Here is a 57,671-nt window from a genome sequence, read left to right as displayed (position 1 = left end):
GCTTCTGAAAACATTTAGTAAAATAAGAAGGAGTATTGAAGCCAACCATATAACATACTTCATTTACCTTACATTCTCCTTCCCTTAATAATTGAGCAGCTTTTTTCAATCTCTCTAAACGGATATAGTCATTAGGGGTCATGTCCAAGACTCCTTTTATTTTGCGGTTCAAACTGGAACGGCTCATATTAAGCAAACTCGCCATATCGTCCAGACAGAAGTCCGGATTTTGCATATTGGCAACAATCACTTCATTCAAGGTTTTCAAAAAAGTTTCATCCGCTTTCGTCATAGCCATAGAATTGGTCTGTATAAACGGTGAATGTGCAAAAGCCGCATGCAGCTTTTCATGATTACTTAATAAATTGGCAACAGACACTTTCAAATACTCCACAGAAAACGGCTTTTCAATATAAGCATCCGCTCCAGATTTCAAACCATCTATTTTTGATTGTAAAGTGGTCTTAGCCGTCAACAGTACAATAGGAATATGACTGTAATCCAAGTCTGATTTTATACGGTCACATAATTCCAACCCATCCATTTCGGGCATCATTATATCCGATACTATTAAGTTCACTGTATGCCCCTCCAACACCTTTAAGGCCTCCACTCCGTTAGTTGCAGTCAATATTTGATAAACAGGTGACAATTGTCTGACAACAAAAGCCAACATTTCAACATTATCCTCCACAATCAATACAGTGTAACGCGGCTTCTGTTGCAATTGTCCCGGATCCTCTTCTTTCGGATCCTCTTTCAACTTAATCTCACTCTTCGAAATGGCAATAGTATGTTCATGCTTTACTGGCAATGAAAGAATAAAACAATTCTGCTTTTGTGAATCATCCATAATTAAGTTCCCTTCATGCAACTCAGCTAAAGATCTTGCCAATGCCAAACCAATTCCCGTACCCGAAACCTTACGGGAAAATCCGTCCTTATACTGTATGAAAGGCTTAAAAATCTCTTCACGCATTTCCATAGGAATTACATTGCCATCGTTACAGACAGACAAGAACCAACAAGTATCCTCCATCCACAACCGGACATGAATATAAGTTTCAGAATATTTAATGGCATTAGTAAACAGATTACTAATTATCTTAGTCAACGCCTCACGATCTATCGACGCATAGATAGATTCCGAACATTCAATAACAAATTCCAATTTCTTTTGCCGTGCCAATGGAGTAAACCGCATATAAATCTGCTGTAATATATCCGAAATATTACACTCTACAAAATTCAGTTGAAACCCACGTGTTTCAGTCTTTCTGAAATCAAGTAACTGATTAACCAAATCCAGTAAACGGGTAGTATTCAGATTCATTATTTCCAAATCATCACGGATATCTGCAGATACATTCGGAGAAACAAGCACATTTTCAAGCGGACTTTTGATTAATGTCAAAGGAGTACGAATCTCATGCGCCACATTCGTAAAGAAATCTATTTTTGCAGTATAGAGTTCGCGTTCCTTTTCCCGTTCGAATTTCTCCATGGCCTGTTGGTGTTTCTGCTCATTCCTTTTCCGGAAATAATAAATGATACCTACCACAGACAGAATTCCTAATAGCAAATAAATAAAATAGGCCCACCCTGATAAATAAAACGGAGGTAAAATATGAATCTTCAATATACGCTCTTTTTCATTCCATTTTCCGTCACTATTCGATCCTCTTAAATGGAAAATATAAGTTCCATATGGTAAATTGGAATAATTGATTACCGAATTCCGCCCTACATTATACCACTCTTTATCAAATCCTTCCATTTTATAAACCAATTGATTCATTTCCGGTGCCTGATAACCTAATGCCGCCGCATGCAATGAAAAAGAATTTTGATCAGATTCTAACTCGACCTCATCAGAAAAGACGATGCTTTCTTTCAATGGAGAATCCTTACTGCCGATCTGCATTCGTTTATTGAATAAGAAGAAATCTGTAATGACAACTGGTGGAACAAAAGTATTTTCTACAAAAGTAGATGGATCAAAAGTGATAAAACCATTTATACTACCTAAATAGATACGTCCCATCTTATCTTTATACCCAGACTGATAATTAAACTGGTTACTTAGCAATCCGTTTGCTGTAGTATAAACTCGTTTATCATCTGTTTCCGGATTGAAACAAACCAAACCATTATTAGTTGTCAACCATAAATTCCCCCGATTATCCTCTACCATCCGATAAATGATATTACTAGGAAAACCTTTCGACATATCAAAACGAGTAAAGCTTTCATTTTCCGGATTAAAACGGCAAAAACCCGCCCCTTGTGTCATAAACCATAACCGCTTACGACTATCTTCACAAATACTGATTACTTTATCATAAGGTAATGAAGTGGAATCGTTCTTGTGAAAAATAAAATTCTTCCATTCTTTCTTATTCACATCATAACGAAAAACACCGTTAGAATAAGTTGCCAGCCACAAATTCCCATTAAAATCCTCCAATATTTTATAAACAAACATATTAGCTAGTTCCGGCATCCTAGTAAAGTCATCTGTATCACGATTATATCGCAGCAATCCAGATGTAGTGCCAATCCATAAGTCACCAGATGTAGTTTTACAAATAGAGAATACATTATTGGCATCCAAAGAATTTGGGCTTATACCTTTTTGATAGTGTCTTACTTGCTTCGTAAGCAAATCAATACGGCTTAAACCTCCGGAAAAAGTGCCTACCCACAAATCATCACCGTCCAAACATAAACCATGAACATTTTGATAAATAGAAGGATGTGAGAATTTTTCAATCTTTCCACTTTCCGGATAAAAATGAAATAATCCCTTATCTTCAGTACCAATCCAAACAGTACCATCATTACTTTCACAGAATTCACGTACCCTACGCCCAAAATTTTTAATATCATCACGAGGGTAGAATTTTTCAAAATAAGTCCATTGACGCGGATAGTAATTGACCCCGCCAAAATAAGATCCGATCCACATTCCTCCCTCATTATCACGGCATATAGAATAAATAGCATTATCGGCTAAAGCATAAGAATCATTCCCGTTTGAAACAGTGAGATGAGCTATTTCACCTTTTTCCAAATCATAAATATATAGCCCCGACTCCGTACCTACCCATAATTCCTTATCCGATTTAAAGCCTAAATCACGCACATAATAATTCAACAAACGCCTTACCCGCCCTGTTGTCAGATTAATTTCAGTCAAACCATTAGAAGAACCGATATACCAACAATTATGGGGACCCATAATCCAAGTATTAATGATATCATCTTTAAAAGGCTCTTTTCCTTCAGAATCCTGAAAGGGAAACAATGTCTTAAAATTATCTTTTGTATAATATAGGTTGTCGTCATATAAACTGACCCAACATAGTTTTTCCTCAAACCAAAAACGCGTAACATTGGCCAATTGGTTCTTACGCTTATCTCTATGCAGACAATTAATTAACCGATCTTGCACACGATCAAAATGAAACAATCCTTGATAATCCACGGAAATCCATATATCACTATCTTCATCACTTTCAATACGAGTCACAGCACGACTAATCATATCACCTGTGTCACTAACTCTATCAAATACTGTAAAGTCTTCTAATAAAGGATTATACACATAAACGCCTGCATCTGTTCCAACCCAAATATTTCCTTCTTTATCCTCATGAAGTGCAGTGATAAAATTATTTCCTAAAGCAGAATTCTCTTTTTTGAAAATACGAAAACTCAGGCCATCAAAACGATTCAAACCATCTTTTGTTCCAAACCACATGAAACCTTGTTTATCTTGCAAAATAGCGTTCACCGTGTTTTGCGAGAGTCCGTCTTGAATATCCAATGTTTTGAAATAATATCGGATATTACTTTGAGAGTAAAGAGTAAATGCATATAAAAAAAGAAGTCCTATTATGAATATTCTTTTCATAGTATATCAATTTAGTTTAGAGAGTACAAAATTAAAGATTAAATTCTCCATATCAATAATTATCCGGAAAAAGTCCCAAAAGAACCAGTGTTTGCCCTCACCGCTTCTTTCAGGACTCTTCCTCTCTGAATCTTATTTATCCCAAGTTATATTCCACAATTCCTTCTACCTTAACATGCATTATTTATGTACCGAAAACTTGTAAATACAGCGGCTTTCATATTTTTCTCCAGGTCTTAATACTGCCGTAGGCCAGTCTGCCTTATTAGGTGTATCGGGATATTTTTGCGTTTCCAAGCACACAGAAGCGCGGAAATTATATATTGTATTTTTTTTACCCGTCAATGTCCCATCTAGAAAATTACCACAATAAACCTGAATACCCGGCTCGTCAGTATAAACATCAAGTACAATACCCGTAACTGATGACTCTAATGTGGCACAAACCTGCTGAATATCCCCTTTAGTATTTAGTATCCAATTATGGTCAATGCCATTTCCGTTTTTCAATTGTTCAAAGTTTTGATTGATACGAACACCTATAGCTGTAGGACATCTGAAATCCATAGGAGTACCCTCAACAGGAAGAATTTCTCCGGTTGTCATGAAAGTACTATCTACAGGAGTATAATAATCCGCGTTCAAAGTCAATAAATAATCAGAATTATCTTTTGACGGATCTCCATCTAAATTAAAATAAGAATGATTGGTCATGTTTACAACAGTCGGTTTATCCGTTTCTGCCTCATACTGAATGTCAATAGCATTATCATCTGTCAATTTCATAGTAATTGTACAATTCAAGTTTCCGGGAAACCCTTCTTCACCGTCTTTAGACAAATAAGTCAGCTTCACTTCCCTATCACTCATTTGAGTACCTTTATATACACGATACTGGAACCCTTGAGGGCCTCCATGCAAACAATGACCATAATTGTTCTGAGGTAACTGATATATTATTCCATCTAATGAAAAACGTCCCTGATTTATACGGTTGGCATAACGCCCTATACTTGCTCCAAAATCCGACGGATATTTGATATAATCCTGTATGGAATCAAAGCCCAGTACTACATCCCTCATTATTCCGTCCTTATCAGGAACCATAACAGAAACAATACGACCGCCATAGTTAGTGATACAAACTTCCATCTTATTTTTATTCTTCAATATAAACAGATCAGTTTTTTCACCATTTATCTCCGTTTGAAAACGACTTTTACTTAAACCGGACTCAGTCAAGACTTCATCATTTTTATGAGAAGCACATGCAGTCATAAGGACTGCACATACCCAAAAGAACAGCTTATTCATATTCTTTACTTTAATGATTTACAGATACGTGCGTTGGCTTCTCTCACTCGTTTTTCATCTACTTTAATCACCTTACGATCATAAGTCATCAGTCCGTTCACTTCCACCTCCACATCCGTAGTCTGAGTATAAACAGCCGCCGAGAATCCCCTGGTTATCAGGTCATAAAGCATATCTGTATATTTTATATACTCATCAGTTACCTCTTTGGAAGAATTAAACTGTATATATCCCCAGTTACGATCCGGTTCCCAGATATGATTTTTCACTACCCAACCGATACCACCGTACTCTCCCAAAACATTCGCTCGCTGGGCATCATACAGATACATTTCGGGAGCAGGATAATTATGCAAGTCAAGCATATCGCCACAAGTATAATGGTTGCCTCCACTTGCAGGATTTACCAGACGGGTCGGATCATATTCTTTAGTCCATTCTGCAATTTCCGGAGTCTTGAATTGCCCCCATGCCTCATTGAACGGAACCCATGTTCCGATACATGGATAAGAATACAAGCAATCCATAATTTCTTTCCATTCTTTACGGTAACAAGCCTCAGAAACCGCCGAACGCTTTTTTTCCGTACCTTCAAAATATTTGCGGTTCTGCCACTCCGGATTACGATCACCGCTAGGCATATCCTGCCACACAATAATTCCCAATTGATCACAATGAGTATACCAACGGGCCGGTTCCACTTTAATATGTTTACGTATCATATTGAATCCTAAGTCTTTAGTCTTTTGTATATCATATACTAAAGCCTCATCAGTGGGAGCGGTATACAATCCATCAGGCCACCATCCCTGATCCAATGGTCCGAACTGGAACAAAGGTTGGTTATTCAGTTCTAAACGTACAATTCCATTAGCATCACGTTTCGTAGAGTATTTGCGCATAGCTGCATAACTGTTCACCTGATCCAATACTTTATTACCGCTTTTCAACATGACCTTTAAAGTATACAAAAAAGGAAAATCAGGACTCCATAATTTAGCATCTTCCGGCATAGGTATGACCACAGCCTCATCATTAATACTTTTCCCAGTGGCAACCAACTGATTGCCGTCATATACGTTTACTTCAATCAGATCGGAAGGTGCCCTCATATTCAAATGGGCTTTTACAGTCAGTAAGTGTTGGTCAATATCCGGTGTGATTCGAAGTTCTTCAATATGCCTGGCAGTAACCGGTTCCAGCCAAACAGTCTGCCAAATGCCAGTCACAGGAGTATACCAAATACCCTCCGGATTATTTACCTGTTTACCTCTAGGCTGATACCCTTCATCCGTAGGGTCCCAAACTTTTACTACTAATTTATTATTTCCCTTACCAGACAACGCTGCAGTGATATCAAAAGAAAACGGAGTAAAACCACCAGTATGACTACCAACCTTCACATCATTTACCCAAATATCTGCTTTCCAGTCCACAGCACCGAAATGAAGTAATACATTTTTATTTTTCCAAGCAACAGGCACTTCAAATGAACGGGAATACCATAATTCCTTTTTTGCACCGACTCTTTGTCCCACACCTGATAAAGAAGATTCCACTGCAAAAGGTACCAAAATCTGCCCGTCAAAATGCGCCGGAACATTTCCTCCCAAATCGGTGATAGCATACTCCCACAAACCATTCAAGTTCTTCCATTCATTACGTTCCATTATAGGACGTGGATATTCAGGCAATACGGCAGAGGTATTTATTTTATTTGCCCACTGTGTTTTGATCTTGTCACCAGCCGGTTTCCACTGCGCACATACTTCCGTAGTCAAAAAGGCTAACAACAGAGATAAGATAAGAAAATTCTTCATAATAATGTAATTTAATGTTTTTCTCAGTATGGCAAAGATAGAAGCAATATGCTTTAAAGGATAGAACAATTCTTCCAATAATTAAAATAATCCGCTCAAATCCTCCATTTCAACGGCAGAGTGATCTAATTATTCTATCTTCTATGTATAATCTTACAAGCCATTTCCATACAGAATAGACTAAAAAACAAATGATACCTACTCATCACGAGCAAGTATCATCTAAATTAAAATCTAAATTCTCTACGAGAATAAGGTGGTCTCGCCTTAAATCTGAACACAAGCATCCAACGAGACCTCCTAAAAGTATTGTACGCTTACAATACTTATACGTTTTGATCCTTTTATGTCTATTTTATCAATAAATTTCTTTTCTGAATAATGGTACAAAGATAAACTTTTAACCTATCCGACAGAGAATAAGTTCTCTAAAAGGAAAACATTAGAGAAATATGGGTCATGCATTAGATTTATTTAAAAAATAAATACAATACGGAATACCACTACCTATAATAAAACAATATCATTCCTTCAAAAAGCTCCATATTTCATAAAAGAAAAAACAGTAGACTGGACATTCCCAGCCTACTGCTTTATTTGTTAAAAAACACATTTCTTTATTTTGCTCCGTTTACAAACTTTTTGACGGTATTATAAAGATCATCTCCACGCAACTCCTTCGCTACAATTTTACCTTCCGGATCTACTAAAATTATATGTGGGAAACCGACAATACAATATGATTCCAACACATCCTTCACATCGTCTTTCCGCAACAGAACCTGATTCCAATAGCTCTTGTCTTCTTCAATAGCCTTTTTCCAATCTTCCTCACGACGGTCTGTAGACACACCATAAATAGTAAATCCTTTATCTTTGAAAGCATTGTACGTCTTCAACAGATAAGGAGTTTCCTTACGGCACCAACTACAACCGGCAAACCAAAAATCGACTAGAACATATTTACCCTTGAAATCGTTCAAACTGACAGAATTTCCTTTCAAATCAATTCCTGTTATAGCAGGAGCAACACTGCCGGTAGCACACTTAGCAAATTTATCCAAACCTTCTTGCATTTTTACATATATACCACTTTGCTTGGACACCTCATCAAAACCGCCTATGAAGTTACGTGCCTCATCAATCTCTTTAACTGTATTAAAAGTATGATTTTGGAAGCGATAGGTATAATAAAGATACAAACCGAAGTATGAGCCTTTATTTTTAGCAATTTCCTCATTTATCAGTTTACAGGTCTGTTCCGAGGCACTCTCATAATAAGGACTGGAAACCTCCCGGATACGCTCCATTTCCTCACGATCTCCTTTTTCACGAGCCGCATAGAACATATGATCCAAAGAATCGAGAACCGTACGATTACCTGCTATATATTTCGCTTCTAGCAAAGCTTCGTATTGCTCCTGCAATGCAGACCCTGTAGCATGTAAACTCAGTTGGTCATACTTATCCTTGCCTAAGGTAAGCTGCATGGATTTGGGTTCCAAAAACAAATTAGCGTATTGCTGTAAATACTCCCCACGCTCCATATTCTGCAAAGAGAAACAATAAAGACCGACTTGTATAGAATCAGTGGGATAAGCAAATCTACCATCGGTAACAGCAATAGATTTAATCAGTTTCACACTACCATAATGCTCATTGTCCACTTGATATAAATAGATAGAATCAGCCTGTATTCCATCAAGACTACCCTCTAAAGACACAGACTTAGACTCATTGCAAGCATTTAACATGCATAAAGAAACGCCTAATAATAGATATTTTTTATAAATCATAAATTTACTATTTATTAAGAACAGAATCAATCAAAGTACCAATCTCTTCACTTGACGGACGTGGAGCGTATGCATTCACAATATTGAAATCCTTGTCAATCAAAATAAAACGAGGAATATACATGATAGCCCAACTTTCTTTTAAAGCAACATCATTGGAATGATATTGAGTCAATTCTTTCTTATGTCCATCCAAGTACCTTAACCAAGGTTTCGTTGTAGTATCTGTAGAAACCGGAAGAAAAACAATATCCTTACCCGCATATTTCTTACCTAAAGCCTCAAATGCCGGAGATTCCTGAATGCAAGGACCACACCAAGTTGCCCATAAATCAATATAAATCACCTTACCCCTAAAATCTGCAAGATGCTTCACATTGCCTTCCACATCCAACATCTCAAAATCAATGGCAGGTTGTCCGGGAAGCAACTTGGAAGCTTGAACAATCTTTCCTTCAATTTCTGTCACGAAATCAGCATTCTTCACTGTTTGCAAAAATGCCTTCGCCTCATTCACAGTCTGTTCAGAAGCTTCATTTCTCAGATTATCAACTATTTTAGCACAAGCATATAATTCCGTAGTACGCGCAGGAATGGAAATATCTTTAAACCAAAGAGAAGCTAATGTAGAATCTTCCTGATAAGACAAAACATCGCGCACCACAGCTACATTCAGCATATCTTCATTCATAATCTCCTTATATAGCGGAGTTACATCCTGAGTTAATGAAACATTAAATTCATTCCATTTAGCCCGCATCTCTTCTTCATTCTTCACTCCGGCAAACATCCTTGAATAACTTGCATAACAGATATAACTATTAATAATATCCGCTTTGATCCGTGCTGTTTCCAGCTTTTTAAATGCATCAGACACATTACTTAACGTATCCAATGTATGCATACGTATAGCGGCCAAGCTGTCAACCAACGCTTTAGTGGATACAAAATCTCCACGCAAGTTACCACCGGCTTCCAGATAAGAACCTCCTTTCGGGAAAAGACGGAACTTCATGTAATTATTGGCTTCGGCTCCGATTCCCGAGAATTCCGCTTCTGTATTTGTCTGAGTTACTTTGATAGTCATGTCATCTCCTGGAGTAAGATACAATGTGTTGCGGCTGATAGTATAATATGTCGGTTCTTTAAGTACAAAAGTAGTATCAAAATGACCGGAAGCATCCGTTTTCAACAAAATATCCCGGCTATCGCCTAGCATAGATGCCGCTCCGTCAAATCTCATACGCACATTCTGGCTACCCATATCAAGCAACTGACCTTTCAAATGAACAGTATTCGCCAATTCTTGCTTAGTTCCACTGTTGCAGGAACCCAGGCAACAGCATAATGCTGCTGTTGCCATCATAATCGTTAATTTTTTCATTAAAATATCTTTTATCTTATGTTAGGAATCATATCAGGATTAAAACGAAGTACAGTGGGTGGAATAGGCAAAATATATTTAGGACTATTGGGTTCCAATTTGTACTCTACACCATTCACCTCATGCACAATAGTCTTTGCAAATTCAGGTTCACGATTCAAACGTTTCAAGTCAATCAAGCGGGTACAGCCAAGCATAGGCATTTCCCGTCTTCTTTCCTCCAAGACTTTAACCAATGCATCCTTGTTATCACTTGCAACCAAAGGTACATTATCAATAATACGACTATCACGCAAGGTGTTAATATATTCCATAGCTTTGTCTTTACTACCTATACGAGCTTCACACTCTGCTGCTATCAGATACATTTCCGGAGTAGACATAGCCATGTTGGCATAAATATAAGGTGCCCAAAGAGGATAATCCAAATCTATTCCACCTAAATATTTCGTAAAATACAACAGATAACGCTGATCCCTTTCCTGATCATACAAGGACGCCAATTCTTCAGAAGCATATGCAGTAGCACTAAATCCAAAAGTCCATGGAGCCAAACGAATATAAATATTTTCCGGATTCTCATCTCCATCCGGAACATCGATCCTACCAATATATTTATCACGATCCACTACTTTATACGGGAAAAGACTCATCAAAGTTGAATTATTCTGTAATGAGATCACCGCATTCTCCAAAGCTTTTTTGTAATCTCCCATATAAAGATACATACGTGCCAACATCCCGTACCCCACCGGCTTAGATGCACGATAGGCATTCAACACCGGTTTTTCCGGTAAATTAGGAGCAGCCTCATCCAGATCTGTCTTAATTTGATTATATACTTCCTGCACTGTAGCGCGCTGCAAATTTGTTTTATTGATATTTTTATCCAACATCAATGGAACGCCAGGATCTGTAGCAGCAGTCGACGGATCGTAATGATTAGCATAAGCATTAACCAAAGTCAAATACTCAAAAGCACGCCCAACCAATGCTTCAGCCCTCAATTGCTTTTTATGTTCTTCAGTATCTTGAGTAGCTCCCATTATATCATCAATAACTACGTTATAATAATAAATACGATTATAGGAGTATTCCCAAAGACCGTCACTCTCTCCTTCTCCAAAGATTTCACTATTAAACGCATATAAATGCTGGTTCGGCAACTCCAGAGAAACAAATCCTCCAGTCATATCATCTTCATAAGGCATGAAAACATCATCTGTCATAAAGTTAGGATATGATTCTGAAGCTTTTAGCAATTGAGCATAATTCAATAAACGTTCATAGTCTTCACTCTTTTCCGGAATTACAATCCCTTTAGGTTGTATATCCAAATAATCATCACATGACATTATAGGTAACGCCAAACATGCACAAAGTAAAAATTTATATAATTTCATATTTATCTATTCAATCATTTAAAAATTAAGGGACAAACCAATTGTATAAGTAGTAGGATTCGGAAGAGTCAATGCTCCCCATCCATACCCCGATGTAGTATACGCTTCCGGATCAATATCTCCGTTAGCAGCCCACCACCACACATTACTAATTTGACAAGTCACTGCGGCCGATTCTATAAAATATTTCCTCAACCAATTCTTTGGCAAATTGTAACTCAATGAGATATCTCTCAATTTGATATAATCTGCCTTTTTTACATGAATGTCTGCCGAATACCATGTCTGAGCATCTGTATAATAAATATTCCTATTGAAAGACGGAGCTACTCCTGGAATATTTTCATCCCCCGGTTTCCTCCAATGGTTTAAAGCCTTACGAGTAAGATTCGCACTCGGTGCACCACCCATATATCCAGCTACAACATCACGTAACACATGACCACCATAATATACAAACATAAATGAAAAATCAAAATCACGATAAGAGAAGAAATTTTTCAATGATGCCGTATACTTTGGAGTACGAGTTCCAGAATACACCATATCATCAATAGAACTTACTTTTGAAACTTTTTCTCCTTCTTTATTATACACCAACACATTCCCATTTGTCGGATTAAGTCCTGCATAACGATAACTAAAGACACTATTAATAGGGTAACCAACAGCTGCTACATTATATGCACTATAATAAAAAACCGTTTCTTTCGTACCTTCTAAATTAGTCAATTCATTTTTATTATAACTAAACATTAAATTTGTCCCCCAAGTAAAATTCTTATTTTGAATATTTACACTCTGTAATGACAATTCTACACCTCTATTAAACATCGAGCCATAATTTTGCAATAAACTTGCCCAACCTAAAGTCGGATCCGCATTACGATTTCCTAACAAGTCCGTCGTTTTCTTATAATAATAATCAATACTACCGCTTAAACGAGAATTGAATACAGAAAAATCAAGCCCCACATTGGTAGAAGCCGTTTTCTCCCAACGAAGTTGAGAATTGGGTGGATTCTTTATATACGAACCAAAATCTCCAACCCAATCATTATATCCGCTATCAACCACAGTCATATACGGTCCTGCATTTTTAGGAACATTACCACCCACACCATAAGTCATACGCAAGTTCAAACGATTCAACCACGTGCAATCTTCCATAAAAGGCTCATTAGCTATCTGCCAACTACCACCAACGGACCACAACGGACGATACTGATATTTAGGATCAGTACCAAATAAATTAGATTGATCGATACGAATACTTCCAGTTAATGAATAACGTTCGTCAAATGTATATGAACCATTAGCATAAAAAGAAACATATCGGTCTTCTGTATGAGTCAATGCATTATATTCACCATAGACCCAATTAAACGACCCCAACAAAGCTTCAGTACCATTAATAGGAGACATAACTAACGGATTTATAGGTTTTACTCCCAAACTATTATCATCATATCCCATATAATAATTCTGCGCACCAGTACGACGCACCAACCGACGTTCAGCACCACCCAACGCAGATATAGCATGTTTTCCCAATATACGATTAAAGTTCACCTGAGCACGCATTGTATACGAATAAGATTCATAACGACTTTCATCCAATTGGCCACCTTTAGGGACATTCAGTGTAAGGCTTCCTGTTGCCGCATCATATTGAGCTGCATCATTTATCATATTACGCACTTTATATGACATATTACTATATAAAGTACGATTTTTATCATAAGTCCCTTCTGTCTGATATTTTAAATCAATATTAAGACCTTCTAGAATTTTAAATTTCAATCCTGCATGCAAACGATAATAATTGGAATTATTATGATAGCTTTCTTCTGCACGATTCTTTATCGGACTATATGTTTCATCCATCAAACCTATACTTTGCAAACGTTGCAATTCATAATCTGATTTAGTACGTTGAAAATCTAGTGGATTTCCCTGTAAATCCCTTAACATATAATAACTAGGATAACTACTCATCAAGCTGCTATAACTACCTGCTCCATTATCACCCTTTGAACGATAAAAGCTTCCTGTAACTCCAAAATCAGCCGATAACCAATCAAAAAAATCCACATCATCTTTTAGGCTAAATCCAATACGATCTTTACTTTGATACTTTTGATTACCATAATCACCCATATAATTAACAGTAGCCATGTATCGATTTTTATTAGATCCACCAGAAATAGCTAAATTATGCTGATGAACAATACCTACACGCGCAAATTCATCTTCTATTTGTTTACGATTATCATTTGTACGATAAGGTAACAGAGCATCTGCCAATTGACCATCTGTCAGTTGACCTCGTTCATGCTGATACAATAAGCTAACTACCGGATTTACAGCTTGACGCTTATTCAAATTCTCATAAGCCGTATGATAATAATCAAACCCCTCAATCTGCATATCTACCAGCTCGGAACTACTCATCAAATTCAAATAATCAAAATCCGGTTTTGGAGACAACTTAATACTACCATTATAACTTACTTTAGTTTTACCTTCCTGTCCACGTTTAGTTGTAATAACAATTACACCATTAGCCGCACGGGCACCATAAATAGAACTTGCAGCAGCATCCTTCAATACTGTTATATTTTGTACATCTGTAGGATTTATTGATGCTAAATCACCTTCATAAGGCATACCATCAACCACATACAATGGCTTTGTATTTCCCATATAAGTAGTAATACCACGAATAACAACATCATTACTGTTGCTTGAAGTTTTATTTATACCTGCTACCAATCCTTCAATACGTGACAACACATCCGTTTCCAGTTTACCCTTCGTACTTTTCTCTGAAATCACAGAATAAGATCCTGTTGCTCGTTCTTTGGACAAAGTCTGATAGCCAGTTACTACAACATCCGCCAGTGCAGTGGCATTAGTTTCCATTTTCACATTCACCACTTTCTTACCAGCTTGTACCTTGACTACTTTATCTGCCATTCCAACAAAAGTAAATGACACTAAATCACCAGGAGTAACCCGCAAACTATACCGACCATCTATATCGGTTACAGTACCCTGACTTGTACCTCCAATCATAATGGTAGCTCCAATAATACTTTCTCCGGTTTCATCCATAACCACACCTGTCATATAAAAGGGTTCATGTTTTCCGGTTGTTTTCTCAACCTTTGAAGGTAAAATAAGAATCAAATTTCTTTTTACTTCATATCGTAATGAAGTCTGTTTACAAAAATCGTCCAAAACCGCATTCAAAGAAGTTTTGGTGTAAAATAAACTTACCCGTTTTCCTGAATCAATATTTTCTTCATCGTAAACAAAATGGATCTTTGCTTCCCTTTGCAGTTGATCCAAGGCTGTTCTGATTAAAACATTGTTCACATTGATAGTCACTTTAGTATCCGTTTGGGCAAATGCTTCACCCACCGAACAACAAAATACTATCAATGCAACAAAGCATTTCACCATGAGGCCTTTGCGACAGATAGTTTCGCTCAAAAGTTTTGTACTCATAATTGTTTGTTGATTTATTATTAAAAAAAGTCAATTCTCTCCTATCATTTTACTTTCTCATTCGTGCTTATCTTCAATGTAAATCGTTTCTCCTTCGCGGGTAAAATGTACATTAGACACTCTCTCAATTACTTCAATAGCAAAATTTAACTCTTCATCCCTGAAGATGATACCTGCAAATCTTTTATCTTTCAAAGATTCATTTTTAAAATAGATATCTACATTATACCACCGTGACAGTTGGGCAACAATTTCAGACAAAGACGTATTACGAAACTCATAATTTCCCTTCGCCCAAGAAGTAAATAGATAAGCAGGCACATCACGTGTCACTATATCATCATTATCCAGTTCAATAACCGCTTGTTGGTCAGGATTTAACACAACCGAAACTTTAGCTGTACTTACTTTAATACGCCCTTCTGCAAGAGTTGTATATACCTTATAATCAGGATAAGCAGATATATTAAAACTTGTACCAAGTACCTCCACCGAATGTCTGTTTGTATGAACTATAAAAGGATGTTTAGCATCTTTCGCCACTTCAAAAAAAGCTTCCCCTTCTAGAAATACTTCTCTTTTTTCTCCAACGAAAGAAGTTGGATAACGTAAAAGACTTTCAGCATTCATCCATATCCTTGTTCCATCCGATAAAATCAACTGATATTCCCCTCCTCTTGGAATAGCCAGTGTATTAATCTGAGGAGTTGAAGAAACCTCTTCCACTTTTCTATAAGTCAATAATTGATTGGCATTATTATTGATTACAGTAGAATTTACATTAGAAATAGTACCTTTTTTAACAGACAAGTCCACTTTTTCTCCATTCTCTAAAGTAAGGATAGCCTTGCGGCTGCCTGTTTCCGGAAATGAAATCACAGCAGCCACTACAGCCTCCTTGTTTTGCGTGTTATTGTGGAGAGAGAATATATGACTAATTCCTAAAATAAGAAAAAGAAGAGCCGCTGATGCCGCTACACAATATAAACTGATACGGCGTTTCCTTCTTTTTTCAAGCTTGTATTGCAGGTTTTCCCATGAACGTTCATGATCATATTGACAACGAAATTCTTCTTTTCGCTGCGCTATATAATACTCAAAAGACTTTTTGTTCTTTTTTGGATTCTCTTTGTTCATCGATTACTTTCTTTTAATAAAAGAGAGCCCAAATTAATAAATGGGTGACAGGAAAAGAAGAAAAATTTAATTTTAGTAAAACAGTGAGTGTAGATTGTATTCTTTTCTTAATTGTCTCAAGGCTCTTGTCAGATGAGTTTTTAGGGTATTCACAGAAATATGGAGTTCTTCAGCCGCTTCTTTATATTTCTTATTTTCCATAATGACAGCTCTCACTACTTGTAATTCCTGACGAGGTAATTTTTGTAATTTTTCCAATAATAACTTATTTCGTTCCTCTTGCTCCTCTTCATCTATAGACTCTTCAGGAATACTCATATCAAGACCTGAGAGTTCCTCCATAGATAACATGTTATTTTTCTGTAAAGTATTGATTGCCGCATTCCGCACAGACAAATAAAGATAGTAACGAAGATTTTGATTTATTTTCAAGTAATATTTCTTCTCCCAAAAATAGATAAAGAAATCCTGCACAATATCTTCAGCCATCTCAAAAGAATCGGTCAGTTGCACTGCATATATACATAATTTCATGTGATAAGCATCAAATAATAAACGAAAAGCCTCCTTGGGAGATGTCCGGAACAACTCCAAGATATACTTATCCTTTTCGCTATTATCTTTTAAATTTATCACCATGATAATACACTAATAGATATAAAAACTGAAAAAAGGTTCTATAAATCATTAGATTTACAGAACCTTTCATATGTTAAAGGGTGACTAGTGGGATTCGAACCCACGACATTCAGAACCACAATCTGACGCTCTAACCGACTGAACTATAGTCACCATGTTAGGCTTTCCTTTCGAAAGCGATGCAAAGGTACTGTTTTTTTTTATATCCGCAAACTTTTTGAGGAAAAATTATTCAAAAAAATACTCTTTTATGCCTCCATTCGATTTCCCTAATAAATTCTCAGTTCCTTTCAAGAAACGTTTCATCACATTAAGTTCCTCATTATGAATGGATTTATTTATAAAAGTAACAGGATATAATTCAAAGTTCTTTTTTTTACTTAAAACTGGTCTCGAAGTCCAAACCAACGCATATTCACAATTCGCTAAACGAGTTATTCGAAAAATCCGTTGCAACTTCAATCTCACCATAGCTCCTCCATCCGTTTTTTCTTTCGACATATTTGAGATAAAATTACCTAATGAATAAACAATGACATGCCGGGCAGGAGTCCGGGAGTCTTTTACAATTTCCATAGGCTGGAGTACATGCGGATGCGAACCTATTACATGATCAACTCCTTGTCCAATCAACCAGCCAGCCAGTTCACGCTCCGATCGTTCAGGGAACGAACAATATTCCACTCCCCAATGCATACAGGCTATAATAACATCAGGAAGTTTCCTGCGCGCATCAAGAATATCTTTTTTTATCTGTTCCCGATTAATATAATTAACCATATTCGGAGCATCAGTCTTAAAGCCATTCGTTCCATAAGTATAGTTCAACAATACAATTCTAAAACCATTTTTCTCAATCAATAACGGGTAGTTCCTATGGCGTTCTTCCGGGTTCCTATAGGTCCCAGCATGATGTATTTTCAAAGAATCCAGCATCAGGATAGTACGTTCCAGCCCCAGTTTCCCCTTATCCAGACAATGATTGTTAGCGGTCAGCAATACATCAAATCCGGCTTCCTTTATGGCATAAAGATATTCGTCCGGAGCACTGAACACCGGATACCCTCTATAAGGCTTTCCTCCCAATGTCACCTCCAAGTTCCCTATAGCCATATCCGCCTCACTTATTTCTTTCTTCACATGACGGAAACAATCATTATAATTATACCCGTCTCCTTGCCTGGCTGCATCAATTTGAGCCTGATGTTGCATCAAATCACCGACAAACAACAAAGAGATCTGATCTTGCGCCGATAGCGACAAACCAAACCATAGCAAAAAAAGAATGAAGATCTGTTTCATCTATTCTAATATTAAAGGGTACAAGATAGGAAAAAATTCGTAAAGAACAAAGTTCTACACTAATTTACAGTTTTCATACGCTTGAATTCCGTAGGAGCAACCCCGAACTGTGCCAACAGGCTTCACTAACCTGTACCCGTTCTGAAACAGCAGTACCATCGTTTTTTTCAAGCGAATAATACAAATAAAAATTAGAAAGAGGGTCTACAAGCATTTGCAACAAATCTTTATATATCACACACATGCCTTATTGATGACAATGACCCCAACAGAAACTACGTCAGCAAGCATGCCAACCGCCAGTCCAAAAGACAAGGACATTTAAAAAAAAGACCAAGACGTTTTTAAAAAAGACGGCGGCCTTTTAAAAAAAGCTTGTCATCTTTTTTAAAAATGACCTGATCTTTTTTACCACAGCTGGAATCCGCCATATTCCATAAAGGTACAAATCCTCTATGCGCACTTCTTACAAGAAAAAAAGCCTAAAAATAGCCTACTTTACATCAAAACGGAATAGCCTATAAAAAGAATATATATAACTGTTTTCAAGCCTCTTATGCAAAATTCAGCTTCAAAATATAATGAGGGCATAAGAGCATAAGTGAGAGCAATATTTTTTACCCTCACCATCTAAATCTTTTATAATAAACCTATTATACATGCAGTGAGAGCATGAGGGCATAAATGTCCCGAACTTCCCAGCGAGAAAGACCTATACATCAAAGACACTCCCGAAAATATAGTCATTCCGAAGAACAAAATAATCTTTTAAGAGCGAAAATCCTTCCTTATGATTTTACAGGTAAGTCCGAAAAGCAGGCATAACTTTTGTTCATGAAAACAAGTGTGTCAAAAGCAGGTCAGCTTATCCTGTAAGCATTACCAAACTTTTGACACATTCTTTTTTATCCATCAAGCTTCGCAAAGCGCATGGCACTTACTTGTAAATGACCTTTTTTCCAGCCAGCAACGTATTCTTCATTAAAGATACAATAGTCATGGGCCCCACACCGCCCGGCACCGGAGTGATATAAGAACATTTGGGAGCCACTTCATCAAATTTCACATCGCCGGTCAGTTTGAATCCGGATTTCTTTGTAGCATCCGGCACACGGGTAGTACCTACATCAATAATGACCGCACCTTCTTTCACCATCTCAGCCTTTACAAAATTAGGCTGACCCAGTGCAGCAATGATAATGTCAGCTTCCTGACATTCTTTTACCAAATCCTTGCTGCGGCTGTGGCAAACAGTTACAGTGGCATCACCCGGATAAGCTTTCTGCATCATCAGACTTGCCATAGGCTTACCTACAATGTTACTGCGGCCCAATACCACACATTTTTTTCCTTGGGTTTCAATGTTGTAACGCTTCAGCAATTCAAGAATACCGTTAGGAGTAGCAGATACATAGCAAGGAAGACCAATGGACATACGGCCTACATTGATAGGGTGAAAACCATCCACATCTTTCCGATAGTCAATGGTTTCAATCACTTTCTGCTCGGAAATATGTTTCGGCAAAGGGAGCTGTACAATGAAACCATCCACGTCAGCATCCTCATTCAGTTCTCTGACCTTTGCCAATAATTCTTCTTCCGTCACATCCGCTTCATAGCGAATCAGACTGGATTTGAAACCACATACCTCACAAGCCTTTACCTTGGCCGCTACGTATGTTTCACTTCCTCCGTCGTGTCCGACGAGAATTGCAGCTAAATGGGGACGCTTGCCACCTTTAGCCACGATTTCGGCAACTTCCGCAGCAATTTCCTGCTTCACCAGTTCCGAAATAGCTTTTCCATCAATTAGTTGCATACTATCTATTTACTTATAAATTATTCATTGAGCAACAAATGTAGTATAAATCAGCCATGCAGCATAATAAAAAAAGGAGAAAGTTTCACACTTTCTCCCTTATCTGTTTATTTAAGCATCACTTTTTAAGTTTCGGCATCATCTTACCCATCTTACTGCCGGTCACCATCTTCATCATCTTGCGAGTCTGGTCAAACTGTTTCAACAGACGGTTTACCTCCTGAATGCTGGTTCCACTACCTTTGGCTATACGTGTACGGCGCGTTCCGTTCAGAATTTCAGGATTTGTACGTTCCTGCGGAGTCATGGAATAAATAATCGCTTCAATACTCTTGAACGCATTATCATCGATATCAATATCTTTGATAGCTTTCCCCACACCCGGAATCATGGATGCAAGTTCTTTCAAATTACCCATCTTCTTAATCTGATGAATCTGGCTCAAGAAATCATTAAAGTCGAACTGATTCTTGGCAATCTTCTTCTGAAGACGCTTTGCCTCTTCCTCGTCATATTGCTCCTGCGCACGCTCTACCAAAGACACGATATCACCCATGCCGAGAATACGGTCTGCCATACGTGCAGGATGGAACTGGTCGATAGCATCCAACTTTTCGCCGGTACCCACAAACTTGATAGGCTTGTTTACCACGGTACGGATAGAAAGAGCAGCACCACCACGGGTGTCACCATCCAACTTGGTCAGCACGACGCCGTTAAAGTCCAGACGTTCATTAAACTCACGAGCTGTATTCACCGCATCCTGACCGGTCATTGAATCGACCACAAACAAAGTTTCATCCGGATTTATCGCTTTCTTGATAGCCTCAATCTCGTTCATCATCTGCTCATCGATAGCCAGACGGCCGGCTGTATCGACAATGACCAAATCATACCCTTTCGCTTTTGCTTCATGAATAGCGTTCAATGCAATCTGCACCGGATTCTTGCTGTCCAACTCACTATATACAGGAACCTCGATTTGTTCTCCCAATACTCTTAACTGTTCGATAGCAGCGGGACGATAGACGTCACAAGCCACCAACAGCGGCTTACGGTTCTTCTTGGTTTTCAGCATACGGGCCAGCTTACCGGAGAAAGTAGTCTTACCGGAACCTTGCAGACCTGACATCAGGATAACTGCCGGACGACCTTCCAACACCAATTCGGCAGTTTCACCACCCATCAATGCGGTCAGTTCATCATGTACAATCTTTACCATCAACTGGCTGGGCTTCACAGCCGTAAGCACATTCTGCCCTAAAGCTTTTTCTTTCACTGTATCAGTAAAGCCTTTGGCGACCTTATAGTTCACGTCAGCATCCAACAAAGCTTTACGCACATCCTTCAACGTTTCCGCTACATTAATCTCGGTGATTTTTCCCTCACCTTTCAGAATCTTAAAAGACCGTTCCAGTCTCTCACTTAAATTATCGAACATATATCTTTAATTATAAATTACGAATTATGATTGCCTGTCATTCTTTACTAACCTTCAGAATAACAACAGGGTGCAAAAATACAAAAAACTTATGAACCTTATATCTTTTTATTCTGCCATTTTGCTTTTTTCAAATAAATAACGCTGCTAAGCAGTAACAAACTATAGTACACCACCTCTATGGAGAAACAAACCGAAACCGGTGCTTTCACTACCATGCCTATCCACAGAATGTAAAGGGTATAGAACACCAAAGTCCCCATTTCAAGTATCAGAGCAGCCTGCGTATTTCCAGTTCCCGAAATGGCATTGAAATAGACATTAGCCACCGATGCGATGACCATTGCCACAGCAATGACATACAACGAAGGCACGGATTCCACCAGCAAGGCCTGCTCATTGGTATAAACCGAAAGCATAGCATGAGGGAAAAGTACCACTATGGCCACACAGACTATCATGATGAAAAACGACATCCGTGCGATACGCCAAATCAAGCGCATGACATGGGCTATTCCTCCCGCACCGATCAGATTGCTGACCAAGGAATTGGTAGTAGTAGATAGTGCCTGAACCGGAATGAGCATCACGATATAGATACTACGTACGATATTGGCAATCGCTAGCTCGCGTTGCCCCAACCGTTCTATCGCGATGAAAAAGACAAACCAAGTAGCCATGGCCAAAAAATATTGTACCATGGTAAAACACGATATACTCAGAATCCTTCCCAATAAAGAGAAATCAATCTTCTGCCAGTGATTCAAGCCGAATTTCTTAAAATCCACCTTTGCGTAGGTATAAATCAAGAAGAAAGCCAATGAAGCGGCTTCAGCCATCACCGAAGCGATAGCTGCTCCTTTAATCCCCATCTCCGGCATTCCAAACTTACCGAAAATCAAAATATAGTCCAACAACACATTCACCAATGCCATGACCACCGCATTCATCGTCAGCACTTTAGTACGTGTAATGCCAATATACAGCGCACGGAACATCACGTTGATAAAAGCGAAGAAAAAACCAAAGATACGCCAGTTGAGGAATTCCATGGTGGCGTCAAAAATGGAATCAGATGAGATGAGCAGACGGACAACAGATGGAGCCAACAGATGAGTCAGCCCGAACATGAGCACCGCCAGCCCCAGCAAGAATGTCCCTCCCTGTATCATCACAGGGCCTACATCTTTGTAACGCCCTTCACCATTACGACGGGCAATCAAAATTTGTGAACCGATACTAAAGCCAAAAGCAATAGTAAAGACACAGATATAAAACAATCCACCCATGGCGGAAGCTCCCAGTTCGACTTCCCCCACTCTACCCAAGAAAGCCGTATCCGTCACATTTATAATGTTTTGCGCTAATAATCCGAGAAAAATCGGATAACTCACGTTCCATATTTCTTTGTTAGTATACATATAAAAAATTTGTATTGCGTAAAAGGGTTACAAAGATACAACATTCTTCTCAATCCACCATGCTGAATGTGGTGAAGAATCTGTAAACAGGCAAAGAATTTATTCCTGGAAATAACCATTCCGGAACAAAAGGCATATCATGCCCAAACTATGCTGGAAACTTCCGGGAACTTCCAGCATAGTTGGCAAAAGTTTTCAGCATAGTTTGAAAAAACGACCCGAGCGTTGACAGAACATGACGGACGTTTTTTTCAAAGAACCCTTAAGGGAGTTTTTCTTTGTTTCTTTCTTTGTTTTAATATAATAAGGTAGAAAATCCACGATAAGTCCACAACTTGTCCACAGCATAGGCATTAACCTACTATAAGACAAAGAATTAATTAAAAAAAGTTCGTCCACAAGTAATCCACAAGGCACTCAACAGCTAAAAAACACTCAGAAAATCATGGGTCAAAAGCCTTCTGAAATAAACGAAGAAAATTAAATAGTTTCTACTGAAACAGTTGATTTTTTCAATAGATTATGCAAATAATTGCACAAAAGGTTTGTCCGCGTGTTATTTTATCCTACCTTTGCGCCCGCAAACAAAAAAATTAAGTAATAAATGAAGAAACTATTATTAATTAGCGCAGCGACGCTAATCGTTTCAAATTCAACTTTCGCAGGAGGTATTTTAACCAATACAAATCAACATGCAGCTTTTCTCCGTATGCTATCCCGTGGTGCTACTACAGAAATAGATGGTGCTTTGTCTAATCCTGCCGGACTGGCTTTCTTACCCAAAGACGGATTCCATGTAGGATTGAGCATTCAAAGTGCTTATCAGACTAGAAATATTGATGCTAGTTTTATGACATACAACGGGGTTAGCGCCACAGGTCCTACCGTTGCAGACAAGCCTTTCGAAAAATATTATGAAGGAACGGCAGCCGCACCGGTTATTCCCAGTTTATTTGCAGCCTATAAAAAAGACAAATGGACTATTTCAGGTTTCTTCGCTATTACCGCCGGAGGTGGAAAAGCATCTTTCGATGACGGATTGCCTATGTTTGAATCTGCGGCCATGGCCGGTATTTTTCAGAATAGTGTGAAAGCACATCAGGCAAACCCACAAAGTCCGATAATCGTTCCCGGCATGTATGATATCACAAGCGCCATGGATGGTAAACAATATATTTACTCTTTACAGTTGGGATTATCCTATAAAGCTACCGAATGGCTTTCTGTATTCGGTGGAGGACGTATGAACTATTTTACAGGCGGTTATAAAGGATTCTTAAATGCCATTGTGAAAGGAACAGATACCAACCTGTTGCCACTCGCTCTGAACTGTGACCAAACAGGTTGGGGACTCACTCCTGTAATCGGTGCAGATGTTAAATTGGGCAAACTGAATATCGGTGCTAAATATGAGTTCAAGACCAATCTGAATATCGAAAACAATACAAAGAACTTACAATATCCACCCAGTGCCAAAGATATGGTAGCCCCCTACGAACACGGTGTGAATACTCCCAATGACATCCCAGCCATGCTCTCCATTGCAGCCGCCTACGAATTCCTTCCGGTACTTCGTGCTTCTGTAGAATATCATTTCTATGATGATAAAAACGCAGGTATGGCAAACGGTAAACAAAAATATCTGACTAAAGGAACCAATGAATACTTGGCAGGTATCGAGTTTGATGTAACCAAGCAACTGACCCTCAGCTGTGGTGGACAGATCACTGACTACGGACTATCAGATAACTATCAATCAGATACTAGTTTCTCTTGTGATTCTTACTCTTTGGGAGTCGGAGCCAAAATAAAAATGAACAAGCATCTCAATCTGAATGTCGGCTATATGTGGACTAATTATGAGGATTATACCAAGAAGTCAACCAACTATAACGGAACCGGATTACCCGGAACAAATGTATACAGCCGTACTAACAAAGTATTCGGTTTAAGTGCAGATTATAGTTTCTAATCCCTGTATATGAAATAAAAAAGAAGGCCATACCTAAACAACTGAGGTATGGCTTTTTTTTTACAAAAAACTCCAAAGAAACTGATAATCTTTCAGCCGCACCCGCAACTGTTTCAACGACCGGGTGATATGAAATTCCACAGTCTTTACAGAAATATCCAATCGCAAAGCAATTTCCTTGTTCGGTAAATTTTTCATCCGGCTCAAAATAAACACCTCCCTGCTTGTAGGAGGCAGTTCACTAATAGCTTCCTGCACCAAAGCCTGTATCTCATCACAAAACAATTTATCGGGATCACAAGCCTCCAAAGTCGAGATACGCAAAGCCAGCTCTTTCTGCCGTATATCTCCTATATGCTGCTCGGCACGCATACGTACCTCCAAGTGTTGCAAATGATTCAGTGAACGATTTTTTATGGCTGTCAACAACAATGCGGAAATATTCGTATCCTCCCGCAATTCATTCCGGTGCTCCCACACATTGGTAAACGCCCCCATTACAATATCCTCAGCCTCTTCCTTGTCCCTGACGTACGAGTAAGCAAACTGAATAAACTGTTGCTGACGTTTACTAAACACCTCCGTCAGTTCTGACATAAAAATATTCCCCGTTTCTTTCATCTAACTAATTTTCTGTATCCGTTTCTAAATCTTGATATAGATGCCTTTTTTATATAAAATATGAACAATGCTCCAACAGAATATAATATAGATCAAAGCATAGACTAATGAGCTGGGATAATCCCCCAATGCCGGAGCCAGCATCTTTTCATAAATAAAGGCACTCACGCCCGTAGCACCCAATGCGATTCCCATTGTTTCCGCAAACACATAAATAAACAAAGGATTCACTCCGAATGACCGGAAAAAAGCACACCAGTTCTGATATCCTTTCATATCAATAATCCAAATGAGCAGAGCCAAAAAACTGGACGCCAATCCACAAGTTATAATAACAAAAGTAGGCGACCACACTTTTTTATTAATAGGGCAGCCATAACTTAACAGAAAGCCGGCAAATGTAAGTATAGTTCCTATCAGAAACAACCGCTGTATCTTTTCGGCATTATCTTTAGCGGAAAGCAACAACTTTCCACAATAAAATCCTACCATCACATGGCACACCGCAGGAACAGTACTCAGCAGCCCTTCCGGATCAAACGCCATTCCGCCCTCATGGTACATATGGGATGTGCCCAATGCCCATGCGTCAAAACGAGCCACAACATTGGTTTCCGACTGATTGAAGCCGTCTCCCGTAGCCAATAAAAGAAAATAAGCGGCCAAAGTCACCAAAATGATAGCAGGAAAATATTTATGCTTCACCGTTATAGCAACCAGACTGGTCACACCGTATCCTATAGCGAGCCGTTGCATGACTCCCAGATAGCGCCATTCTTCAAAATTCAGATGATGTGTAAAAACAGACTTAGCTAAAAGATTCAACAATAGACCGATACAAAAAATAATGACTGTACGCTTCATTATTTTACGCAACGTGGCATGTGAATAAGTAAAATTATATTTCCGCAAAGAAATATAAGTCGAGATTCCCATAATGAACATAAAAAAAGGGAAAACGAGATCGGTGGGGGTCAATCCGTTAAAGGCGGCATGCTCCAGCGGAGCATACACATACCCCCACGAACCGGGGTTATTCACAAGAATCATGCCTGCAATGGTGATGCCTCTCAAAATGTCAAGAGCGAGCAATCGTTTGGGGGTATTTGCTGTCATGTGTGTCAGATTAATAAATTGGTTAACTCGGACAAAGATAACATTCTATTAGCAATAAAGAAACAAATCTGTGAAAAATATTTTTATATTGTAAACATATTAATCTCTCTGAAAAACATGTTTATTCCGTTTTTATTGCTATTTTTGTCCGCAAAGAATTTCTATACCCCCTTTATTTAAAAACTTAGCACAGATATATTATGAAAAAAAAGAGTCTGCTAGTATTTTTCGTTGGGCTATTAACGTGTGGGTGCCAAATGAAAGAAGTAATCAATGAGTACAATGTAGTTCCGCTGCCTGTTACTATGAATGAGCAGCCGGGACGTTTTTATCTGAACAGCGATGTTCCTGTCGTTGTGAACGCCTCACAAGAAGTGAAAAATATCGCTTCCAGTCTATCAACTACCGTATTGGATGTAGCCGGTATCAAATTGAAACCGGGTGGTGAATTACATGAAAATGTACCCACCATTGTTTTTGACAGCATTCCGGATATGGAGAAAGAAGCCTACAAATTATCAGTCACCCCCCAACAGATAAAGATTACAGCATCAACACCTAACGGATTTTATTACGGACTGCAAACTCTGTATCAACTGTTGCCGGTAGCTATTTATAGCAAGGAAAGAGCACGCAATGCCGAATGGAGCGTACCTTGCGTCGAGATAGAAGATACTCCGGCGTTCCGATATCGCGGAGCAATGCTGGATGTATGCCGTCATTTTGCATCGATAGATTACATCAAAAAATTCATTGATGTATTGGCCGTACATAAGATGAATACCTTCCACTGGCATCTTACGGATGACCAAGGCTGGAGAATCGAAATCAAAAAGTATCCCAAACTGACCGAAATCGGTTCCCAACGTTCAGAAACCATGGTGGATTATTTCTATACCCACTACCCGTTTAAATATGACGGCAAACCTCATGGAGGTTACTATACACAAGAAGAAATTAAAGAAGTGGTAGCATACGCCCAAAGCAAATATATCACCGTCATTCCGGAAATAGAGCTACCGGGACATGCCTTGGCAGCCATTGCCTCTTACCCCGAATTATCCTGTACTCCGGACAGCACCTACGAAGTTTGCAAACTGTGGGGTGTGTTTGACCAGGTATTCTGCCCTACCGACACTTTCTTTCAATTTATGGAAGGAGTCATGGACGAAGTGGTGGAATTATTCCCAAGTTCTTATATACATATAGGTGGTGACGAATGCCCCAAATACGCATGGGAACATTGTTCCCATTGCCAAAAACTGATACGAGACCTAGGGCTTAAAGATGATGTCACTCCTAATCCCGTAGACGGCAGAAAGCATACCAAAGAAGAGAAGTTACAAAGCTATATCGTAAACCGTGCGGAAAAATACCTGAACAGCAAAGGACGCAACATCATCGGTTGGGATGAAATTCTGGAAGGCGGGCTTGCTCCCAACGCCACAGTAATGTCATGGCGTGGTGTGGAAGGCGGAATGACCGCAGCCAAAGCCGGGCATGATGCCATCATGACTCCCAATCCTTACGCTTATCTTGATCATTATCAAGAAGAACCGGAAATAGCCCCTGTCACTATCGGTGGGTATAACACATTGAAGAAAACATATAGTTACAATCCTGTACCGGCTGATGCAGACAGTCTGGTAAAACAACACATCATAGGCGTACAAGCTAATTGCTGGGCTGAATATATGCCAACCGAAGACAATCGTGACTATCAAATCTTCCCACGTTTAATCGCCATAGCCGAGACCGGATGGACTCCGATGAAGGAGAAGAATTTCACTTCATTCTGCAGCCGCATGGTAGAAGATTTCAAACGTCTGGAAATAATGGGGGTAAAACCATGCCTCAACTTCTTTGATGTAAACATTAATACCCGTTCCACTAAAGAAGGAGTACTGAATGTAGAACTGGAAACATTCTATCCGGGAGCACAAATCTATTATACAATCCACGGTGAGGAACCGTCTGTAAATGCCAGCTTATATAGCCATCCATTCCCATTGGAAGGTACTTACGACTTGAAAGCCGCCGCCTTTGTTGACGGTAAGCAGATTGGTAAAGTTACCCATAAACAACTTTACAAGAATTTAATCAGTGGAAAGAAATATGAAATAACTCCGGAACCCAAAGGAATGAAGGGGGATATTTTAGGAGAAAATGACATATTAGGGGCCGATACGGTGACTTTAGGACTAACCAACGGAAAACGTGGGAACAATGCCTCTTCCACTCCATGGGTAGGTATCCGCCCGGACAATAATGATAAAGTGACCTTCGTGGCAGACTTTGATAAAGCTACAATCAGTAAAATCAGATTTGGTACGCTTTATAATGCAGCCGGCAATATATTACCGGTAAGCAAAGCTGTGGTGTATGTTTCCGCCTCAGGCAATAAATTCGAGAAAGTGGCCGAAAAGGAATTTACCTATGACATCAAAGAAAACACCTTCAAAGGATTCGATGAAGAAATAGAGTTCCCGGCACAAGAAGCTGTAAAGGTGAAAATAGAATTTACAAGCGGAGGCAAAATACGTAATGGTATTGATTGCTATAGTCCGCATGATAAGAGCGAAGTGCCCAGTACAATGGCATTGGATGAAATAGAAATCTATTAATTCCACGAAAGAAGTAAAATAAACAACTGTCCGGAAGCTATCTTTTGCTTTCGGACAGTTTCTTTTGTGCAATTCAATGCAGGCTGTTCCATCCAAGCGCGATATGACACTTTTATGAGGAACCACACAGCCTTTTTCAAATAAATTATGTAATTTTGCCGAATGTTTATAACAACCCTTTAAATCATGAGAAAATATTCATTCTTATTCACACTTTTACTGCTATCGGCAAGCAGTTTTGCCCAAAACAAAGATTTCAGTTATAAGTTTTACGGACAAGTTCGCACCGATCTTTATTACAATAGCCGTGCCAACGAAGAAACTGTGGACGGACTTTTCTATATGTATCCCAAAGACAAAATATATGATACAGACGGAAAAGACCTGAATGCAACAGCCAATGGAAGCTTCTATACCTTGTACACTCGTCTGGGAGTCGACGTTCAAGGCCCTAAACTGGGCAGGGCAAAAACCTCGGCTAAAGTGGAAATGGACTTTCGCGGTTCAGGAACCACTTTCTCTACCGTTCGCCTGCGCCATGCATATTTGAACTTAGACTGGGGAAAACCGTCCTTGCTGTTGGGTCAAACCTGGCATCCGCTGTATGGTGACGTCGCCCCACAAATCCTGAATCTGAATATGGGAGCTCCTTTCCAACCGTTCAGCCGTGCTCCGCAAATACGTTTCCGCTACAAGACAGGTGATATACAGTTGACAGGTGCAGCGATCTGGCAATCTCAATATCTGTCACAAGGCCCTGATGGCAAGAGCCAGAAATACATCAAAGAAAGCTGTATCCCGGAAGTCTATATCGGTGCAGATTACAAAGGTAACAACTGGTTGGTAGGTGCAGGTATTGAAATGGTTTCATTAAAACCCCGTACTCAGTCTGTGGTAGAGGATAAAGTGTATAAAGTAGATGAACGTATCACTTCTCTGTCTTATGAAGTTCACATGAAATATACTTCACCTGTATGGTATATAGCTGCCAAAAGCATATTAGGTTCCAATCTTACACAGGTTTCTATGTTGGGAGGCTATGGCATAAAATCAATAGACCAACGAACAGGTGAACAAGAATATTCCCCCAACCGCAACTCCAGTTCTTGGTTGAACATTGTGTATGGCAAAAAATGGAAACCGGCTGTTTTCTTTGGTTACATGAAAAATTTAGGCACCAACGATGAGGTTACCAAAATGTATGGCACAGGTACAAATGTAGATCAATTGATCAGTGCCAGTGCCGAACTGACTTATAATGTTCCTCATTGGAAAATCGGTGTGGAATATAATTTCAGTTCTGCATGGTACGGTTCACTAGATAAGTCAGATGGAACAATCATTGATACCCATTCTGTTTCAAACAACAGACTGGTAGCCACCGTGTTGTTTATGTTCTAAGATATAGAATTCACTACAAAAAACAAAATACTAAAAAAGGCAACTCGAAACCGGGTTGCCTTTCTTTTATATAGAGAAGTACCAATTATTCACCTTTGATCGCTGCAACACCCGGAAGAACTTTTCCTTCGATCGCTTCCAACAAAGCACCACCACCGGTAGAGATGTAAGATACTTGGTCAGCCATACCGAACTTGTTGATACAAGCTACAGAATCACCACCACCAATCAATGAGAACGCACCGTTCTTAGTTGCTTTAGCGATAGCTTCGGCGATTGCACGTGAACCGGCAGTAAAGTTATCAAACTCAAATACACCGGCAGGACCGTTCCAAAGAATAGTCTTAGCATCTTCAATAGCTGCTGCAAATGCTTTCTGAGTTTCGGGACCTGCATCCAAGCCTTCCCATCCATCAGGAATATTATTTGCAGGAACAACCTGAGTATTAGCATCATTAGAGAATGCATCAGCAGCTACACAGTCTGTACCTAATACCAAATTCACACCTTTAGCCTTAGCCTTAGCGATGATATCAAGAGCCAATTCCAATTTATCATCTTCTACGATAGAATTACCAATTTTACCACCCTGAGCTTTAGCAAAAGTATAAGTCATACCACCGCAAAGGATCAAGTTATCCACTTTATCCATCAGGTTTTCAATAATACCAATCTTGGTAGATACCTTAGAACCACCCATAATAGCAGTGAACGGACGTTTGATATCTTTCAGGATATTATCAACAGCTTGAACTTCTTTTTCCATCAAATAGCCCAACATCTTGTTGTCTGCATCGAAATAGTCGGCGATAACAGCTGTAGAAGCATGTTTACGGTGAGCAGTACCGAATGCGTCATTGATATAGCAGTCAGCATAAGAAGCCAAAGTCTTGGCAAATTCTTTCTGAGAAGCCTTCATTGCCTTCTTGGCATCTTCGTATGCAGGATCTTCTTTGTCAATGCCAACAGGCTTTCCTTCTTCTTCAGGATAGAAACGCAAGTTTTCCAACAACAGGACTTCACCCGGTTTCAAAGCAGCTGCAGCATCACCGGCTTTTGCGCAATCAGGAGCAAATTGAACAGGTACACCTAATTTTTCAGAAACAGCATCGACAATCTGACTCAATGAATATTTAGCATTTACCTTACCTTTGGGTTTACCCATGTGTGACATGATAATCAAGCTGCCACCATCAGCCAACACTTTCTTCAGTGTAGGAAGAGCACCGCGGATACGAGTATCATCAGTAATTTTACCATTTTCGTCCAAAGGTACATTGAAGTCCACGCGGACAATTGCCTTTTTACCGGCAAAGTTGAATTTGTCAATTGTCATCATAATCTCTTATTTTTGTTTATAGTGTATAAATACAATCTCGCTTATTTTGGGTGTTGCAAAGTTACTAATATTTTTTATTAGCAGTGTGTCAGGGCGGTAATAATTTTATCTGAAATGAAAAAAGAGGGTAAAAACCACTTTTTTTGAGAAAATCGAAAAAAAATCATTTTTCCGCTAGGGTTGTTTCCCACTATCCTGTTCTATATACAAAATGCGGAAAGAATGAAGACAGAATTGCTACATAAATATTTCAGAGGAGAAACCACGGAAAAAGAGGAAAGCCAAATTGTGGAATGGACGGAAAGCAGTGCCGAGAACAAGGAACGCTTTTTGAAAGAACGAATGTTGTTTGATATTACCCTCTTTTCCGATGATTCGAAGATACAGCGGAAGCCGAAAGGACATCTGTATCTGTATCCGCTGATTGCCATTGCCGCCATGTTGGCTATTGTTTTTGTCATGGATTTGCCACATATGCACAAACCCAAGCAGCAATTGTCACAAACCATCCGTATTCCGGCGGGGCAACGTGCGCAGATGGACCTCCCCGATGGTTCGGTAGTATGGTTGAACTCCCAAACTACATTGACTTATGATGAAGATTTCGGTAAAAAAGACCGTAAAGTCACATTAGACGGAGAAGCCTATTTCGAGGTGGCACACAATAAGGAAATTCCTTTTTATGTGCAGACAGAAAACATAAAGGTACAAGTCACCGGAACAAAATTCGATGTATGTTCTTATAAAGGTTCAAACAGCTTTATAGCCAGACTGATAGAAGGTTCCATCAACTTGCTTACCAACAGTGCAAAAGAAGAAAAAACAATTACCAGCCTGACGAAAGGAAAGTATTTCTCGATGGAAAACGGCAAATATAGAACGGGCGAAATGAGCAGCAACAATGCTTTAGCATGGATGCAAGGCATTTATTATTTCGATGATGTTCCGTTTAAAGAATTACTGGACAAGATTGCTCTATATTATAATTATAAGATAACAGTGAAGAATCCTAAAATCTTAGAGAACTACCGTTGTACCGGTAAATTCAAAGATTTGGATGGCATAGAGCATATACTAAAAGTTATACAAAAAGACCATCCGTTCAAATACGATATTGATAACGAACATAATAAGATAACTATAGAATAAAATCACAATAGAAGTTTAACCTTAAAAATTAACCATTATGATTACATAAGAACCTTTGAAAAAAGAATCGGAAAGTACCCCCATACTCCCCGATTCGACAGCTAACAATTGACCTTAATCAAATTTATTAACTTAACACATTACAAAGATATGAGAAAAATTTCTTTGGAAGGGTATTTATGCCCAAAAAGTTTAGGCTTTAAACAAATATTACGAACTATGAAGATTACCTTATTTCTTCTTTTGGCTACTACATTCAGCGCATTTAGCGTAAATGTACACTCTCAAAATGCAAAAGTTAGTTTTGATACCCACACCATGAAGGTAGCTCAATTAATCTCGACCATTGAAACACAGACCAATTATCTGTTTGTCTATAATAAAAAGAATGTGGACCTTAACCGCAAAGTAACTGTTAAAGCCCGTAACAAAGCCGTATCCGAAATTCTGGATGAAGTTTTTGCCGGAACAGGAATCTCTTATGTAATGGAAGGAAAGAATATTGTTCTGACTAAAGAAAGCAACATAGCCCGTGAAGAAGTGAAGCAGCAGAATACGATCACTGTAAAAGGTGTTGTAACGGATATGCAGGGTGAAGCCATTATCGGTGCAAACATACTTCAACAAGGTACTACTAACGGTACTATTACAGATATTGACGGCAACTTTACCCTGGAAGTTCCCACTGATGCACAACTAGCCGTTTCCTACATCGGATATAAAAAAGTCATCATTCCCGTAAACGGAAAAACCAACTTTACCATCAAGATGGAAGACGACGCCCTGAAATTGGAAACTGTTGTAGTAACCGCTATGGGTATTAAAAAGAAAGAAGCTTCTTTGACTTATTCTACACAGCAATTGAATGGTGACGAGCTGAATAAGGTAAAGGATGCGAATATGATTAATTCACTAGCCGGTAAATCCGCCGGTGTACAGATTACAAAGAGTTCATCCGGTCTTGGAGGTTCGGCAAAAGTATCTATCCGTGGTGCGCGTTCAGCATTCGCCAGTGGTAACAACCAACCGTTGTATGTCATTGATGGTGTTCCCATGCTGAATATCACAACAGAATCAACAGCCACCGTTATGGGAGGTGAAAATGACGGTGTCAACCATGACTCTGGTGACGGTATTTCCAATCTGAACCCTGACGACATTGAAAGTATGAGCATATTGAAAGGTGCATCCGCAGCAGCTCTTTACGGCTCACAAGCAGCTAATGGTGTCATTTTAATTACAACAAAATCCGGAAAAGCCGGTATGTCAAGAATTACATTTTCTTCCAACCTGACAGTAGACCATGCTATCAGCCTGCCCCAATTCCAAAACAATTATGGACAAACTGCCGATGGTACCAGCAGCTGGGGTAGCAAAGGGAACCTGACAGACTATGACAATGTGGACAATTGGTTCGGAAACGGGATCACTGCTATCAACTCTTTAACTTTCCAAACAGGCAATGACAAGATGCAAACCTACTTCTCTTATGCTAATACCCGAGGTACAGGTATCGTTGACTCAAACAAACTTCAAAAGCATAATATCACTTTCCGTGAAACAGCCAGTTTTTTCAACGATCGCTTGAAATTGGATGGAAATGCCAGTTTGATGACACAGACTATCCGGAACACTCCTGCCGGAGGCGGTTATTATCTGAATCCGCTAGTTGGTCTGTATTCTTTCCCCCGTGGCGCCGATTTGGCTCCGTATGCTGAAAATTTTGAAGTATTCGACACGGATCGTAATATGAATTTACAGAATTGGTACACAAAGAATGAAGACGGCTCATTCAGTGAATGGGATCAGAATCCGTACTGGATTAAAAACCGTGTGACCAACAAGAGTAAACGTTATCGCGCATTGGCTTCTATCAGTGCAAATTTAAAAGCTACTGATTGGTTAAGTTTCCAGGCACGTGGCAATGTAGACTACGTAAGTGATAAATTTGACAACAAGATGTATGCTTCAACAGCTGCAAATATTGCCGGCAAGAATGATGAGACAGGGCTTCCCAACGGACGTTATGTATGGTCGGATGAACAAAATTTCCAAGTATATGGTGACTTCATGGCCATGTTTAACAAAACATTGGGTGACTTTTCTATCAACGCAGCATTGGGAACCAGCATCAATGTGAGCAAAGCCAATTCTTTGATGATTGACTCCAAAACAGCTTCTTTATATCGCCCTAATGTATTTACCGTTTCCAATATCATCTTCTCTTCAAAGGGATTTATCAACCAGACGATTGATGCGAAACGTACTATACAATCCTTGTTCGGTACAGCGCAAGTAGGTTGGAAAGATGCTCTTTATCTGGATGTTACAGCACGTAATGACTGGTCTTCCACTTTAGCGAATACAGAAAGTATGAAAAATGGATTCTTTTATCCGTCAGTAGGTTTGACTTGGATTATGAGCAACAGTGTCAAACTGCCGGAATGGATCAATTTCTCAAAATTCCGTGGTTCATTCGCACAGGTTGGTAATGACCTTCCTATCGGAATTACAAACTTAGCGGATATTATTCAATGTGGTGGAAGTATCCAGACCAATGACATTGAGCAACGTGGTGATTTGAAACCGGAAATCAGTACTTCCATTGAATTCGGTACAGAATGGAAATTCTTCAATAATCGCTTCGGTATTGACTTTACATGGTATCGTACTGATACTAAAAATCAGTTGCTGAAAGTAGCCAATCCGGCAGGTTCACTTTATGCATTCCGTTATGTCAATGCAGGTAAAATTCGCAATACCGGTATTGAATTAACCGTAGAGGGTACTCCTTTAATGAATGAAAATTTCCGTTGGAAAACTGCTGTAAATATGTCCATGAACAGAAATAAGGTTGTTTCCTTACACAAGGATTATAAATCATTCCGTTATGGTTCGGAAGGGTTCTCCATGGCATACGATATGTGGGTAAAAGAAGGTGGAAAACTGGGCGATATCTATGGTAATGGATTTGAAAGAGATGAAAATGGCAAGATCAAAGTAAATGAGGCAGGAAATCCGATTAAAGTAACAGGAAACAACACTTTATTGGGCAACGCCAACCCCGATGCTTTATTAGGATGGAGCAATACCTTTACTTACAAAGGATTTACTTTATATTTCTTGATTGACGCACGCATCGGAGGTGATGTTATGTCATTGACTCAAGCACACCTGGATGCAATGGGCGTCAGCAAAGAATCCGGAGAGGCACGCGACCGTGGGTATGTGGAATATGAAGGTATCCAATTCAAAGACGTTCCTAATTTCTATGGTACTGTCGGAGGCCGTAACGGTATTTCAGAATACTACATGTACGATGCAACGAATGTACGCTTGCGTGAATTAACACTAGGTTATTCATTCCCGGCATCCATTCTCTCCAAAACCAAATTTATCAAAGGACTGGATCTTACATTGGTTGCACGCAATTTATTCTTCTTGTACAAAGATGCTCCATTTGATCCGGATGCAACTTTGTCAGTAGGTAATACTCTGCAGGGCGTTGATGTGTTCGGCATGCCGACTACACGTAACATCGGTTTCAACGTTAAGTTCACATTCTAACCTTAAAAACAAAGACATTATGAAAAGTTCAAAATATATTTCAATTTTATGCATGGGCGGCCTCCTGAGTCTTGCCTCATGCACAGACGGATTCGAATCTGATAATAAAATCAACGGTAGTTTTGATGATATCGTAAAAGAATATGATTTCCAGAAATACACCACTAATTTTGAGACCATTCAAAAAGGTATTTATTTTAACTACGACTGGGGAGAAGGAACCACTTGGCCCTGGCAAACATTCCAAAACCTGAATCATGATATGTTCGCAGGATATTTCCATGATTTTGCTTCTAAATTCTGCGATAAAAATACGGTATACGCATTAGAGGCAGGATGGACGGCCAGTGCATGGAACTATACCTATAATTACATTTTCCCGGTAGCCCATAAATCGACGTTGATTACACAAGATGAAGCCAAGTACAAGCATTTTTATGGTGCCACCCTTATTCTGAAAGTAGAAGCCATGCATCGCATTGCTGATACTTATGGCCCCATTGTCTATTCTAAATTCGGAAAGAATGAAGCAAATTCCGTTGACACTCAGGAAGAAGCCTATAAAGCTTTTTTCAATGACCTGGATAAAGCCGTAGAGGCATTGGATGCTTATCTGAAAGAAGGAGGTAAAGAAGATGGAGTAAAAAGTATCAATATGTCCAATTGCCCGACTGCCAGCAGGTGGATTAAATTTGCAAATTCATTGCGCCTTCGTTTGGCCATGCGTGTATCTAATGTAAATAAGGCACTTGCCGCCAGCGAGGCCAAAAAAGCATTGGAAAACTCTTATGGTGTTATTGAATCATCCGCAGAGAACATCCAAATCTCCGGTAAAGGATATCAAAACCCGCTAGCAGGTGTCGCCGGCTGGGGCGAGACCTACATGGGAGCAACAATGGCTTCTGTTTTAAACGGTTATGAAGATCCACGCATCAGTATATATTACAGTCCGGCGACATTGGCAGACCACACAGAGGAATATTTAGGAGTGCCTCAAGGAGTATATGCCAAGGATGGTGATCCCAATTACTATCAAAGTTATTCTTTTATCAATACTAAAACAATCGCCGCATCCACACCCGCCGTTCTTCTGACAGCAGCGGAAGTTTGGCTCCTACGTGCCGAAGCATCTTTACGAGGTATCAATCCGAAAAGCGAAAGTGCAAAGCAATGTTACGAAACCGGTGTTCAAGCTTCATTCGACCAATGGGGCGCCGGAGATGCAAGCCTCTATCTGGCAAGCAAAGGCAAACCGACGGATTACATTAATTATGCAGCAGGTCCCGGAAAAGATATGAAAGCATTGATAACCACTACTCCCGATTTTGACGATGCAGCCAATCAAGAAGAGCAACTTGAAAAAATTATCACTCAAAAATGGATTGCCTGTTGGCCGGAAGGTATGGAAGCATGGACCGAACAACGCCGTACCGGATATCCGAAATTATTCAAAGTCCAAACCAACAATAGCAACGGTACAATTGATACGGACATCATGATTCGTCGCCTCCCCTTCTCACAGGACGATGCCAAGAAAGATCCGGAACAATATAAGAACCTTTGTACGGCTCTTGGCGGTGCAGACAACGGCGGTACACGTCTATGGTGGGATACAGGTAAAAACAACTTTTAATTCATATTTCAATAACAACTATCACTTATAAGAGAGAGTCTAAATGTTTCGCTTAATTTAAGGTATTAGCATAAGGCGAAAAGACTTTGCAAGACGGGGAGCGCGATGTTTCCCGTCTTTTTCTATTTTTCAGATGACATTCTATATTATTTTCCTATCTTTGTCCGAGCTATGAAATAACATACACATACAGCAAACTTTTTCCGGATATTCATCGTTTAACTGAAAAAAATATATGAAAAAGTTTCTAAGTAACACCATCGTGCAACTGCTTATTGCCGTAATTATCGGACTGTCGGCAGGTTTCGTCGTAAACGACGCTGTGTTGGAAGCCATCGTTTGCATAAAACACATTACGGGACAAATCATTTTCTTTTTAGTTCCTCTTATCATTTTAGGATTCATCGCTCCCTCCATCGCACACTTGCGCAGTAATGCGTCAAAGATGCTTTTATTTGCTTTTGGCATTGCTTATCTCTCCTCCATCGGGGCTTCTTTCTTCGGGGCTGCCGTAGGATACAATGTAATTCCTTTCCTGCATATAGCCGATGATGCCAACTCACTGAAAGCATTACCGGAGAATCTGCTGAAGATAGATATTCCACCAGTCATGAACGTAATGACTGCACTGGTACTGGCCGCATTGATAGGGCTTGCCACTGCTTGGGTAAAATCGGACGAAATATCAAAGTTGTTGGACACTTTCCAAAAAATGGTACTTGAATTGGTGAAAAGGGTATTGCTTCCTGTACTTCCTGTGTTTATTGCCGCCAATTTCTGCATTCTCAGCTATCAGGGAGCTGTTACGAAACAATTACCTGTATTCCTCTCCATTCTGATAGTTGTTATTGTTTGCCATTTCATCTGGCTGACACTACTCTATTTCATTGCGGCGGTTTATTCCAGAAAGAATAGCTATCAAGTACTGAGATACTACGGTCCTGCCTACCTCACGGCATTAGGTACGATGTCTTCGGCAGCCACATTGGGTATAGCATTGGAATGTGCCCGTAAAAGCCCGATACTGAGAAAAGAGATCAGCGACGTAACAATACCTTTATTCGCGAATATACACTTGTGCGGCTCTATCCTGACAGAAACCGTATTTGTACTCACGGTATCACAAATGCTTTATGGAAGCATGCCCAGCATATTGCAAATTACTTTATTCATCCTGTTATTAGGATTATTCGCCATTGGTGCACCGGGAGTACCGGGTGGAACAGTACTTGCCTCTTTAGGGCTCATCATCTCTGTCCTTCACTTTGATGAAGCCGGAACTGCACTACTACTTACGATTTTTGCATTGCAGGACAGTTTTGGAACAGCTTGTAATATTACCGGAGATGGGGCACTAACGCTTATTACGGATACTTTCGAAAAAAAATAGCATCGAAAACTTCATAAAAACAACTATTTTTTCACTACAGGTTACACAGATTTAAATCAAAATTCTAATCTGTGCAACCTATGATGGGAAACTTATTTCAAGACTTCTTCCAACTTTTGTTGCAAGGCCTCGCCTTCCAATCCTACCGCCAAAATCACTCCATTGGGGTCCAACAAAAAATTCATAGGAATCCAACGAATAGCATACTGCACGGCTGCATCCGACTTCCAGTCCTTCAAATCTGAAACATGAGTCCATGTCAATTGATCTTTCTCGATAGCAGCCAACCAAGGTTCTTTCTTACGATCCAGAGAAACTCCTAAAATAGTAAAATTCTTATCCTTGAATTTATTCCAGGCAGCAACAATATTCGGATTTTCCTTGCGGCAATCAGGACACCAAGAAGCCCAAAAATCAATCAATACATATTTTCCTCTCAAACCGGATAAGGTGACGGGATTACCATCTACATCGGGCAATGTAAAATCCGGAGCTACAGCTCCCACTTGAATATTTTCCATCCGCTTGATAAAATCATCTATCTGATTGACGTACATGGTTCCATCCAATGAGGCATCTAATTTGGCACGTAATGCCTTCATTTCCTCCAGATTCAACTTATAAGCGAAATCTTTCACAACAAAATAAGGAGTAACGGCCGATGCAGGATGAGCAGATACCAAACTATCTATGCTATATCCATCCTGACGAGTCAAAGGAGCATTCTGTGCATACAAATCATTCAAAGCAGAACCTGTCACAGTCAATACCTTTTCCGATTCATTCATCTTCAACTGCATCTCTTCGTTATCTAAAAAGAATACCAACGGACGTTTGCTATCCTTGAACGTAGTCAACCCGTATGCCAACGGCTCAGTACAAGCACCTTCAAATTTGAAAACGCCATCCGTAATTACAGCCGAATCCACATCTATGAAAGATTTATCCTGATACTTCTTCAGATACACCATTCCATTCTTTACATCTGATATTTCCCCATTCAGAGTATATCCTTTTTTCTCTTCACTACATGAGAGTACAGTCATAGCCAGTACACCCGCAAAAAGCACATTTACAATTCTTTTCATCTCTATTTTCCTTTATATTATAACTTGCCAAAAATAAATATTCCTCAGGAATTATGCAAACTACATCACTCCTATTTGGAAATTAACTCTCCCTGAGTTACCTTTGTAACTTCAACTAACTATTATATAACCTATGAAAAAACTCCTATTTCTAGGCGCTCTCCTGTTGTCAACAGTATGTATGAACGCCCAAACTTCCGAATATTATCAGGAAGCAGCCAATCCTATTGCCACCAACCCCACTTTATGGGCGAAAGTTACAGCCCCACAAATCAGCTGGGGAAGCACAGACATCCGCTATAAGAAAGAGGAACCAGCCCCTATCCGTAGTACACAGAAAAGTATAAACCTTACTGCATGGAAAGGTGAAAAGGTTTCGGCCCAAATGGTAGTATGGACTCCTAAGACACTGAATGATTTGACTCTCACAGTCAGTGATCTAATCTCTGGTGAAAATACCATCAGCAAAGATGATATCCGTACCGGCTTTGTACGCTATGTCATGACTGATGAACTGAACAAAGACGGTTTGGGCGCATGTGGCTACCGCAATAGCGCCGACTTTGATTCAACTTTAGTAGCAGATGTAATAGACCACATCACTCCCGCTCTGACTCTTCCCGCCAACTCCACCCAAGGGGGATGGATCCGTATCAACGTACCCCAGCAGACTAAAGCCGGGAAATACACAGGAACAGTTACAGTAAAGGCCAACAATAGTACACTGGCCGAATTGAAACTGAATATCCAAGTGAAAAAACGTACGCTGCCTCCTCCTTCCGAATGGGCTTTCCATTTGGATTTATGGCAAAATCCATACGCAGTATCCCGTTACTACAATGTGGAACCATTCAGCAAGGAACATTTCGACTTGATGCGCCCATTAATGAAATTATATGCTGATGCAGGCGGTAAAGTAATTACAGCCTCCATTATGCACAAACCTTGGAACGGACAGACATACGACGCTTTTGAGAGCATGGTTACTTGGCTGAAAAAAGCGGATGGAACATGGTACTTTGACTATACCGTGTTCGATAAATGGGTGGAATTTATGATAGACCTTGGAGTCAAGAAGCAAATAAGTTGTTACTCGATGGTTCCCTGGCGTCTTTCTTTCCAATATTTTGATCAAGCCAGTAACTCTTTCAAGTTCTTGGAAGCCAAACCGGGCGAAGCCGCTTATGAAGAATTCTGGATAAATATGTTGCAAGATTTCGCAAAGCATCTGAAAGCAAAAGGCTGGTTCGATATCACTCACATTGCGATGGACGAAAGACCGATGAAGGACATGCAGGAAACACTGAAAGTAATCCGTAAGGCTGATAAAGACTTTAAAGTGTCATTGGCTGGAACGTATCACAAAGAGTTATTGGATGAGCTGAATGATTATTGTATCACTATCGCCGAGAAGTTCACACCGGAAGAGATTGAAGCACGCCGGAAAGCAGGCAAAGTGACCACTTATTATACCTGTTGCACGGAACCCCGTCCCAACACTTTTACTTTCAGTGAACCTGCCGAAGCTGAATGGCTGGCATGGCACAGTGCTAAAGAAAATCTGGATGGGTATCTCCGTTGGGCTTTAAACAGTTGGGTGAAAAATCCTCTGCAGGACAGCCGCTTTACCGCTTGGGCTGCCGGGGACACTTATATGATTTATCCGGGCGCCCGTTCATCTATCCGGTTAGAACGCCTGACAGAAGGAGTACAAGCATTTGAAAAAATACGCATTCTGAAAGAAGAATTTGAAAGGAAAGGCAATAAAGGGGCTATCAAGAATATAGACAAAGCCCTGAAAATGTTTGATGAATCCGGTATGGATAAGATTTCTCCTACCACTGCCGTAAACAAGGCAAAAGAGGTTATCAACCGATACTAGAATAAATATTGAAAAAAGAATAGGAACCTTAGAAGCAATCATTTATCATATTGCTTCTAAGGTCCCTATTCGTAAACCATTCTTGATTCTGTTTTAATCTTCCTCATTCTGAATATACCACGTCCATCCATTAATGTTAATCTGAACAGCATTCCATGCAGTTGAGTCAAAAAAAAAGAATATGATTTTATATTCATCCTCACGATCTAAATATTCCTGAGGTTTCATCTTATTCCCTTCCATACTTGTCAAAATAAGAAAATCCGTCAGATTAATATCAAAGACTTTCTTCCCGGTTGCTTTCTCCGTCACAACAAACCGTGCAGGCCTGTCCTCCATCAACCGCATAGTGTTCAATTCGACCGCCGCAGCCGACGGATTCTTCTGTTCCATAAAATAAGGTTGAAAACTCAGCACATCATCGTCCAGCAAGGAATTATCATGTCCTAAATATCCATTGGATTCTATAATCTCATAATCATAGTCATGCATATTGATGGTCCATCCGCTAGTATCGGTACTGCGGGATTCCCCCGAGGAAGAGCCTTGGAATATAAAACGTATCTTATTAGTATCCTTTATCAAATTGATTACCTCCATCTGATTTGCAGTACCTGTGAACTTCACATGATTGATACCGCCATACCACAGTGGTTCCAACTCTTTATTAATGACAAGAGACTCCTCACGCATCAACTGGAGTTTCATTTCTGTAAGGGTTGTTCCACCGTTAGGAATAGTTATCTCATAGGAATCATGTGCCCCTGCCCAAGCCAGCAACTGGTATTCGCCTACCGGAAGTTTTACCTCCATAGTATAGTATCCTGTAGCCAAAACCTCTCCTTCCTCAACCTGACTGAACAAATACCTTCCATCCTTATCAAAGATGTACAATTCCACTCTGTCTACCTGTGTATGGAAAGCATCTGTATGAAGCATATTATAATCATATTTGAACTTTACCAACAATCTACATTCCGGCAACCTTTCGTCAAAGCTATTGCATGAGAACGTCAATAAAGAGACAGCCAACAGGACTATCAAAGTAGCGGAAGTTCTAAGGCTTTTTAGTTTCATATTCATCAGTTTAAATGATTTGCTTATGTATTATTTCCTGCAGGAGCAGATTGACTCTGCCCGGGAACGGTTTGCTATACGTATTCAGGCACATTCAATGCACCCCTACAGGAATCCACTCAGTCTACACATCTCATTAACAATCGTCTTCCGTACAGTAATGGGATATATAGTTCCCAGTATCTTCAATTCCAAGCCGCCCTTATCTTAAAAAGAGGGAGTTAAAGTTTATAATCCGCTTCTTAAAATTCTTCTTCCTGAGTGTACCAAGTCCATGGATTGACATTAATCTGGATCGCCAGAAAAGAGCCGTCCTCCTCATCGGGATCAGTACCGGGCGTAGGTATTTCCGGATATCCCGGATTATTGAACTTATTAACATTGATATCATAAACGGAATTTCTCACCACCCCAAATTCACCGAGTTCATTCAAGGCCTTATCCGTATCATCATGTTTAATCATGATTTTATAATAACTGATACCATCGGCATAATAATTGAAATTTTCCACTGCCCCTGCACCTTTTCCTTTTATTTCATCAATTTTACCATTGAATGTGATTACCAAAGCATCTACATTAACACCGGAATCCAGAAGAGATACTTTACCTATTCCTTTACTATCCAAATACACATTCAAAGCATCTGTCAATGTAGTAGTAACAGAAGGTTTACTAGTACCGATGGCGTCATATTTACTTCTCAATTCAGCTTCAATCCATTCTTTCAATGTATCAAAAGTATAAAAGCCACCATTAATTCTCATAAAATCCTTATTCGGATCAGGTGTTCCTAAATCTGTTGTATGAGGCTTTTTAAATGCTTTCGGCAAAAATTCCACTTTCAATAATACTTGCGTAGTATATTGATGAAGATTATGAATACTGGTCTGAGTATTTTCAAGACAATACTGGCTTTCTCCCGGATCATTGACAATTGCCACATCATTACTAATTACCATATAATCCAGACCTCCATTCTGATTATCATAATTAGGGTCTTTTCTATACGAACCAATCTTATATTGATCAAAAGGAGTAATACAAGTTCCACGTCCACCGTTGGCCGGATCCTCATTCCAAGTCAATATTCTTTCGGATACAGGAAAAAACTTTGTATTCGTAATATTCAAAATCCATTTAGGATTTGCAATAGTAGCCACATCACTCTCCTGCTTTACATATACACGCACCTTGGCTACGACACGGTCAATGTGAATAGCCAACGGACTGTTCTTAGCCAATTCTTCAGTTTTATACAATGCAAGGTCAGCATCGGTTCCATCTGTTGTAGAAACTGAAGGTTCCAGCCTTCCTTTTGCATTCGACATCATAAAGCTGCCATTCTTCGCTACATTTTGTGTCACATCCGCTCCTAACGACAAGGCAAGAACACCATTGACCGTACTATAAGAAGCCCCTGTTCCAAAAGAGCCTTTAGCCGGGAAACCTGCTCCGGGATTTGCTATTATCAAGATACGCTTTGATTTTGCATCCACTTTGAAAGGCTTACTTACCCCTCCGTTAGGCTGTCCTGGATTACCGGCTTCGACACCTGTCAACTCAATATCATCCGTCAGTTGCTCACTTGCATCAAAAAAAATAGCTCTGACAGTAGAAACCGATGACTCCTCAGCAGTACCGTCCTCCTTATTAGGATCATGCAATGCACGAGATCTTGATACAGAAGGTGTCTTTATATCCAATGCCACCCATGCATCTCCTGTTGGATTCGTTACAATCCCGGTATCTTGTTCCAGGAGTACATCATCACTGCTACATGCCGCAAATGCTAAAGCCGCAATTGCTGACATTAATACGTTTTTCTTTCTCATTGTTTTACAATTTATTAAAGTGTTTCTAACTAAATTATTTATCTCTTCTCTATTCCATTTTAATAACATCCGACTTCTTTTCCGCTAATTCCAACAAATTCTTTTTGGCGGCATCAAGTCCGGAATCAGCAGCATTTTTGAAATACTTTTCAGCTGATTCATCATCTCCTTTCAGCAACATCCAGACTCCCATCGCATTATCATATACCGGCTGGTTTCTTTTTAAATTCACCCTTTTCAGATATCTTTCCGCTGAAACCAGATCATTACGTGAAAGGGATGCAACAGCAGCATTGATACCCGCCACTTCATCTTCCGGATACATACGGGCAGCAGTCTCAAAAACCTCCAGAAATTCAAGTGAATTTTCCGGATAACTATTGGCCACCAAAAACATTTCATCCAAACTTAAATTCTGCGGACGCTTCTTAAACACTTCCCTAGCCTCATCAACTTTGAAATTCTTCACTTCATAGTTTACCTTACATATGGCGACACGGAGTTTAGGATAAACACTCCTCAACAAATATTGATAGGGGATACCTCCACGAAATTCTCGCAACTTCAATTTTAAGGTTTGGTCATAGGGGTTGTTTGTAATCATGTTCAATAACTCTTTTCGGTAATCAATATTTGTATGTTGGAGTGTTTTTACCAAGCCTGCCCAATTTTCTCCACCAAACAAGATATTGTATTGGGAACGGGGAAAGTCATATAAGCCTGCCAAATAATCACGAAGCGCCAAAGCGCGTCCTTCAGACAACCGTTTATTATTTGCCAACGAACCTTCCGGTGAGGCATAACCGATAATATCCAAACTTTTCACTTGAATATCAGCGTCTGCTTTCAGTTCGTCAATCATCGCACGAAGCTTGGCCAGTTCCTGCGGATTATTCATATATTCAGGACGGATATCCACTTTATTCACTTCAAAATCTAAAAAACATTCCGCCTGTACATCTCTCTGTTTTACCTGTTCTACAACAGGCCTGATATAGGCCAGATGAGGAGTTATCACATAGGGAATCAGAGGATACTCCAATGTTACTTTTTCCATCAAAGGTTCTATTTCCATCCAGGCAGTTTCACCGCAACCGCACTCGTCACGCCGTATATTCAGACAGGCATCTGCCATCCATGCCTCGTAAGGCAAGTGATATTGATAAGAAATCATCGCATTTTTCCTTCCAACTATCTTTTTCACAATATAGGGGAAGTCATAACTTGCTTTTTCCCGGTTAGTCATAAGAGTCAGATATCGTTCATAAGCTTTGTATTCATCTCTTCCTTTCAATGAAATACGCGGTAAATTAAGAGTACATGATGCAGAAACCAATTGAGGAATCCAATCAGCGCCACGAGATGTGTTCATCTTTACATCCTCCAACACCATATCCATTTCTATATAGAGTGAATCACCCACCTGTTCCAAGCGTACGGGATGTATAGTGACAGTACCTGTAAAAGAGCGGTTCTGTCCTACAACCGGATGCTTGATAAAGCAAAAAGCAAGCAGTACATATGCTATGATATATCTATTTCTTTTCATTATGGTTCAATTATTTGATTATATAAATAAGTGATATACTTGCCTTTGTAGGACCAAAATAGTTTCTTCTGCCTGATTTCAGTTTAGTGCCACATTCCGCACAAGGATACTTATCATATACAATATGCGCATATCCTATTCCCAAAGACGCCTCCAAACTCCAACGTTTCTTCAAAATCCATGAATGTCCTATTGAAATGCCTCCGCCATACAGGTATCCCTGATAACGATTGTCTTGCATATTCTTACTGATGAATCCCCAATCAGGAAATCCTCCTACATTGAAATCGGCATAATGACCGTGCAAACCCACAAACGTGCGATTGAAACGCTCACAAAACCAATAACGGGCTTCCGGTTGTATTCCCCAATGACGCAAACGCCTGCCATTACCCGGTTTCCAAGGATTATAGTTGAGGGGGACATCCAAAGTCCACTGACGTGACAATCCCAATTCCACTCCCATATTTAGAGTTGAAGTGGCATCATAGAGCAGATTGCTCTTCACTGCAATACTCTGTGCATTACTTCCGGTCAGAAAACAACCCGATATAAAGAGAATGAATAGTATTTTCTTTTTCATCTACATTACTTTTAATTTGAGACAATCGTTTTACCTTTCTGAGTGATATTAATCTTAACACGTTGTGTGGTACGGATACCGGAAGAATTATCAGGAGCTTTTATAGTGGTCAGATACACCAAGCCGTTTCGGGATGCCGTCCCTTCATTAGCTGTTACCTCCATATAAATTTTCCCATCATCTACTGTTATCCGATCTGTTATATTCCGTCCATCGCTTGATGAAGGACGTAGTTTTATCCAAGTCTTGGGATTATCGGCCCCATCCTCCACATAAGCAGTCAGACAATAAAAATTCATATCATAACTATCCACATCTTCAGTAGTAGGCATATATTTCAAAATCAGCCCTTCTTGGGGTACAGCAAGTCTTTGCCTGACGCGAATCTTTTTCTCCAAATTGCCTAATTTCAAGGTGATGTATGCGTTCTTCCTATAAATTCCTCCCTCATCCGTCTGATAATCTTCATGCAGCCTCAATTTGGAAGTGATTAAGGATTCTACCTGAGTAATATTAGGGTCAGGTGTACTCCCTTCCACTATAGGTATTCTTGCCCCATCAGCCGGGTTAGTCAGTGAAAAAGCATCATCCACTTCTATATGATTATCACCAATACGACATGAATTAGGAAAGTTCGTTTTACAATTAGTAGCCACACTAGTTACTTCATAAATTTTATCTTCACTGGCATAAGCTATAAATACTGAATTACTTACCCCCAAATAAAAATCATTGTTGGATATCATTTCATAAGAGTAACTATCATCAACTGATAACTTATAATCCAAATCAACATTGGAAGCTTTGGATGCCTTGGCATCCTCTACCGTATCATAACCGGGCCCCTTAGCTTTAATAATGGTAAATGTGTATGAATGATTGCGTAAAATATCCATGAGATTATATTTTCCGTCAACCAGCACCAACTTATAGAAATAGTCTTTATTTTCATAAGTTCCTTCTACAATCAAGTAGGTATTGTTCTGAATATCGGACTCATACAAATATAACGGTTTCATTTCCGTACTTTGTCCCACCGCCGAATTATCCGTCACTACCAAAGAAGAACCATAACCAGTCTGACAATATTCCGTCAAGTTTGCCATATTATTCATAACTGTACCATCCTGATTATGCAATCGCCCTTGTCGAGGTACATTGACTACTGCTGTAATTCCTTTCAAATAAAAGTTATCGGCTTTATTAGCTACCACCACTTTTGCTGCTACACGAATGAGCTCTATAGTACTCCCATCACTATTTTCAATCCGTGTTGTAGTATCTATTTTGTCTACTCCAAGCAAATAACTCATAGGAATAGTCTTTCCGTCATTACTAAAAGGAATGACAGAGGTTGCAGGGCTTTCTAACGGTTCAGTCAGGATTTTGGCACAAACTTCGGACAATGTCGTTATCCCCGGTATCATATTCATCCGTAGATCCGATTCTGTAAATAAATATTCAGTCACATTATTTCCATAATAAAACTTATCATTCAATGGATTCGCCAATATCAGTAACTGATACTTGCTATTGCCGGACTGTTTGGTCAATATGACATACCTTTTTCCCACCATCTCAAAAGCCTGTACCGCCTCTACAAAGGTGGCATTTGCATTTTCTCCATTGAATACCAATATCCATGGAGTCTTCCCTACCCTATCTTCATCATCCATGGTACGGACTGTAGGATAATGATATGAATTCGCACGGGCAAAGATTTCAATCTGCACCTTATCTGCTTGAGGTTTATTATTATCAGGCCGCTCCGATAGGTGGATAGAATCTTCACAGCCTGACATTAGAAAAGCCAGACACCAAAGACAAACTATATATAATACAAATTCTTTCATTTTCTCATTTCATTAAATACATATCATCACTTTCTACTAATTACTTCATCCCTGACGCAACGGATAGACTGACCAAAGGTCGGCAACTGATACATCAAACCGGGATTCGGCCACTTACCCAGAGACATGCTCCACACAGCATGAGGATCTTCGGCAGAAGACGCAGCTATAGAAGCGGTATGGTAATAGCCGGTCTGTCCTGTAAATTCCAGACTACTATCCTTATTCTGGCGTCTTCCTGCTGACGGAAAAAAGACAGAAGCATTATTCGCCTCATTATATACTAAAATTCCCAAATAAGCTGCCTGTGCGTTACCCGATGATACACAATAAGGATAACTACCGTCAGCTGACCCCATCTTAATAGGTCTGCGGTCAAAAAAGCCATCAGCATAGAAGCCTATCAAGAAGGTTATATGCTCTTGCGCTTCATCCACATCAGTCCTACTTTGCCAAAAGTTCTGATATCGGTCTACTTTAATCCCTCCTACTTCCGGCGAACCGTCATATCCGCCAATATTCTCATTTAATCCAGCATCTCCACTCAGTGGGTTTTTAAATAAGGATTGCCGCAATTCAGAAAATGCTATTTCAACGCTATAATCCGTAAGTACTGTCTTTATGACATCCTTGTTCGTATTTGCCTTCACAATGACATGATCGCCATCCTGATCTATATTATTAGGATATGGTCCGTTATAAGCTATTCTGTCAATATATCCGTCAGAAGGACGATGGTATCCGTCAGGACAAGTTTCAAATATTTCCTTATACCCATAGTCATAAATATCTTCTGCTGGTATAGGCGCTGTTCCCCATACCGGTAAAAACAATTCGGATGTACTATTAAAAAACTGTATATCCTTAATCCAATGGTTCACAGTATAGGCTGTAGGATGGTAAGCCAAACGGAAATAGTCCTGATCAGCATCCTTCGGAAGCCCCCATTGAAAAAATGCTCCTGCCTGAGTGGGATATTTCACAAACCTTCCTTGTTTCACATCAACTTTTGCATAGGGTTCATTTCCACCATTCAGATAAGCAGGAGCCGTCAGATTGAAAGGCGATATTTTGCGAGCATAATCACGTGCTTTCCCCTGTGACGGTCCCTTGGATATGGCATCTACAGTTCCAGGCCTCATGATGTAATCATCCGCTTCTCCCTGCCGGATATACATATACTCGGTATTATACCACAATTCATCATCTCCTGTCCCATATCTTCCTCCATACCATTGAATTTTCACTTTAGCATACCTAGGAGTCGTTCCGGCATTTTTTCCCGTTACTCCCATACGGAAATAGATACGTCCCCTACCTTCCACATAAGTTCCATTTTCTCCCTTATACTTATTAGGAAGCACCTTATAATGCTCTGCGACTCCCGGATTATCAGTCCCGACATTCGGATCAAAGCTTGGAGTAGAGCTCAGAACAATGAAATTCCCTTCTTCCACTTCCGCTTTCCATAGACCGAGTGTACCTAAATCCTGAGGACGTTCATTTGTTCCGTCCCTCCTTTTCTGCTGTCCGGTAATAATTCTTTCACCCTGTTCATCATTTCTAAAAAAAGCGCCTATATAGCCGGTTCCATACGGATTAAATTCAAAACGTTTCCCGTGTTGACTGGCATGAACTTTTATCTCTCTTTGCAGGCTACCTCCGTCTTCATCTTCAGCAGACAAAAAAATCCGATAAGTTTCCTGTGTACCCATTATGTTTTGCTCATCCAACAACACATCCATATAGCCCGTTCCGGTTTGAGATGCCTTATCATAGATATATGAGAAACGAGAGGTAGTATAGGTTATCGTGGTTCCACTGTCTTTCACATCTCCATTTAGCAACACCAAATCATTGAATACCTTTTCTGTTTCTGCTGCTAATCCCCCGGCTCCCACATAAAGTTGAGGCATCACTTTGACTACCGGCATATTAGAGGTAAAGGAAATACGTGCTCCATTAAAATCAGTAATACTGACCTCCAAGTCCGATACATTCAGTACCTTAATACCTGATATATTCCAATCTTCATCCACATTCTCCCATTCAGACGCCTCTATGTTCACCATCAACGGCTCCTTAATATATCCGGTCAAATCCAATTTTGTATTCTTGGGTAAACTATAATTTACCGGATTCGAAGCAATCTTCAATTTGCAAGACGGATTATAATTATCCCCCATATCTATTGTAAAGTTTACAGCCTCACTTTCATTAGTAACGGAAAGAGGGTCATTGGCAGGCAGGATGATACGGTTCACCTTTTTCTCCCAATCCCATTCGGCTGTCGGGGTACCTTGGGTGAAATAACTTCCGTCATCAACCACAGTAAATGTACGTATCACACTCCGTTCAATAGCCGGACCATCATAAGTGGCTGTCAGCGGAACAAGATTCGGCAAATTACTGAACATTATTCCTTTAAATGCCTGGTCCAAATCATCTTCAGCCCTCAATATGACATCTACCCGTACCCCCATTCTTTCAAGAGCCAATTGCAATATAGATACTGTTGTATTATCTTCCAATGTCGCTCCCTGTCCGCCGGATAACACGGTCACATTCTTTATTTCCTGCATCATTGGAATAATTTGTTCTGATGAGAAAAAATCAGCGGGATAGGCTATATGATTCAAATCACCATAATGAGTGATAGCATCCAATAAAGTCCGGACCGGTTGATAAGCCGGCTCATTGGCCAAAAACACAAAATCGTAACTTCCTGCATCAATGGGATGACGAATAATATCACCGGAATGTGCATTATAAAATAGGTTGGTTACTTTATCACCCGTCGTTTTGTCAAATGCCAAAACACGGAGCGTATGAATGATATAATCTTCCGGAGTCCCAGAATGCACACTACCCGTATGAGGTGCCATTCCCCTAATAGATATAAATGTACCTTCCACATCGCTAGCGGTGAAAGTTTCATCCATACAAGAAGTAAAGACAGCCAGCCACAGTAAGCAGAGCCAGTTTCTATAGGTTTTATTATCTCTTTTCATCATTCATTATCCCCTTCCATCTAACATGAATACTCATCTAATTCTTATACTGCAAATATCGGGAAATAGAGTGAGGCTGTGAATTATATTCATTTCTGAAACAGACAATAATCCAACTGACTGACAACTTATTATGCAATGAGTGCAAGCGGCTGTTGCAAAATATAAAAAACAAGCTCCATCCAAATAGATTTTTGCATTGTACGCACTATCCGGATAAAAAAGTTGCGATATTCGTAATTCGTGGCAAATGGCACTCTTTACAAACTATCGATAATAGCTTGTTGTTTTTGTAAAAAATCTATGCGCTGCATCTCGCCACTCTCTGAAATCAAGATAGAATGACGCTTTAATGATTGGATCCAGTTACATTGCATCCGGCAGATATGAAAACTTTGTGAATCCATTGAATTGATGGAATACACCCGCAATAAACTTATTTGAAAATCCCGTTTTTCTATATAGCTATAGGTAGCCTCAAAATGAATATTAGAAAGATAAAAACAAACTTTTCCGCCTTCACTGAATTCTCCCGTTACCGAAAGTTCCTCCATCATGGCAAGCAACTGATACAGCTCGGTTTTCAAATGCAATACATCATCATCGGTTATCAGTTTAAGAACGGCAAAGTATTTTATCTCCTTTACAAAAGAATAAAAGATGTTCGTGTCCCATATAAAATGCGTTTTCCGGCATTTCTTCACGCTTTCACATAGTTTCTTATGTGCACTCACAATCCGGTCTTCCACCTGCATATCTCTTAAAGAATTAGGAGTCTTGATCTCACCATTCTGATAAATCCAACGGCAAAGACGAAATTTAGACAGATACTCATATTCAGAATAAAGAGTAAACGGCAGCAAATTGGAAGCAGTATAAACTTCTGTTGTTTCATCCTTTTTCACATAATCAAAAATTTGCAGATAACGATGGATTATCTCATAATAGCCTTCCATTGAATCAGAAGACTTCAATAAATTCAAATCAAAGGTCACTCTGTCCGAAAGGTGATTTCCTATAATCTGATCAATGGAAATACCCAGTCTTCGAGAGATCAAGGCAACTTCTTCAAGGGTAAAAGAAACCTCTCCCCGTAGCCTGCGGTAAACGGCTTCCTTTCCCATACATAATGTATCTGCCAGATAGCCTGCCAAATTCTGCTTTTCAGGAACACGTGCCTTCATGGCTGTAATCAGTTCATTCACAATCTTATTCTTCATTCTTTTCCCCTTCTTTGGTTATTAACAAACAGACTGCAAATTTAAGTTATGGAAATGGGAATTCTATGCTCTAAAACAGAGATGAAAGACTTTCTATCTTTCTGATTCACGACCAATTGAGGAATAAGAAAACAGATAACGAAAAAAAGTAAATAAACAGATTATTTACTTTCATTTTCAGTAAACAGAATTTCTTTCCTATTTCGTTTTTCGTAAATAGGAAACTATTATAAAGTGCTTATTATTTCACGTTGTTGTTGGAAAAACTGTATACGCTGCATCTCTCCACTCTCTGAAATCATAGTCGAGAATTTCTTCAGTGACTGTATCCATTCTTTCAAACTGAGGAACATTCCACAATCCTGCGTAGTAATGGAGTTGATAGAATACACCCGTATCAAACTGAGTTGTACCGAATCAGCCTCCAGATAGCTGTAGGTGGCTTCAAAATTAATATGAGACACGTAAATATGTACACTGTTACCTGCTTCTGTCTTTCCCTTAGAAGCCAAGTCTTCCAATTCGTCGGTCAGTTGCAATAGTTCTTCTTTAATCTGATGTTTGTCCTCTTCTGTGATAAGATGAATCCCAGCAAAATACTGTATGTCATTTATCAGATGATGAAAAATCATGCTATCCCAGATATAATCCACAGAATGTATATGTCCGGTAGCAGATACAAAATCATTTTGAATATCATATATTTTTTGAGGAACTTCCACCTTGTCAAAATGCTTGCACTGAATATGCTTGTTTTGATACATCCATTTAAAGAGGCGAAACTTAGACAATGATTTATGTTTCAAAGAAAGTGTTTGGGGGATAATATTGGAAGAAGTACCCATGGAAGAGGAAGGATCGTTTTGCAAAGCATGTAACACATTGACATACTTTTTTAATAATGAATAGTAAGTTTCAAACGGATCTTCATGATCCACCACATTCAAATCGAATACGGCATTGGAACTGAAACAGACTCCTATTACATTATCTAATGAAACACCTAACTTTCTTGATATCAAAGCAGCTTCCTCTAATGTAAAAGGGACCTCACCACGCAACCTCCGATAAATAGCCTCTTTACCGATATACAAAGTATCTATTAACAGATTGGCCAGATTTTCTTTAAGTGGCAGTTTTTCTTTTACAGCTTCAATCAAGCTCGTGTTTAGTTCATTTTGCATCATTATAGTTCTTATATGAGTGAGTTATTTGTAATAATAACAAATATCAAAGGAGAGTTGTTTCGAAATGCGTAACTAAACGGACAGACCGCTACTTGTAATCAGTAAATATTCAAAATAAAAAGAGGCGTAATACTGAATATGAAATACAGCCTACACCTCTTCGATTGAAGAAGAAAAAATCAATCAACCATAACTCCCCAATCAATCTTCGGGCACATAAATAATTTCCCCATTATCCAATTCGTATGCAATCCCCACCTTTCTACCCTTCTTTCCGCTTTTGGCATCCTGATCCTCAGAAGGTGTATAGCGGTTTATCTTCTGCCCTTCCTTGGTTATAATTTCCATGTTTTCCTTACCCGGATTCTTCACCATCGTAAAATCCTCCTGACTAAACATTTCAGTCATATTATAACGGGTAACCAAGGCTACCATTAACGCTACCGCAAACACCATCGCCACATCAAACAGATTGCTGACCACGCTCATCGGGTCACTATCCTCCTCTTTTCTTAATAAATTACGTTTCATCTCAAGCTGTATGTTTTTCAGTGAGCAATTCAGAAAGGAATTCCAGATTAGTCATATCCTGCAAATACCAGCGTTGCTTCACCTGTTGAGTTATGAAACCAATGGCACTAGAAAACAGACCAACTACAGTTGTAGCAAAAGCGACTTGCATATTGTATGCCATAGAAGCGATATCACCAGTAGAAAGTCCCACCAAAGCAGGTCCCATTGGAATCAATGTACCCATCAATCCAAGCATCGGTCCCATCTTAGTCAATGTTTTTGAAATAGCCAAATCCTTATCAGCAGTAATTTCAAAATCAGCCAACAGACGCTGCACATGTGCCGGACGGTCTTTTGACCCCAACACCCGACGGATATACACAATGACCAACGAGTTCGACTTCACTGGAAGTTTGCTTTCCAATTCGGGCAAAGTATCTATAGTCAGTGCATCAAGCTGTTGACGCAACAACGCATCTGTACGCCGAATAGCCAAATATTGCCCGAAAAAACTGCCTATCAATAATAGCGAACGGATGAAAAGAACAATAAGCAATACAACAACAGGAACTAAAAGTCCGTTCGAAATCCAAAACAGAATGTCTGATATAAGATTCATAATGTCAGTAAGTTTTAAATGTTTGTTTTTATTCGTCTATATTTATATATAACCAATCCAATGAGTCCTCCACCTGCCAGCATAATTATCAAGCCGGTCAATGCCCCCCAATCCACCTCGCTTATACCTGTTACGGCGGTACGACCATTTACAGTAGCAATAATTCCCAATATGGCGGTCAATGCATTAGTGAGGAACAATAGTTCCAACCGTAATTCCTTTTCCGGCAAGAGATAACGAAGAAACAATGTGCCTACAGAAATTAATATCAATACACCTACCGCCATACTCCATGCGACAAGAGAAAAGGAAACACCCGGAAAAGAGAAGATAAGATATACCAATCCGCTAAACAAGACAGGAAATATCAAAATACCCGGAAACCAACGTAAAGCACGGTAAGCCCAAAGAGTACGTTTCTTAACAGGACCTGTAGTAAGCACATGAACAGCCAACATACAAAAAGCCATCTGTAAGGCAACTTCCACTGTAAGCACCACCGAAGTGTCAAGCATCAATTGAGCATCTGCCAGCCAATCAGCAATCTGTGTCTTAGACTGCTGAATTGCATATGGGCACATCAGCCCCACAAAAAGGGCGGCTACAACAGCTATTGCTGCAACCGATCCTCGTTTGCGGAATGTCTGTTTCATCATAAAATTGAAACAGACCAATATCATAAGAACAACTACAATTGTTTCCATAGCCTGTTATTCCTGCATTTTTTTACGGCGACAACGCACCAATACAATTAAAACAAGAACAGCAGCCACCACTACAACACAAACAACAGTATTGCTTACCGTATTCGTCTGTTGTTCCGTACCGACTGTATTCATCTCTTCTTTTTTCATCACCATACCCTTTTGCTCTTTTGAAGCAGCAACTTCACGTATCTGACTGATGTTTTCCTTATACCGGGATGCAGTCTGTGCATCCATTTTAGAAGCTATGAACTGACGTAATTTTGCATTATCACAAACAAAACCTGAACAAGACGGTTTATATTTATTCACCAAATCGGTATGTAGTTTGGCAATATCCGCTATCTGTTGCTCGCTAGCCTGCCACATTCCTTTACGGATAGTTTCCATCATTACCGCAGTCATTTCTTCCAAAGCAGCAGGGTTCTGCTTTTCAAAATAACCCTGCACTCCCAAGTTAAATTTATCCTTTACATACACATCATATATCTCATTCCACATTTCCTTATCAACAGCCTGAGGTTTCATGACATTCCAGCCATACGTATTTTGCACAATCTCAGCAAAAGTATTAGCTGCGCCGGCCTCCCCTTTCATTTTTTCCTTAATATAAGCAGGATTGAATATTGTGGTACGACTCTCTATGCCAATAGCTTCTTTCACCTCTTGCATACGGGCATTGTTACGATTACGATAGTCGCTCAGATACGCATCGGGATCTTTACCGGTCACATTACGGACAGCAAGATTCATACCTCCCATAAACTCATACACATGATCCAGGCTTAATGCACCCCATGTATTGCTTTGACGTGGCTGAATAACCGCATCCG

The 57,671-nt window shown here is 39.5% G+C and carries 37 protein-coding genes and 1 tRNA gene (2 of these 38 cut by a window edge); 8 read left to right on the top strand and 30 right to left on the bottom strand.

Going from position 1 to position 57,671, the window contains the following annotated elements; genetic code table 11:
- From GKD17_RS04425 to GKD17_RS04360, 14 genes are all read right to left on the bottom strand, one after another.
- Positions 1-3,916, bottom strand: the 5' portion of a protein-coding gene (locus tag GKD17_RS04425; RefSeq protein WP_007836950.1) for a hybrid sensor histidine kinase/response regulator transcription factor. The gene continues 35 nt to the left of window position 1, outside the view; only the first 3,916 of its 3,951 coding nucleotides appear in the window; it begins with the start codon at positions 3,914-3,916; its stop codon lies beyond the left edge, outside the window.
- 180 nt (positions 3,917-4,096) lie between these two features.
- Positions 4,097-5,230, bottom strand: coding sequence for an aldose epimerase family protein (locus GKD17_RS04420; RefSeq protein WP_007836949.1), 1,134 nt, complete (start codon positions 5,228-5,230; stop codon positions 4,097-4,099).
- Positions 5,231-5,235: 5 nt separating this feature from the next.
- Positions 5,236-7,050 carry a glycoside hydrolase family 2 protein gene (locus GKD17_RS04415; protein WP_007836948.1) on the bottom strand — a complete coding sequence of 605 codons (1,815 nt, stop codon included), beginning with the start codon at positions 7,048-7,050 and terminating at the stop codon, positions 5,236-5,238.
- 617 nt (positions 7,051-7,667) lie between these two features.
- Positions 7,668-8,846, bottom strand: coding sequence for a TlpA disulfide reductase family protein (locus GKD17_RS04410; RefSeq protein ID WP_007844725.1), 1,179 nt, complete (start codon positions 8,844-8,846; stop codon positions 7,668-7,670).
- A gap of 7 nt (positions 8,847-8,853) precedes the next feature.
- The gene (locus GKD17_RS04405; RefSeq protein WP_007836946.1) at positions 8,854-10,230 is read right to left on the bottom strand and encodes a TlpA family protein disulfide reductase; all 1,377 of its coding nucleotides are present in this window, start codon (positions 10,228-10,230) and stop codon (positions 8,854-8,856) included.
- An 11-nt stretch (positions 10,231-10,241) separates the two neighbouring features.
- Entirely contained in the window at positions 10,242-11,633 is a 1,392-nt protein-coding gene (locus GKD17_RS04400) for a RagB/SusD family nutrient uptake outer membrane protein (RefSeq protein ID WP_007836945.1), read from the bottom strand.
- An 18-nt stretch (positions 11,634-11,651) separates the two neighbouring features.
- Positions 11,652-15,146, bottom strand: a complete 3,495-nt coding sequence (locus tag GKD17_RS04395) for a SusC/RagA family TonB-linked outer membrane protein (RefSeq protein ID WP_007836944.1) — start codon at positions 15,144-15,146, stop codon at positions 11,652-11,654.
- Between the two features lie 57 nt (positions 15,147-15,203).
- Complete coding sequence (locus GKD17_RS04390) at positions 15,204-16,283, bottom strand: FecR family protein (protein ID WP_007836943.1); 1,080 nt, start codon at positions 16,281-16,283, stop codon at positions 15,204-15,206.
- 72 nt (positions 16,284-16,355) lie between these two features.
- Positions 16,356-16,922 carry a sigma-70 family RNA polymerase sigma factor gene (locus GKD17_RS04385; protein ID WP_007836942.1) on the bottom strand — a complete coding sequence of 189 codons (567 nt, stop codon included), beginning with the start codon at positions 16,920-16,922 and terminating at the stop codon, positions 16,356-16,358.
- A 79-nt stretch (positions 16,923-17,001) separates the two neighbouring features.
- Positions 17,002-17,075, bottom strand: a tRNA-His gene (locus GKD17_RS04380).
- Positions 17,076-17,150: 75 nt separating this feature from the next.
- Positions 17,151-18,224, bottom strand: a complete 1,074-nt coding sequence (locus GKD17_RS04375; protein WP_007836941.1) for a CapA family protein — start codon at positions 18,222-18,224, stop codon at positions 17,151-17,153.
- Positions 18,225-19,161: 937 nt separating this feature from the next.
- Complete coding sequence (gene folD / locus GKD17_RS04370) at positions 19,162-20,043, bottom strand: bifunctional methylenetetrahydrofolate dehydrogenase/methenyltetrahydrofolate cyclohydrolase FolD (protein ID WP_007836928.1); 882 nt, start codon at positions 20,041-20,043, stop codon at positions 19,162-19,164.
- Positions 20,044-20,161: 118 nt separating this feature from the next.
- Positions 20,162-21,484: a signal recognition particle protein gene (ffh, locus tag GKD17_RS04365; RefSeq protein ID WP_007836927.1), complete on the bottom strand. Its 1,323-nt coding sequence runs from the start codon at positions 21,482-21,484 to the stop codon at positions 20,162-20,164.
- A 98-nt stretch (positions 21,485-21,582) separates the two neighbouring features.
- A complete protein-coding gene (locus GKD17_RS04360; RefSeq protein WP_007836926.1) occupies positions 21,583-22,905 on the bottom strand; it encodes an MATE family efflux transporter in 1,323 nt (440 codons plus the stop codon).
- A gap of 604 nt (positions 22,906-23,509) precedes the next feature.
- Here GKD17_RS04360 and GKD17_RS04355 point away from each other — a divergent pair.
- On the top strand, positions 23,510-24,877 hold the full coding sequence (locus GKD17_RS04355) for an OmpP1/FadL family transporter (RefSeq protein ID WP_007836925.1): 1,368 nt from the start codon (positions 23,510-23,512) through the stop codon (positions 24,875-24,877).
- Between the two features lie 60 nt (positions 24,878-24,937).
- On the opposite strand, the gene GKD17_RS04350 is transcribed toward GKD17_RS04355, so the two are convergent.
- Together GKD17_RS04350 and GKD17_RS04345 are read right to left on the bottom strand one after the other, a co-directional pair.
- Entirely contained in the window at positions 24,938-25,498 is a 561-nt protein-coding gene (locus tag GKD17_RS04350) for an RNA polymerase sigma-70 factor (RefSeq protein WP_007836924.1), read from the bottom strand.
- A gap of 24 nt (positions 25,499-25,522) precedes the next feature.
- Positions 25,523-26,614, bottom strand: a complete 1,092-nt coding sequence (locus GKD17_RS04345) for an acyltransferase family protein (RefSeq protein WP_007836923.1) — start codon at positions 26,612-26,614, stop codon at positions 25,523-25,525.
- 200 nt (positions 26,615-26,814) lie between these two features.
- Here GKD17_RS04345 and GKD17_RS04340 point away from each other — a divergent pair, with 200 nt between their 5' ends.
- Together GKD17_RS04340 and GKD17_RS04335 are read left to right on the top strand one after the other, a co-directional pair.
- Positions 26,815-29,238: a beta-N-acetylhexosaminidase gene (locus tag GKD17_RS04340; protein WP_007836915.1), complete on the top strand. Its 2,424-nt coding sequence runs from the start codon at positions 26,815-26,817 to the stop codon at positions 29,236-29,238.
- 186 nt (positions 29,239-29,424) lie between these two features.
- Positions 29,425-30,639, top strand: a complete 1,215-nt coding sequence (locus tag GKD17_RS04335; protein WP_007836913.1) for a hypothetical protein — start codon at positions 29,425-29,427, stop codon at positions 30,637-30,639.
- An 85-nt stretch (positions 30,640-30,724) separates the two neighbouring features.
- On the opposite strand, the gene GKD17_RS04330 is transcribed toward GKD17_RS04335, so the two are convergent.
- Positions 30,725-31,978 (bottom strand): phosphoglycerate kinase, encoded by a 1,254-nt coding sequence (locus GKD17_RS04330; protein WP_007836912.1) that lies wholly within the window; start codon positions 31,976-31,978, stop codon positions 30,725-30,727.
- Positions 31,979-32,200: 222 nt separating this feature from the next.
- Here GKD17_RS04330 and GKD17_RS04325 point away from each other — a divergent pair, with 222 nt between their 5' ends.
- From GKD17_RS04325 to GKD17_RS04310, 4 genes are all read left to right on the top strand, one after another.
- The gene (locus GKD17_RS04325; RefSeq protein ID WP_007836911.1) at positions 32,201-33,127 is read left to right on the top strand and encodes a FecR family protein; all 927 of its coding nucleotides are present in this window, start codon (positions 32,201-32,203) and stop codon (positions 33,125-33,127) included.
- A gap of 150 nt (positions 33,128-33,277) precedes the next feature.
- On the top strand, positions 33,278-36,694 hold the full coding sequence (locus GKD17_RS04320) for a TonB-dependent receptor (RefSeq protein ID WP_007836910.1): 3,417 nt from the start codon (positions 33,278-33,280) through the stop codon (positions 36,692-36,694).
- A gap of 19 nt (positions 36,695-36,713) precedes the next feature.
- Positions 36,714-38,327, top strand: a complete 1,614-nt coding sequence (locus tag GKD17_RS04315; protein ID WP_007845562.1) for a SusD/RagB family nutrient-binding outer membrane lipoprotein — start codon at positions 36,714-36,716, stop codon at positions 38,325-38,327.
- A gap of 235 nt (positions 38,328-38,562) precedes the next feature.
- On the top strand, positions 38,563-39,717 hold the full coding sequence (locus GKD17_RS04310; protein WP_007836908.1) for a dicarboxylate/amino acid:cation symporter: 1,155 nt from the start codon (positions 38,563-38,565) through the stop codon (positions 39,715-39,717).
- A 92-nt stretch (positions 39,718-39,809) separates the two neighbouring features.
- Here GKD17_RS04310 and GKD17_RS04305 read toward each other — a convergent pair whose 3' ends face one another.
- Positions 39,810-40,805 carry a TlpA disulfide reductase family protein gene (locus GKD17_RS04305; protein WP_007836907.1) on the bottom strand — a complete coding sequence of 332 codons (996 nt, stop codon included), beginning with the start codon at positions 40,803-40,805 and terminating at the stop codon, positions 39,810-39,812.
- A gap of 133 nt (positions 40,806-40,938) precedes the next feature.
- Here GKD17_RS04305 and GKD17_RS04300 point away from each other — a divergent pair, with 133 nt between their 5' ends.
- Positions 40,939-42,687 (top strand): DUF4091 domain-containing protein, encoded by a 1,749-nt coding sequence (locus GKD17_RS04300; protein ID WP_007836906.1) that lies wholly within the window; start codon positions 40,939-40,941, stop codon positions 42,685-42,687.
- A gap of 93 nt (positions 42,688-42,780) precedes the next feature.
- On the opposite strand, the gene GKD17_RS04295 is transcribed toward GKD17_RS04300, so the two are convergent.
- The 12 genes from GKD17_RS04295 to GKD17_RS04240 form a co-directional block, all read right to left on the bottom strand.
- Positions 42,781-43,764, bottom strand: coding sequence for a FimB/Mfa2 family fimbrial subunit (locus GKD17_RS04295; protein WP_007844753.1), 984 nt, complete (start codon positions 43,762-43,764; stop codon positions 42,781-42,783).
- A 242-nt stretch (positions 43,765-44,006) separates the two neighbouring features.
- Positions 44,007-45,599, bottom strand: a complete 1,593-nt coding sequence (locus tag GKD17_RS04290) for an Mfa1 family fimbria major subunit (RefSeq protein WP_007844754.1) — start codon at positions 45,597-45,599, stop codon at positions 44,007-44,009.
- A 49-nt stretch (positions 45,600-45,648) separates the two neighbouring features.
- Positions 45,649-47,148: a DUF3868 domain-containing protein gene (locus tag GKD17_RS04285; protein WP_007836895.1), complete on the bottom strand. Its 1,500-nt coding sequence runs from the start codon at positions 47,146-47,148 to the stop codon at positions 45,649-45,651.
- 10 nt (positions 47,149-47,158) lie between these two features.
- Complete coding sequence (locus GKD17_RS04280) at positions 47,159-47,731, bottom strand: DUF3575 domain-containing protein (protein WP_007836893.1); 573 nt, start codon at positions 47,729-47,731, stop codon at positions 47,159-47,161.
- A gap of 11 nt (positions 47,732-47,742) precedes the next feature.
- On the bottom strand, positions 47,743-49,584 hold the full coding sequence (locus tag GKD17_RS04275; RefSeq protein ID WP_007836891.1) for a BACON domain-containing protein: 1,842 nt from the start codon (positions 49,582-49,584) through the stop codon (positions 47,743-47,745).
- A 26-nt stretch (positions 49,585-49,610) separates the two neighbouring features.
- Complete coding sequence (locus GKD17_RS04270) at positions 49,611-52,595, bottom strand: hypothetical protein (RefSeq protein ID WP_007844755.1); 2,985 nt, start codon at positions 52,593-52,595, stop codon at positions 49,611-49,613.
- A gap of 260 nt (positions 52,596-52,855) precedes the next feature.
- Positions 52,856-53,815: a hypothetical protein gene (locus tag GKD17_RS04265; protein ID WP_007836885.1), complete on the bottom strand. Its 960-nt coding sequence runs from the start codon at positions 53,813-53,815 to the stop codon at positions 52,856-52,858.
- A gap of 227 nt (positions 53,816-54,042) precedes the next feature.
- Positions 54,043-55,002: a hypothetical protein gene (locus GKD17_RS04260; protein WP_007836883.1), complete on the bottom strand. Its 960-nt coding sequence runs from the start codon at positions 55,000-55,002 to the stop codon at positions 54,043-54,045.
- A 201-nt stretch (positions 55,003-55,203) separates the two neighbouring features.
- Entirely contained in the window at positions 55,204-55,533 is a 330-nt protein-coding gene (locus GKD17_RS04255) for a DUF2149 domain-containing protein (RefSeq protein ID WP_007836881.1), read from the bottom strand.
- A 1-nt stretch (position 55,534) separates the two neighbouring features.
- The gene (locus GKD17_RS04250; RefSeq protein WP_007836879.1) at positions 55,535-56,134 is read right to left on the bottom strand and encodes a MotA/TolQ/ExbB proton channel family protein; all 600 of its coding nucleotides are present in this window, start codon (positions 56,132-56,134) and stop codon (positions 55,535-55,537) included.
- A 14-nt stretch (positions 56,135-56,148) separates the two neighbouring features.
- Positions 56,149-56,838: a hypothetical protein gene (locus GKD17_RS04245; protein WP_007836877.1), complete on the bottom strand. Its 690-nt coding sequence runs from the start codon at positions 56,836-56,838 to the stop codon at positions 56,149-56,151.
- A gap of 6 nt (positions 56,839-56,844) precedes the next feature.
- A protein-coding gene (locus GKD17_RS04240; protein WP_007836876.1) for a cobaltochelatase subunit CobN crosses the window boundary here: on the bottom strand, positions 56,845-57,671 show its 3' portion. Its footprint extends 3,649 nt past the window's final position; the window shows 827 of its 4,476 coding nt (coding positions 3,650-4,476); its start codon lies off the right edge, out of view — the gene reads right to left on this strand; it ends in the stop codon at positions 56,845-56,847.

Origin of the sequence: Phocaeicola dorei (assembly GCF_013009555.1) — a bacterium.
GTDB lineage: Bacteria > Bacteroidota > Bacteroidia > Bacteroidales > Bacteroidaceae > Phocaeicola > Phocaeicola dorei.
Note: the sequence above shows the minus strand (reverse complement) of the source record. Positions and strands in the feature narration are given on the sequence as shown.

Coding starts and splice junctions, on each gene's coding strand:
- GKD17_RS04420 (WP_007836949.1), bottom strand. CDS start 5,230: ATGAATAAGCTGTTCTTTTGGGTATGTGCAGTCCTTATGACTGCATGT.
- GKD17_RS04415 (WP_007836948.1), bottom strand. CDS start 7,050: ATGAAGAATTTTCTTATCTTATCTCTGTTGTTAGCCTTTTTGACTACG.
- GKD17_RS04410 (WP_007844725.1), bottom strand. CDS start 8,846: ATGATTTATAAAAAATATCTATTATTAGGCGTTTCTTTATGCATGTTA.
- GKD17_RS04405 (WP_007836946.1), bottom strand. CDS start 10,230: ATGAAAAAATTAACGATTATGATGGCAACAGCAGCATTATGCTGTTGC.
- GKD17_RS04400 (WP_007836945.1), bottom strand. CDS start 11,633: ATGAAATTATATAAATTTTTACTTTGTGCATGTTTGGCGTTACCTATA.
- GKD17_RS04395 (WP_007836944.1), bottom strand. CDS start 15,146: ATGAGTACAAAACTTTTGAGCGAAACTATCTGTCGCAAAGGCCTCATG.
- GKD17_RS04390 (WP_007836943.1), bottom strand. CDS start 16,283: ATGAACAAAGAGAATCCAAAAAAGAACAAAAAGTCTTTTGAGTATTAT.
- GKD17_RS04385 (WP_007836942.1), bottom strand. CDS start 16,922: ATGGTGATAAATTTAAAAGATAATAGCGAAAAGGATAAGTATATCTTG.
- GKD17_RS04375 (WP_007836941.1), bottom strand. CDS start 18,224: ATGAAACAGATCTTCATTCTTTTTTTGCTATGGTTTGGTTTGTCGCTA.
- folD (WP_007836928.1), bottom strand. CDS start 20,043: ATGCAACTAATTGATGGAAAAGCTATTTCGGAACTGGTGAAGCAGGAA.
- ffh (WP_007836927.1), bottom strand. CDS start 21,484: ATGTTCGATAATTTAAGTGAGAGACTGGAACGGTCTTTTAAGATTCTG.
- GKD17_RS04360 (WP_007836926.1), bottom strand. CDS start 22,905: ATGTATACTAACAAAGAAATATGGAACGTGAGTTATCCGATTTTTCTC.
- GKD17_RS04355 (WP_007836925.1), top strand. CDS start 23,510: ATGAAGAAACTATTATTAATTAGCGCAGCGACGCTAATCGTTTCAAAT.
- GKD17_RS04350 (WP_007836924.1), bottom strand. CDS start 25,498: ATGAAAGAAACGGGGAATATTTTTATGTCAGAACTGACGGAGGTGTTT.
- GKD17_RS04345 (WP_007836923.1), bottom strand. CDS start 26,614: ATGACAGCAAATACCCCCAAACGATTGCTCGCTCTTGACATTTTGAGA.
- GKD17_RS04340 (WP_007836915.1), top strand. CDS start 26,815: ATGAAAAAAAAGAGTCTGCTAGTATTTTTCGTTGGGCTATTAACGTGT.
- GKD17_RS04335 (WP_007836913.1), top strand. CDS start 29,425: ATGAGAAAATATTCATTCTTATTCACACTTTTACTGCTATCGGCAAGC.
- GKD17_RS04330 (WP_007836912.1), bottom strand. CDS start 31,978: ATGATGACAATTGACAAATTCAACTTTGCCGGTAAAAAGGCAATTGTC.
- GKD17_RS04325 (WP_007836911.1), top strand. CDS start 32,201: ATGAAGACAGAATTGCTACATAAATATTTCAGAGGAGAAACCACGGAA.
- GKD17_RS04320 (WP_007836910.1), top strand. CDS start 33,278: ATGAGAAAAATTTCTTTGGAAGGGTATTTATGCCCAAAAAGTTTAGGC.
- GKD17_RS04315 (WP_007845562.1), top strand. CDS start 36,714: ATGAAAAGTTCAAAATATATTTCAATTTTATGCATGGGCGGCCTCCTG.
- GKD17_RS04310 (WP_007836908.1), top strand. CDS start 38,563: ATGAAAAAGTTTCTAAGTAACACCATCGTGCAACTGCTTATTGCCGTA.
- GKD17_RS04305 (WP_007836907.1), bottom strand. CDS start 40,805: ATGAAAAGAATTGTAAATGTGCTTTTTGCGGGTGTACTGGCTATGACT.
- GKD17_RS04300 (WP_007836906.1), top strand. CDS start 40,939: ATGAAAAAACTCCTATTTCTAGGCGCTCTCCTGTTGTCAACAGTATGT.
- GKD17_RS04295 (WP_007844753.1), bottom strand. CDS start 43,764: ATGAAACTAAAAAGCCTTAGAACTTCCGCTACTTTGATAGTCCTGTTG.
- GKD17_RS04290 (WP_007844754.1), bottom strand. CDS start 45,599: ATGAGAAAGAAAAACGTATTAATGTCAGCAATTGCGGCTTTAGCATTT.
- GKD17_RS04285 (WP_007836895.1), bottom strand. CDS start 47,148: ATGAAAAGAAATAGATATATCATAGCATATGTACTGCTTGCTTTTTGC.
- GKD17_RS04280 (WP_007836893.1), bottom strand. CDS start 47,731: ATGAAAAAGAAAATACTATTCATTCTCTTTATATCGGGTTGTTTTCTG.
- GKD17_RS04275 (WP_007836891.1), bottom strand. CDS start 49,584: ATGAAAGAATTTGTATTATATATAGTTTGTCTTTGGTGTCTGGCTTTT.
- GKD17_RS04270 (WP_007844755.1), bottom strand. CDS start 52,595: ATGAAAAGAGATAATAAAACCTATAGAAACTGGCTCTGCTTACTGTGG.
- GKD17_RS04265 (WP_007836885.1), bottom strand. CDS start 53,815: ATGAAGAATAAGATTGTGAATGAACTGATTACAGCCATGAAGGCACGT.
- GKD17_RS04260 (WP_007836883.1), bottom strand. CDS start 55,002: ATGATGCAAAATGAACTAAACACGAGCTTGATTGAAGCTGTAAAAGAA.
- GKD17_RS04255 (WP_007836881.1), bottom strand. CDS start 55,533: ATGAAACGTAATTTATTAAGAAAAGAGGAGGATAGTGACCCGATGAGC.
- GKD17_RS04250 (WP_007836879.1), bottom strand. CDS start 56,134: ATGAATCTTATATCAGACATTCTGTTTTGGATTTCGAACGGACTTTTA.
- GKD17_RS04245 (WP_007836877.1), bottom strand. CDS start 56,838: ATGGAAACAATTGTAGTTGTTCTTATGATATTGGTCTGTTTCAATTTT.